At 61.7% G+C, this 56490-nt stretch carries 51 protein-coding genes (2 of these 51 cut by a window edge); 30 read left to right on the forward strand and 21 right to left on the reverse strand.

Features of this window, described 5'->3' with window-relative positions:
- The 5 genes in view from WNY80_RS07995 to WNY80_RS08015 are tightly spaced (each overlapping or abutting the next) and all read right to left on the reverse strand, a layout consistent with a single transcriptional unit that may run on beyond the window.
- On the reverse strand, window positions 1-1287 hold the 5' portion of the coding sequence (locus WNY80_RS07995; RefSeq protein ID WP_342886815.1) for an aldo/keto reductase. 180 nt of this gene lie to the left of the window's left edge; 1287 of the gene's 1467 nt are visible here — the first part of the coding sequence; its start codon is at window positions 1285-1287; the stop codon falls past the left edge of the window.
- Window positions 1284-2249: a branched-chain amino acid ABC transporter permease gene (locus tag WNY80_RS08000; protein ID WP_342886816.1), complete on the reverse strand. Its 966-nt coding sequence runs from the start codon at window positions 2247-2249 to the stop codon at window positions 1284-1286. The genes WNY80_RS07995 and WNY80_RS08000 overlap by 4 nt, the downstream gene beginning before the upstream one ends.
- Entirely contained in the window at window positions 2250-3164 is a 915-nt protein-coding gene (locus WNY80_RS08005; protein WP_342886817.1) for a branched-chain amino acid ABC transporter permease, read from the reverse strand.
- The gene (locus WNY80_RS08010) at window positions 3161-3892 is read right to left on the reverse strand and encodes an ABC transporter ATP-binding protein (RefSeq protein WP_342886818.1); all 732 of its coding nucleotides are present in this window, start codon (window positions 3890-3892) and stop codon (window positions 3161-3163) included. The genes WNY80_RS08005 and WNY80_RS08010 overlap by 4 nt, the downstream gene beginning before the upstream one ends.
- A complete protein-coding gene (locus tag WNY80_RS08015) occupies window positions 3889-4671 on the reverse strand; it encodes an ABC transporter ATP-binding protein (protein WP_342886819.1) in 783 nt (260 codons plus the stop codon). The genes WNY80_RS08010 and WNY80_RS08015 overlap by 4 nt, the downstream gene beginning before the upstream one ends.
- A 98-nt stretch (window positions 4672-4769) precedes the next feature.
- On the opposite strand from WNY80_RS08015, the gene WNY80_RS08020 reads away from it, so the two are divergent.
- The 5 genes from WNY80_RS08020 (at window position 4770) to WNY80_RS08040 (ending at window position 8589) form a co-directional block, all read left to right on the forward strand.
- Window positions 4770-5495, forward strand: a complete 726-nt coding sequence (locus WNY80_RS08020) for a GntR family transcriptional regulator (protein WP_342886820.1) — start codon at window positions 4770-4772, stop codon at window positions 5493-5495.
- On the forward strand, window positions 5492-5848 hold the full coding sequence (locus WNY80_RS08025) for a TIGR04076 family protein (protein WP_342886821.1): 357 nt from the start codon (window positions 5492-5494) through the stop codon (window positions 5846-5848). The genes WNY80_RS08020 and WNY80_RS08025 overlap by 4 nt, the downstream gene beginning before the upstream one ends.
- A complete protein-coding gene (locus tag WNY80_RS08030) occupies window positions 5835-6884 on the forward strand; it encodes an aldo/keto reductase (protein ID WP_342886822.1) in 1050 nt (349 codons plus the stop codon). Before WNY80_RS08025 ends, WNY80_RS08030 begins: the two co-directional genes overlap by 14 nt.
- A gap of 3 nt (window positions 6885-6887) precedes the next feature.
- Window positions 6888-7292 carry an SgcJ/EcaC family oxidoreductase gene (locus WNY80_RS08035; RefSeq protein ID WP_342886823.1) on the forward strand — a complete coding sequence of 135 codons (405 nt, stop codon included), beginning with the start codon at window positions 6888-6890 and terminating at the stop codon, window positions 7290-7292.
- 70 nt (window positions 7293-7362) lie between these two features.
- Complete coding sequence (locus WNY80_RS08040) at window positions 7363-8589, forward strand: ABC transporter substrate-binding protein (RefSeq protein WP_342886946.1); 1227 nt, start codon at window positions 7363-7365, stop codon at window positions 8587-8589.
- Between the two features lie 115 nt (window positions 8590-8704).
- Here the strand turns inward: WNY80_RS08040 and WNY80_RS08045 are convergent, their stop codons facing one another.
- The 3 genes from WNY80_RS08045 to WNY80_RS08055 form a co-directional block, all read right to left on the reverse strand.
- Window positions 8705-9316: a hypothetical protein gene (locus WNY80_RS08045; RefSeq protein ID WP_342886824.1), complete on the reverse strand. Its 612-nt coding sequence runs from the start codon at window positions 9314-9316 to the stop codon at window positions 8705-8707.
- A gap of 258 nt (window positions 9317-9574) precedes the next feature.
- On the reverse strand, window positions 9575-10279 hold the full coding sequence (locus tag WNY80_RS08050) for a type 1 glutamine amidotransferase (RefSeq protein ID WP_342886825.1): 705 nt from the start codon (window positions 10277-10279) through the stop codon (window positions 9575-9577).
- 62 nt (window positions 10280-10341) lie between these two features.
- The gene (locus WNY80_RS08055; RefSeq protein WP_342886826.1) at window positions 10342-11253 is read right to left on the reverse strand and encodes a phosphotransferase family protein; all 912 of its coding nucleotides are present in this window, start codon (window positions 11251-11253) and stop codon (window positions 10342-10344) included.
- A gap of 102 nt (window positions 11254-11355) precedes the next feature.
- Between WNY80_RS08055 and WNY80_RS08060 the strand changes: the two genes are divergently transcribed.
- Window positions 11356-11988 (forward strand): class I SAM-dependent methyltransferase, encoded by a 633-nt coding sequence (locus WNY80_RS08060; protein ID WP_342886827.1) that lies wholly within the window; start codon window positions 11356-11358, stop codon window positions 11986-11988.
- Window positions 11989-11995: 7 nt separating this feature from the next.
- On the opposite strand, the gene WNY80_RS08065 is transcribed toward WNY80_RS08060, so the two are convergent.
- The 5 genes from WNY80_RS08065 to WNY80_RS08085 all read right to left on the reverse strand — a co-directional run bounded on the left by WNY80_RS08065 (window position 11996) and on the right by WNY80_RS08085 (window position 19423).
- Window positions 11996-14437 carry an FAD-dependent oxidoreductase gene (locus tag WNY80_RS08065; RefSeq protein ID WP_342886828.1) on the reverse strand — a complete coding sequence of 814 codons (2442 nt, stop codon included), beginning with the start codon at window positions 14435-14437 and terminating at the stop codon, window positions 11996-11998.
- On the reverse strand, window positions 14434-15330 hold the full coding sequence (locus tag WNY80_RS08070; protein ID WP_342886829.1) for a phosphotransferase: 897 nt from the start codon (window positions 15328-15330) through the stop codon (window positions 14434-14436). Before WNY80_RS08070 ends, WNY80_RS08065 begins: the two co-directional genes overlap by 4 nt.
- A gap of 3 nt (window positions 15331-15333) precedes the next feature.
- The gene (locus tag WNY80_RS08075; protein WP_342886830.1) at window positions 15334-17337 is read right to left on the reverse strand and encodes an ABC transporter permease subunit; all 2004 of its coding nucleotides are present in this window, start codon (window positions 17335-17337) and stop codon (window positions 15334-15336) included.
- A gap of 23 nt (window positions 17338-17360) precedes the next feature.
- The gene (locus WNY80_RS08080; RefSeq protein WP_342886831.1) at window positions 17361-18383 is read right to left on the reverse strand and encodes a betaine/proline/choline family ABC transporter ATP-binding protein; all 1023 of its coding nucleotides are present in this window, start codon (window positions 18381-18383) and stop codon (window positions 17361-17363) included.
- A 152-nt stretch (window positions 18384-18535) separates the two neighbouring features.
- Window positions 18536-19423, reverse strand: coding sequence for an ABC transporter substrate-binding protein (locus WNY80_RS08085; RefSeq protein WP_342886947.1), 888 nt, complete (start codon window positions 19421-19423; stop codon window positions 18536-18538).
- Between the two features lie 340 nt (window positions 19424-19763).
- Here WNY80_RS08085 and WNY80_RS08090 point away from each other — a divergent pair, with 340 nt between their 5' ends.
- From WNY80_RS08090 to WNY80_RS08105, 4 genes are all read left to right on the forward strand, one after another.
- Complete coding sequence (locus tag WNY80_RS08090) at window positions 19764-20558, forward strand: DeoR/GlpR family DNA-binding transcription regulator (protein ID WP_342886832.1); 795 nt, start codon at window positions 19764-19766, stop codon at window positions 20556-20558.
- Between the two features lie 274 nt (window positions 20559-20832).
- On the forward strand, window positions 20833-21894 hold the full coding sequence (locus tag WNY80_RS08095; RefSeq protein WP_342886833.1) for an efflux RND transporter periplasmic adaptor subunit: 1062 nt from the start codon (window positions 20833-20835) through the stop codon (window positions 21892-21894).
- Window positions 21891-22946 carry an efflux RND transporter periplasmic adaptor subunit gene (locus WNY80_RS08100; RefSeq protein ID WP_342886834.1) on the forward strand — a complete coding sequence of 352 codons (1056 nt, stop codon included), beginning with the start codon at window positions 21891-21893 and terminating at the stop codon, window positions 22944-22946. The genes WNY80_RS08095 and WNY80_RS08100 overlap by 4 nt, the downstream gene beginning before the upstream one ends.
- Window positions 22943-25990 (forward strand): efflux RND transporter permease subunit, encoded by a 3048-nt coding sequence (locus WNY80_RS08105; RefSeq protein ID WP_342886835.1) that lies wholly within the window; start codon window positions 22943-22945, stop codon window positions 25988-25990. Before WNY80_RS08100 ends, WNY80_RS08105 begins: the two co-directional genes overlap by 4 nt.
- Before the next feature lie 69 nt (window positions 25991-26059).
- Here WNY80_RS08105 and WNY80_RS08110 read toward each other — a convergent pair whose 3' ends face one another.
- The 3 genes from WNY80_RS08110 to WNY80_RS08120 form a co-directional block, all read right to left on the reverse strand.
- Window positions 26060-27226, reverse strand: a complete 1167-nt coding sequence (locus tag WNY80_RS08110; RefSeq protein WP_342886836.1) for a carboxylate-amine ligase — start codon at window positions 27224-27226, stop codon at window positions 26060-26062.
- A 74-nt stretch (window positions 27227-27300) separates the two neighbouring features.
- Window positions 27301-28461 (reverse strand): cation:proton antiporter, encoded by a 1161-nt coding sequence (locus WNY80_RS08115; RefSeq protein ID WP_342886837.1) that lies wholly within the window; start codon window positions 28459-28461, stop codon window positions 27301-27303.
- Window positions 28462-28567: 106 nt separating this feature from the next.
- Window positions 28568-29617 carry a polyheme membrane-associated cytochrome C gene (locus WNY80_RS08120; protein WP_342886838.1) on the reverse strand — a complete coding sequence of 350 codons (1050 nt, stop codon included), beginning with the start codon at window positions 29615-29617 and terminating at the stop codon, window positions 28568-28570.
- Between the two features lie 249 nt (window positions 29618-29866).
- On the opposite strand from WNY80_RS08120, the gene WNY80_RS08125 reads away from it, so the two are divergent.
- The 9 genes from WNY80_RS08125 to WNY80_RS08165 are packed head-to-tail and all read left to right on the forward strand — an operon-like array spanning window position 29867 to window position 36752.
- Window positions 29867-31138, forward strand: a complete 1272-nt coding sequence (locus WNY80_RS08125; protein WP_342886839.1) for a hypothetical protein — start codon at window positions 29867-29869, stop codon at window positions 31136-31138.
- The gene (locus WNY80_RS08130; protein WP_342886840.1) at window positions 31135-31953 is read left to right on the forward strand and encodes an RnfABCDGE type electron transport complex subunit D; all 819 of its coding nucleotides are present in this window, start codon (window positions 31135-31137) and stop codon (window positions 31951-31953) included. Before WNY80_RS08125 ends, WNY80_RS08130 begins: the two co-directional genes overlap by 4 nt.
- Window positions 31946-32746 carry an NADH:ubiquinone reductase (Na(+)-transporting) subunit C gene (gene nqrC, locus WNY80_RS08135; protein ID WP_342886841.1) on the forward strand — a complete coding sequence of 267 codons (801 nt, stop codon included), beginning with the start codon at window positions 31946-31948 and terminating at the stop codon, window positions 32744-32746. Before WNY80_RS08130 ends, nqrC begins: the two co-directional genes overlap by 8 nt.
- A gap of 1 nt (window position 32747) precedes the next feature.
- A complete protein-coding gene (locus tag WNY80_RS08140; RefSeq protein ID WP_342886842.1) occupies window positions 32748-33401 on the forward strand; it encodes an NADH:ubiquinone reductase (Na(+)-transporting) subunit D in 654 nt (217 codons plus the stop codon).
- The gene (nqrE, locus tag WNY80_RS08145; protein WP_342886843.1) at window positions 33398-33997 is read left to right on the forward strand and encodes an NADH:ubiquinone reductase (Na(+)-transporting) subunit E; all 600 of its coding nucleotides are present in this window, start codon (window positions 33398-33400) and stop codon (window positions 33995-33997) included. Before WNY80_RS08140 ends, nqrE begins: the two co-directional genes overlap by 4 nt.
- The gene (gene nqrF / locus WNY80_RS08150; protein WP_342886844.1) at window positions 33994-35214 is read left to right on the forward strand and encodes an NADH:ubiquinone reductase (Na(+)-transporting) subunit F; all 1221 of its coding nucleotides are present in this window, start codon (window positions 33994-33996) and stop codon (window positions 35212-35214) included. The genes nqrE and nqrF overlap by 4 nt, the downstream gene beginning before the upstream one ends.
- A gap of 4 nt (window positions 35215-35218) precedes the next feature.
- Window positions 35219-36184, forward strand: coding sequence for an FAD:protein FMN transferase (locus tag WNY80_RS08155; RefSeq protein ID WP_342886845.1), 966 nt, complete (start codon window positions 35219-35221; stop codon window positions 36182-36184).
- Between the two features lie 12 nt (window positions 36185-36196).
- Window positions 36197-36361 carry a hypothetical protein gene (locus WNY80_RS08160; RefSeq protein WP_342886846.1) on the forward strand — a complete coding sequence of 55 codons (165 nt, stop codon included), beginning with the start codon at window positions 36197-36199 and terminating at the stop codon, window positions 36359-36361.
- Complete coding sequence (locus WNY80_RS08165; protein WP_342886847.1) at window positions 36354-36752, forward strand: CBS domain-containing protein; 399 nt, start codon at window positions 36354-36356, stop codon at window positions 36750-36752. Before WNY80_RS08160 ends, WNY80_RS08165 begins: the two co-directional genes overlap by 8 nt.
- A gap of 8 nt (window positions 36753-36760) precedes the next feature.
- On the opposite strand, the gene WNY80_RS08170 is transcribed toward WNY80_RS08165, so the two are convergent.
- Complete coding sequence (locus WNY80_RS08170; protein ID WP_342886848.1) at window positions 36761-37921, reverse strand: acetate/propionate family kinase; 1161 nt, start codon at window positions 37919-37921, stop codon at window positions 36761-36763.
- Window positions 37922-38191: 270 nt separating this feature from the next.
- Here WNY80_RS08170 and WNY80_RS08175 point away from each other — a divergent pair, with 270 nt between their 5' ends.
- The 6 genes from WNY80_RS08175 (at window position 38192) to WNY80_RS08200 (ending at window position 44789) form a co-directional block, all read left to right on the forward strand.
- Window positions 38192-39229 carry a BMP family protein gene (locus tag WNY80_RS08175; protein ID WP_342886849.1) on the forward strand — a complete coding sequence of 346 codons (1038 nt, stop codon included), beginning with the start codon at window positions 38192-38194 and terminating at the stop codon, window positions 39227-39229.
- Window positions 39229-40779, forward strand: a complete 1551-nt coding sequence (locus WNY80_RS08180) for an ABC transporter ATP-binding protein (protein WP_342886850.1) — start codon at window positions 39229-39231, stop codon at window positions 40777-40779. The genes WNY80_RS08175 and WNY80_RS08180 overlap by 1 nt, the downstream gene beginning before the upstream one ends.
- Window positions 40769-41818 (forward strand): ABC transporter permease, encoded by a 1050-nt coding sequence (locus WNY80_RS08185; RefSeq protein WP_342886948.1) that lies wholly within the window; start codon window positions 40769-40771, stop codon window positions 41816-41818. Before WNY80_RS08180 ends, WNY80_RS08185 begins: the two co-directional genes overlap by 11 nt.
- A 1-nt stretch (window position 41819) precedes the next feature.
- A complete protein-coding gene (locus WNY80_RS08190; protein ID WP_342886851.1) occupies window positions 41820-42764 on the forward strand; it encodes an ABC transporter permease in 945 nt (314 codons plus the stop codon).
- Window positions 42761-44050, forward strand: a complete 1290-nt coding sequence (locus WNY80_RS08195) for an amidohydrolase family protein (protein WP_342886852.1) — start codon at window positions 42761-42763, stop codon at window positions 44048-44050. The genes WNY80_RS08190 and WNY80_RS08195 overlap by 4 nt, the downstream gene beginning before the upstream one ends.
- A gap of 97 nt (window positions 44051-44147) precedes the next feature.
- Window positions 44148-44789: a hypothetical protein gene (locus WNY80_RS08200; RefSeq protein WP_342886853.1), complete on the forward strand. Its 642-nt coding sequence runs from the start codon at window positions 44148-44150 to the stop codon at window positions 44787-44789.
- Window positions 44790-44814: 25 nt separating this feature from the next.
- Here the strand turns inward: WNY80_RS08200 and lysS are convergent, their stop codons facing one another.
- On the reverse strand, window positions 44815-46311 hold the full coding sequence (lysS, locus tag WNY80_RS08205; protein ID WP_342886854.1) for a lysine--tRNA ligase: 1497 nt from the start codon (window positions 46309-46311) through the stop codon (window positions 44815-44817).
- Window positions 46312-46315: 4 nt separating this feature from the next.
- On the reverse strand, window positions 46316-47788 hold the full coding sequence (gltX, locus tag WNY80_RS08210) for a glutamate--tRNA ligase (protein WP_342886855.1): 1473 nt from the start codon (window positions 47786-47788) through the stop codon (window positions 46316-46318).
- A gap of 274 nt (window positions 47789-48062) precedes the next feature.
- On the opposite strand from gltX, the gene WNY80_RS08215 reads away from it, so the two are divergent.
- The 5 genes from WNY80_RS08215 (at window position 48063) to WNY80_RS08235 (ending at window position 54238) form a co-directional block, all read left to right on the forward strand.
- Window positions 48063-49085, forward strand: coding sequence for a LacI family DNA-binding transcriptional regulator (locus WNY80_RS08215; RefSeq protein ID WP_342886856.1), 1023 nt, complete (start codon window positions 48063-48065; stop codon window positions 49083-49085).
- A 48-nt stretch (window positions 49086-49133) separates the two neighbouring features.
- Complete coding sequence (xylB, locus tag WNY80_RS08220; protein WP_342886857.1) at window positions 49134-50588, forward strand: xylulokinase; 1455 nt, start codon at window positions 49134-49136, stop codon at window positions 50586-50588.
- The gene (gene xylA, locus WNY80_RS08225; RefSeq protein ID WP_342886858.1) at window positions 50585-51898 is read left to right on the forward strand and encodes a xylose isomerase; all 1314 of its coding nucleotides are present in this window, start codon (window positions 50585-50587) and stop codon (window positions 51896-51898) included. Before xylB ends, xylA begins: the two co-directional genes overlap by 4 nt.
- 135 nt (window positions 51899-52033) lie before the next feature.
- A complete protein-coding gene (gene pcaD / locus WNY80_RS08230) occupies window positions 52034-52831 on the forward strand; it encodes a 3-oxoadipate enol-lactonase (protein WP_342886859.1) in 798 nt (265 codons plus the stop codon).
- Window positions 52832-52870: 39 nt separating this feature from the next.
- On the forward strand, window positions 52871-54238 hold the full coding sequence (locus tag WNY80_RS08235) for a GH1 family beta-glucosidase (RefSeq protein ID WP_342886860.1): 1368 nt from the start codon (window positions 52871-52873) through the stop codon (window positions 54236-54238).
- Here the strand turns inward: WNY80_RS08235 and WNY80_RS08240 are convergent, their stop codons facing one another.
- Both WNY80_RS08240 and WNY80_RS08245 read right to left on the reverse strand, forming a co-directional pair.
- Entirely contained in the window at window positions 54239-55243 is a 1005-nt protein-coding gene (locus WNY80_RS08240; RefSeq protein WP_342886861.1) for a 4-hydroxyproline epimerase, read from the reverse strand.
- 23 nt (window positions 55244-55266) lie between these two features.
- On the reverse strand, window positions 55267-56490 hold the 3' portion of the coding sequence (locus WNY80_RS08245) for an FAD-dependent oxidoreductase (RefSeq protein ID WP_342886862.1). Its footprint extends 21 nt past the window's final position; the window shows 1224 of its 1245 coding nt (coding positions 22-1245); its start codon lies off the right edge, out of view; its stop codon occupies window positions 55267-55269.

The raw sequence follows: 56490 nt of genomic DNA on the forward strand, positions 1-56490 counted from the left end.
GTCTTCCGGATCTCCGCCAAGTGCCCGCACCGAGGCTGCAATCTTGTCGAGAATATAAGTTGTCTGGGCGCCCGAATCGTTGATCGCAACCGTCCGGTCAACGCCGTGGGTGGCGGTCGTGCCCGAGACCATGATCCGGTCACCATCGCGCAGAGCACGGCAATAGCCGGCGATCGGTTCCCAGAGCGAGCCGGAAAAGACCCGCGCCCGGTCCGGATTGTCCGGATCGGTGACAGCCTGCATGGCGCTTGGCATCTCGGCCAGGTGATGGCTCAGATCGCCCGATGCGGTGAGGAACGGCGGCTGGCGGTATTCGTCGCCGCAATCGCCGGGAATCATGCGGGTCGCAATGAAGGCCTGATCCAGGAGCGCGTGGTCATCGGCGTCGAGTTCGAATTGGAACAGCCGCAGATTGTCGGCGCGATGCTGGTTTTCGCCCAGCCGTGCTCCGACGATGACGCCTGCGACATGGGCATGTTCGAGAACCCACCGGGTGGCGACATTCGAGATCGAGACGCCGTGCTTGCGGGCAATCGCATCGGCCGCCTCGAGAATGCCCTGGTAGCCTGCCCAGCCTCCGGCGGCGTGGATGAACCTGAGATATTTCGAGCCGCTCCAGTCTTTCACTGCTTCCGGTTCGGGCTTGCCGAGCCAGCGTTCAGACAGGAAACCGCCACACAGGGTGCCGTAGGCCAGCAGTTGCACGCCGTGTTTCTTGCAAACGTCGGCGAGATGCCCCGCGGCACGGCGATCGATCAGTGAAAACGAGACCTGGTTTGAAACCAGCGGAATGCCTTCAGCGAGCGCCAGATCGAGATGGGCGGCGTCGAAATTGGTCACGCCGATTTCACCGATCAGGCCTTCCTGCTTCAGCCGCTTCATCTCGTGCAGGGCGTCGAGCCAGGCCGGGTGTTCGAATGTCCACCAGTGAAACTGCAAGAGGTCAACGCGCTCGACGCCAAGACGGTCGAGACGGTCCTGCACTCCGGCACGGACGATTTCGGCGGTCATCGGGCCGGGCTCGGGGCACCACTTGGTAAAGGCTCTGGGACGCTCGCCGCCTTGCCAGCTGCGCAGCAATTCGCCGGTGATCAGTTCCGAAGTGCCGTAGTGATCGGCCATGTCGAAGGTGTCGAAGCCTTCCCTGGCATAGTCTGCAAGCGCCTTTGCACCGGCTACCGGGTCAAGAGTGACGCCATCCTTCTCCTGGTCGGCAACCTGCCACAGGCCGGTCAGAATACGGCTGATCGAAAGGCCGGGGGCGAGTTCCTTGCGGTCGGGTTTCATGTTTCAATGTCCTTGTTGCTGCGACCGAGATGGCGCGATACGGAGCGCACTTCGGGCAAGATGCCTTGCGGCCTCCACAGTAGAATGACGCACAGCATGACGCCGATGACGACGATCTGCAGCGATGCGGCGCGGGCCTGCTGATCGGCCGGGAAAATCTCCGAGATCAGCGCCCCCGAGAGTGCCCAGATGGCCCAAACCAGCACCGCACCGAGGATGGCGCCGCGGTTGTTGCCGGAGCCGCCGACGATCAGCATGGCCCAGACCTGGAAAGTCATCATCGGCAGGTAATTGCCAGGCGCGATGAAGCCGATGAAATGTGCCTGCACAGCCCCGGCCAGCGCCATGATCGCGCCGCCGATGGCGAAGGCCTGAATGCGCAGCAGGACCGGATTCTTGCCGAGCGCCTGGGCAGCAACCTCGTCTTCGCGCACGGCACGCAGCGCGCGGCCCCAGGGGCTGCGCAGAAGGTGTTCGAGCAGCAGGTAGCAGGCGAGGACGACTGCAGCCGTCAGCGCCAGATTGAGAGCGTTGAAAGCGAAGGCTTCTCCCTGCAGGCTGGAAAACGGGCGGGGAATGAAGGCCATGCCGAAAGCACCACCGGTGAGGCTTTCGGTGTTCTGGAAGACAAGCTGAAGCGCCACCGCAATTCCGAAGGTGGTGATTGCCAGATAGTCGGAGCGCATTCTCAGGGTGAGCAGGCCGACCGCCAGGGCCAGGATGCCGCCTGCCGCCATGGCTGCCAGCCAGCCAAGAGCAATGGGAAGGTCGAAACCGCCGATGCGTTCGACTGCGTCAGGTGTGGTGAGAGCGGCCGAGACATAGGCGCCGAGGCCGACGAAGCCGGCGATGCCGACATTGAACAGTCCCGTCTGTCCCCATTGCACATTCAATCCCAGGCAGATGATTGCATAGGTGAGCGCTATGGTGAGGAAGAACGCGGCGTAGGCGAGGATTTCCATTCACGCCCCCTTCTGGCCAAAGAGGCCCTGCGGGCGCAACATCAGCACCAGTACAAGAATGACAAAGGAGATGGCTGCGCGCCATTCCGCACCGACAATCTGGACCGCAAAGGCCTCGGCGAGCCCGATCATCAACCCGCCCAGCATGGCGCCGGGTATCGAGCCGATGCCGCCGAGAATGGCTGCGGAGAACAAGGGCAACAGCAGATCGAAACCCATGTAGGGACGGATCTGCACCAGCAGGCCTGCCATGACGCCGGCGATGCAGGCCAATCCTGCGCCGATGATCCAGGTGACCCGGATCACATTTTCGACATCGACACCGTAAACTCCGGCAAGGCTCGGGTTTTCCGATACCGCGCGCATGGCCCTGCCGGTGGCGCTGCGGGTGACGAGCAGATGCAGGATGACGACCAAAACTGCGGTCAGGCCAATCACCAGCAACTGGTCAGGCGTGGCGCGCATGCCGAGGCCCAGCGGCTTGGCAATCTGCAGCGCCTTGGTGAAGTAGGCCGGCTTGGCGGTGAAGATGAACTCCAGCAGCGACCGGAGCGCCATCGAGGCGCCGAAGCTTGCCATGACGATGATGATTGCATCCGCTCCGCGAGCCCTCAGCCTGCCGAACAGAATGCGGTCCAGTCCCAGCGTCAGCGCCACCGTCAGCAGCACGCCGCCAAACATGGCGAGAGGAAGTCCCCATCCGAAGCTGAACGGATAGACCGGGGCGCCAAGCCCGGCAGCCAGTCCGCCAAGAATCCCCGCCACGGTCAGCGTCAGATAAGCGCCCCAGGCGAGAAAATCGCCATGGGTGAAGTTGGCAAAACGCAGGATCGAATAGGTCAGTGTCAGGCCGATGGCGCCGAGGCCAATGGTCGATCCGGAGATCAGTCCGTCAATGATGGCTTGCGGGTTCATGTGGACGCCTCCGGGGCGCGATGGCCGAGGAACAGTTCGCCCAGCAGCTTGCCGTCATGCAGGGTGTCCGTGGGGCCGTCATGGGCGAGCTTGCCGTCAACGAGAACCAGTGCGCGTCCGGTGAGCGCCAGGGCTGCACGGACATTCTGCTCGACCAGCACAAGTGTCACGCCGGCTTCCGAGATACGGCGCAAGGTGTCGAAAACCTGGCCGACCAGCTTGGGGGAGAGGCCGGCGGAGGGTTCGTCGAGCATGAGCACTTCCGGCTCGGTCAAAAGTGCGCGGGCGGCGGCGAGCATCTGGCGCTGTCCGCCGGAAAGTGCCCCGGCCAGTTCTCCCGGACGGGCGGCAAGATCAGGAAACATGTCGAGCATTGCCCCGATCCGGTCTGCGCGCTCGGATTTCGGCAGCAATTGCGCTGCAATCTGCAGGTTTTCGAGAATGGTCAGCCGGGTGAAGATGTTCTCGGTCTGGGGGACAAACCCCATGCCGTTGCGAACCAGCACATGCGAGGCGAGCCCGGTGACATCGGTCTGTCCCAGCCGTACACTGCCTCCAAAACACGGAACAAGGCCGGCAATGGCCTTGATCATGGTGGATTTTCCGGCCCCGTTTGGGCCAAGTATGCTGACAGCCTCGCCCTTGGCGATGTCGAAGCTGACACCCTTGACGATAGGGAGATCCGGGTCATAGCCGGCGTGCAGACCGGCAACGGCCAAGGCGGTCATACAGGCATCCCTTCCAGGTAGACATCAATCACATCGGCGCGCTTGGTCACATCGGCAGGCGCGCCCTCGGCCAATGCCTTGCCTGCGGCCATGACGATGACACGCGGGCAGAGCCGGGCGATCATTTCCATGTTGTGCTCGATCAGCAGCACGGCGATGCCCAGTTCGTTGATGGCGTGGATGCGGTCGATGATCAGGTCGAGAAGAGCGGGATTGACCCCGGCTGCGGGTTCGTCGAGCAGAATGACCTTTGGTTCGGCCATCAGCACGCGGGCGAGTTCCAGCAGTTTGCGCTGTCCGCCCGAGAGCACGGCAGCGGGCTGATCCTCAAGATGCGAGAGCGATACGAAATCGAGCAGGTCACGGGCGCGGATGGCATTCTTTCGCTCCTGTGCTGCAACCTGGCGCGGCGCGGTCAATGCGGCGAGCAGGCCTTCGCCACGCTGGTTCTGGGCCGCCGTCATGACATTTTCGAGAACCGTCATGCGCGGGAACGGCCGGGGGATCTGAAAGGTGCGGCCGAGGCCTGAACGAATTCTGGCTTCCGGGCGGGCATTCGAGAGGTCGTTGCCGGCAAGATGGATGCTGCCCGCATCGATCGGCAGGGCGCCCGCCAAAAGGTTGAAGAGCGTGGACTTGCCCGCGCCGTTGGGTCCGATCACGCCGAGGATTTCCGACGCGGCCAGGTCCAGCGAGATGTCGTTGACCACGCAGAAGCCACCAAAGGATTTGGTGATGCCGCGGGCCTCGAGAATGGGGGGCTGACTGGATCCGGTCATGGCCTCAATCAAAGTTGATCAACTATCATTTATCATTTACAGGATCATGTTTGATGCCTAAAGTAAAGAACCAAACGAGCAAGGCGGGCATTGTCGGAATGAACATTCAGACCACCTCCAAATTTGACGGACCCGGGCTCGACGGGCTGGCGCCTGTCCGTCGTGAGACGGTTCAGGACCGGATTTACCGGCAGCTCCGTGATGCTCTCATCCAGGCGCGTTTCGATGCCGGCGAGATCTTTCTTGCGGGTGACGTGGCTCAACGCATGTCGGTCAGTTCGATGCCGGTGCGCGAGGCGCTGGCCCGGCTTGTGTCGGAGCGGGCGCTGGAAGCAATGCCGAACCGGCGGGTGCGGGTGCCGTTGCTGACACTGGAACGGGCCCGCGACATTGCCCAGGCACGTACCCTGATCGAAAGCGAACTTGCCGCGCGGGCGATTGCCAATCTGACACCTTCCGATATCGAGCGGCTGGAAATGCTGACGACCGAGTACGAGGAGACCCGCGACCCGCAGGATGTCGCCACACTCAATCATGCCTTCCATTTCCAGCTTTACAAGGCTGCCGGTTCTTCGGTGTTCATGCCGATCGTTGAAAGCCTGTGGATGCAGGCGGGACCCTATGTCCGTGCTGCCGCGAAGCTGCACAGCCCGCTTACGGATTCGGCAGCCACACTTCATCACCGGGGTATTCTCGAGGGGATCGCCGCGGGGGACAAAGTCCGCGTTGCCAGTGAACTGACGGCTGACATCAGCCAGTCCTTCGCCATTCTCGAAAGAGCCGAGCCGGATTTCTGGAACCAGGGCCATGGAGGTGTGTCATGAGCAGCGATGGTGGCTTCGAGCTCTGGGATCTGAAGGTGGAGGTGGTTGCACCAGAAGGCGCCAAGATCTGGTGCGGGGCAAATGTGGGCGATTATTTCGAACTGCGCGGCGAGATGCTGCATCTGCCGCCGGGACAGGGGATCTCGATCTACTCTCTGGCATCCGTGCTGCCGCTGCTTGCGGCCAAGCAGCGCAAAACTGATCCGAATGACTGGATGTCGACCGACGCGGAAATTGCCTGCCCGGACCCGCACTGTCCGTCGCGGTTGAAGATCACCCGTACGAAGCTCAGGCGTTTCAACCATGCCGAGACCACTGCCGTGCCACTGGGAGACGACAATGCAGATCTATGACCTGGCGCCGGGACACCGGATTTCACGTGTTATCAAGGGCGGCTGGCAGCTGGCCGGCGGGCATGGCGATATCGACCGGCAGACCAGCATCGAGGATATGATCGCGTTTGCGGATGCGGGGATCACGACATTCGACTGCGCCGACATCTATACCGGGGTGGAAGCCCTGATCGGCGGATTCCGGAAGGAATACGAGCGTGTCCGGGGCGCCGAGGCACTGAGCCGAGTCAAGGTTCACACGAAGTTCGTTCCGGATCTGGGCAAACTCGGAACCATGACGAAGGCAGATGTGGTCGAGGGCATCGATACCTCGCTGACGCGCCTCGGGATGGAGGAGCTCAACCTGGTCCAGTTCCACTGGTGGGACTACGAGATAGACCGGCAGGTGGAAGTGGCGACCTGGCTTGCCGAACTCCGGCAGGAGGGCAAGATCGCCAATATTGGCGGCACCAATTTCGACACGGAACAAATGCTGCGGATCATCAATGCAGGTGTGCCGCTGGTGTCGATGCAGGTGCAGTATTCGCTGATCGATGACCGGCCGTCGCGTTCGATGGTCGCCGCAGCAATGGAACACGGTGTGCGCCTGCTTTGTTACGGTTCAGTGGGTGGCGGGCTGTTCTCCGAGCGCATGCTCGGGGTGCCCGAGTTGACGCCGCCCTTCGAAAACCGATCGCTGGTCAAGTACAAGCTCATTGTCGACGAGTTCGGTGGCTGGGCGCTGTTCCAGGAACTGCTGCAGGCCTTGTCTGAAGTGGCTGAGCGGCATGGAAGCGACATTGCCTCGATCGCCAGTAGGGCGGTTCTCGAACGTCCCGGCGTGGCCGCTGTCATTGTCGGTGCGCGCAACCGCAATCATCTCGACCGCAACCTGGCGATCCCGGGCATCGAACTCACCGGGCAGGATTTTGCCCAGATCAATGCCGTGCTGGCGCGGGCCAATCCGGTTCCGGGCGACGTCTACACGCTGGAGCGGGACCGCAACGGCAAGCACGGCTCGGTGATGAAATACAATCTGAACAAAGAGGGGCATTGAGCCGTGAACCTGATCACGCGCGCGCAGGCTGAAGTCGTCAACCGGCACCATTTTTTCGTGGAATGGTTCACCGGCCGCGGCAGTGAGGCAGACCTTGCATTTTCACTTCGCGCCTTTGCGCCCGACATGGTGATGATCGAGCCCGACGCCAACACCATCGGCACGGATGAAATCGCGGCGATGATCACCAATGCCCGCGGCAAGCGCCCGGCGGATTTCGAGATCAGGGTGGAAATGATCGCGGCGCGGCAGATCGGAGACGATGTTGCGCTGGTGATCTACGACGAACACCAGGTGATCGAGGGGCAGAAATCTGCCCGCCGCTCGTCCGCGGTGTTCACCGCCGATCCGGATGCACCCGAGGGGGTGGTCTGGCGGCAACTGCAGGAAACCTGGATTTCGACATAACAAAGCGGGCGAGAGAGGCCCCATAACAAGGAGAACGCGAATGAACATGATCAGGAAATCGGGCCTCGCCATGGCCATGCTCTGCGCCTCGGCACTGAGCTCTCAAGCTTGCGACATCACAATCGGCATGGTGATGGAGCTGACCGGCCCGGCGGGAGCCTACGGGCAGGCCGGCGCGAAATCGGTGGAAATGGCGTTCCGCGACATCAACGAAGCCGGCGGTGTGCTGGGCTGCGATCTGGTGACTGACACACGTGACAGCCAGAGCCAGGGCAATGTTGCCGTCGACCAGGCGACGCAGCTGGTCAACGTCAAGCAGGTGCCAGTGGTGATCGGCGGCATCATCTCGTCGGTGTCGATCCCGATTCTGACCTCGGTGACCGCAGCTGCGGGCGTGGTGCAGGTATCGCCTGCCTCATCCAGCCCGACGCTGACCCAGCTGAGCCGGGAAGGCAAGACCGGGGGCTACTTCTTCCGCACCATCACGTCCGATGCGCTGCAGGGGATTGCCGCGGCCAAGTATGCCATTGATTCCGGCCTGAAGAAGCTGGCCATCATTCACGTGAACAATGATTTCGGCCTCAACCTGATGCGCGAGTTCACCGCCTCCTACGAAGCGCTTGGCGGCGAGATCACATCGGCGACGCCCTACAACGAGAACCAGCCCAACTACAGCGCCGAAGTCACCGCCGCGATGGATGGCGAGCCGGAAGCGCTTTACCTGGTCAGCTATCCGGTGGATGGCGCGACCGTGGCGCGAGCCTGGATCAGCCAGGGCGGACCGCAGAAGTTCCTGCTCAATGACGGCATGAACTCGACCGATTTCATCGAGGCTGTCGGGGCGCAGTATCTCGAGGGCGCCTACGGCACCTCGTCGGGCACCACCGAGACGGAATCGACCAAGTATTTCTATGCCAATTACGAAGCCTTCTCCGGCGGTATTGCACCGTCGGCGCCGGCAGCCGACCGGTCCTATGATGCCGGTGCGATTGTCGGGCTGGCTGTGGCCAAGGCCGGCAAGGCCGAATCCGACGCCATTCGCGATGCCATCCGTTCGGTGGTCGATCCTGAAGGTGAGGTGATCTACGCCGGACCGGAAGAATTCAAGAAGGCGCTGGCGCTGATCAACGAAGGCAAGGCGATCAACTATCAGGGCGTGATCGGAAATGTGTCGTTCGACAAGTACGGCGATATTTCCGGCCCGTTCCGCCTGTGGCAGATCAAGGACGGTGAAGTCGTCACGGTTGGCCAGATGACAGCCGCGGATGTGGCCGAGGTGAAAGCCTCGATGAAATAGGTTTTGCAGCCGGTTCGCCGGCTGCATCAGCCATGGAAAAGGGGCGCCCTGATGAGGCGCCCCTTTTTGGTTTTGTAGGTCTTGCGGCGGATCGCTGTTACCGGAACCCCGGGTATCAGCGGCGCAGGAAGCGCGGCGTCAGCAGATTGACGTCGGTGCCTTCGTCGCGGTGATGTCCGCCGAGGCTTGCAAACCACCATGCGGCGCCTGCGCCGAGGGCTGCGGCCGCGCCTGCGGCAAAGCCGTACACGACGGTCAGCGTCCGGGTGTATTCGACGACGTTGGCGGGGATGTCCTCGCCAGTGCCGGTATCAACACCGATGCCTGCAAGCGTTGCGCCAAAGGCAGCGGCGGCGGCGACCGCGATTGTCGACACGGCCCAGACCGAAAGGCCATGGACGCCATCGCGAAACTCGACTTCGGTCTTGGCTGCGTCACCCCAGCGGCTGCGCATGCGGCCGGCGATATATCCGCCACCGGCGGAGCTTGCCAGAGCTGTGAGAAACAGCCACAGGCTTGCAACGACAACCTGCCAGGATGGTTCTCCATTGGCCAGCATCGGATCTCCGAGCGCCAGGCCGGCTGTTCCGCCGAATTGTCCGAGGACGGTGGATGTGGCGATAGCGACGACGCTACCTCCCCATACTGCACCCCATTCGAGATAGGACTGCCCTTGCGGCAGATTATCCGGATGAACCAGTGCAGTTTTTACGCCTGTCGGTTCCACGTTCTTACCGCAGGCCGAGCAGGGACAGGATGAACATGACAACGACCACAAGGCCGACCAGATAAATGATACCGTGCATTTCAAATCTCCTTTGATCTTTTTCAGGCCAGCAGCAAATGTCTGCCCCTCGGGCCAACAACGTGGAGCGCGTGGTAAAGTTCCCGAGAGCGGATTTGACAGGTCGGATGTCGCAGAGTTCCGCGATGCCTCGCGGTGCCGGAAAGAGCTGTGCTCTTTGATCGGTTCGTGATGGTGGGCCTACCGCGTGAAGCTGTTGAACCAGTGCTGGTAGAGGCTTTCACGCACGCGGGCGAGGGCCGTTTCCGCTGCGGCAAGATCGTCAAGGATCCCGTCTGCGTTGCCGCCGATATGTTCGCGCAGCATTTCTTCGCAATTGTCGATTTCATACCAGCCGGCAAGCGTGGCGCTATCGAGTTCGGCATGGAACTGAACGGAGTGCGCAGTTCCGCCCCAGATCATGGCCTGAACGGCACAGCGGGCAGAAGAGGCCAGGATCTCGGCTCCAGCCGGCACTCTGCTGACTTCCGCAGTGTGCCATTGAAAGCATCCCGGCTTTTCGGGGAGACCGTCGAACATCGGCGGGTTGCCGCGTTTTTCGACATGCATGAATCCGACCTCGGGTTTTGCTGCCGGAGCGACTTCGCCGCCGAGCGCATGCGCCAGCAACTGGTGGCCGAGGCAGATCCCGAAATAGGGCAGTTTGCGCCCCAGAACGGCCTCGCGGATCAGGTCGATTTCACGGGCCAGCCATGGCAATTCACCGGCTTCCCAAACCTGCATCGGCCCGCCCAGCACCCAGAGCCCGTCGATGCCGTTCAGGTCAGCGTTAGCAATCTCGTCGGGCGCGATGCAGGCCATCAGTTGATGGCCGTCGCGGGCAAAGAGAGGCCTGAAACCGCCGGCATGCTCTTTGTCGGAATGCTGAATGACGAGGATGCGCATCGGCGTGACCAGATGGGAGGTGGATGTCTGCCCCGGCTGGGCGGACGTTTGTCTGCGGATTCTCAGTTTGTCTGCAAGGTCTTCAGGCTGTCGGCGAACGTGCCGCTCGCCATCAGCTTCCTGCAGCGGGCGAAGCGGCCATCGGCATAGGCCCGGAAATCTTCCACCGGATTGCCGTTGGCAAGCTGGATCAGCCCCCAGAGCGTCCACAGCAGATCGCACATCGCCTTGTAGATGATCATGCGGGCCCGGTCGGCGGCTTTGGGTTCTCCACCGGAATAGGCCTCGAGCAGCGCCTGATCCTGGGCGGCATCAAACTCGCCTTCGACGGAGAGATCGCCGAGATCCCACATCGGGTCATTCATTCCGGAATATTCCCAGTCGACGATGTAGATGCGCTCGCCGGTGTCGAGGAAATTCTCGCAGAGAGGGTCACAGTGGCAGGCAACCAGCGGGACCGGGTTTCGCGCCAGCGCCGCCCGCACGGTCTGCGCCTCGCCGACCACGTCATGGTAGCCATCGGGCAGCGCCACATCCTTGGTCGACAGGATTGCGAGGTACTCGTCGATCATGGCGAAGAGTTCAAAGGTGAAGGGAAACCTGGCGCCGGATGTGTGCAGGCGCCGGAAAGCCTCGCCGGCGCGGCGGACAGCGCCGATGTCGTTGCGGAAACCAGTCGGCGTCATGGTGATGGCGCCGTCGATGAAGCGGGTGGCCATGACACCGGTTTCAGGGTCGGCGTGGATGACGTCAGGACTGACACCGGCATCGGCGGCGGCCCGGGCGGAGACGGCCTCGTGCGCCCGGTTGATGTATTCCTCCGTCCCGGCACCCGGTAGCCGCACACAGGCATCGCCCACGCGGAACACCAGGTTGGTCAAGCCTCCCAGCCGTTCGACCGGGCCAGTGTAGCCTGAGAGCGAGGGAATCGCGGAAAGGCTGGCGCGCAACAGTTTCTCGGTTTCATCTGACATGGCGGTGCGCCTCCTTTTTCCCATTGATTAATGCCGGTACAGTTCCACAAAGTCGTTGAAATGGCTATGGTAACCGGCAACAGAATGACAGTGGAGCGCAATATGACGACCGACGACAAGACAGCCCGGCTGGGTGCCGTGTACCAGGCCGAGAGCGCAGAGGATGTCGCACGCGTCTACGATGAATGGGCAGAGAACTATGACAGCGACATGTCGCTTGCCGGCTATCGGCATCCTGCCATCTCGCTGGCCATTCTCGCCCGCCACGTTCCGAAAGACGCCTCTCCATTGCTTGATGCCGGTGCCGGTACCGGGCTGATCGGGGAATGGCTGGCGATTACCGGGTACACCCACGTTGAAGGGCTCGACCTGTCCCAAGGCATGCTCGCGGTGGCCGGGCGCAAGGGCGTCTACAAGGCGCTGCACCAGGCAGCGCTCGGCACGACGTTGCCGTTTGCCGACAATCATTTTGCCGCGATCATATCCGCCGGCGTTTTCACGTCCGGTCACGTTGGTGTCGAAGGCCTTGATGACCTCCTGCGCATATGCAGGCCCGGCGGCGTGATCGTGCTGACGATCAAGGATGTGCTGTGGCAGGAGAGCTTCAACCGGCGTTTCGCCGAACTTGAGGCGGCGGGAACGATCAGGCTGATTGACGATACTGGGCCCTATGTCTCGATGCCCGGCGAGGAAGGAACCACGCCGAGCCGTTGTGTTGCGCTGAAGGTGAGCTGAAACCGGCTCAGGCTCTGACCTTGGCGTTGGCCGGATCGAAGAAGGGTTTCAGGCCGATCGTGGCCGGAACCCGGTCGAGCGCGATGACCAGTTCGTAATTGCCGTCTTCGAGGAATTCCTTCGATACGCCGGCCTCGTTGCGGACATAGCCGTAGCCGACGCTCTTGCCGATGGTGTAGCCGTAGCCGCCCGATGTCAGGTAGCCGACCGGTTCGCCATTGCGCAAGATGGTTTCGCGCCCGACCAGAACAGCATCTGGATCATCGATGATGAAGCCGGCAAAGCGCTTGGTCAGCGGCTGGCCGGCGACCGCCTTGAGCGCTGCTTCGCCGATGAAACCGGTGTTGGAATTTTTCCGTACCGCCCAGCCAAGACCAGCCTCCTGCGGCGTGTCGTTGGGAGTGATGTCGGAGCCCCAGGCACGGTAGCCCTTTTCCAGGCGCAAGGATTCCAGCGCGCGGTAACCGATGGGGCGAATGTCCCAGGCTTGGCCGGCCTGCATCAAGGCATCGAAGACCTCGCCGATGGCCCCGATCGGGATATGCAATTCCCAGCCAAGCTCACCGACATAGGTGACGCGCAGCGCCCGAACCCTGCTGCCGGCAATGTCGATCTCGCGGACGTGACCGAACGGGAATGCCTCGTTGGAGACATCGGCCGATGTGACCTTCTCGAGAACGTCACGGGCGTGCGGTCCCATCAGCGAAAGCGTGCCGTATTCCTCGGTGATATCATCGATGCGGACATCGGTGCCGTCGGGCACGTGTTCCTGGATCCAGGCCAGATCATGGGTGCGGAAACCGGTGCCGGTGACGACATAGAACCTGTCATCCGCCAGCCGTGCGACGGTCAGGTCCGCCTCGATGCCGCCCCTGGTGTTGAGCAGCTGGGTGTAGGTCAGGCGACCGACCGGTTTTGCCACGTCATTGGCGCAGATATGGCTGAGGGCCGCAAGCGCGTCAGGGCCGCTGACCTCGTATTTGGCAAACGAGGACTGGTCGAAGACCCCGACCTTTTCGCGGACATGGCGGTGCTCGTCGCCGACCGCGTCAAACCAGTTCTGGCGGCCCATGGTGGGAATGTCGCGCGGTTCCATGCCTTCTGGCGCGAACCAGTTGGGGCGTTCCCAGCCCAGCTTGGAGCCGAAGACAGCGCGGTGGGTCTTGAGCCGGTCATAGAGTGGCGAGACGATGCGCGGCCGCCCGCTCTCGTACTCGACATGCGGAAAGCCGATCTCGTAATGCTTGCCATAGGCTTCCAGCGTCCGGTCGTTGACCCATTGGCGGTCCTTGTGCATCTCGGCAAAGCGGCGGATATCGACAACCCAGAGATCGAGCGGGGCCTCGCCGTCGATCACCCATTGCGCCAGAACCCAGCCGGCGCCGCCGCCTGAAGCAATGCCGAAGGCGTTGAATCCTGCGCCGACGAACATGTTAGAGCATTCGGGCGCCGGGCCAAGAATGAAGTTGCCGTCGGGTGTGAAGCTCTCCGGTCCGTTGATCATCTGCTTGACGCCGACATTTTCGAGCGCCGGAACCCGCTCGATTGCCTGCATCATGTGCTGTTCGAAATGGTCGTAGTCGTCATCGAACAGCTGGAACTCGAAATCATTGGGGACGTCGCCGGTGGTCCAGCCTTGCGGGTTGGGCTCGTAACCCCCGAAGGACAGGCCGCCGACCTCTTCCTTGAAATAGGTGCGGCGGTCGGGATCGCGGATGGTTGGCGCGTCGCTCGACAGGCCGTCGATCTTCTCGGTGATGACATACTGGTGCTTGACCGGCTGCAACGGCACATTGATGCCGGCCATGGCGCCGATCTGGCGGGCCCATTGCCCGGCGCAATTGACCACCTTGTCGCAGGCGATGTCGCCCTTGTCGGTCTTTACCGCGAGGATGCGGCCGTCCTTCATGTCGAAACCTGTAACGCGCACATGTTCGAAGATTTTCGCGCCGTGCATGCGCGCGCCCTTGGCCAGTGACTGGGTGATGTCGGAGGGGCTGGCCTGGCCGTCGGTGGGCAGCCAGCTGGCGCCAACAAGGTCGTCGACCTGCATCAACGGGAACATCGCCTTGGCTTCCTGCGGCGAGAGCAGGTGCATGTCCATGCCGAAGCTCTGCGCGGTGGTGGCAAGCCGGCGGTATTCGGTCCAGCGGTCCTGATTGGTGGCAAGCCGCAGGCAGCCCGACATTTTCCAGCCGGTTTCAAGACCTGTCTCCTGGTCGAGTCGCTTGTACAGATCGACAGAGTATTTGAGCACCTTGGTGATCGAGGCCGAGGAGCGCAATTGGCCGACGAGACCTGCGGCGTGCCAGGTCGAGCCGGAAGTCAGCTGTCCCTGCTCGAGCAGGATGACATCGGCCTTGTGGTCACGGGCAAGATGGTAGGCCGTGGAACAACCGATGATGCCGCCGCCGATAACGACGATTTGGGCCCGGTCCGGGAGTGTCATGATGATGTCTTTCCATAGGTCGAATGGTACTGGTCGAGAGCCGCGTCCAGACGAGCGAGGTTCTCTGCGGTATAGGTTTCGTAGTTGGCGCCGGGCGCATCGAGGTAGAGTTCGGAAACAAGGCTCCACATGGTCTCGCGCAAGAGCGAGGCGCATTGCATGGCGTGCAATGAGCGGGTGACGGCCCGGTCGGGCGGGAAGCCCAAAGCTATTTCCAGCAAGGCGTGAGCCTCGTCCTGGTTCATTTCGGCATTCGAAGCGGCTCCGGCAATGTCGAACATGGCCGTCGAAAACCCGGCATATTCAAAATCGATCAGCCAGAGCCGGTCCCCGTCATCGAGGAAATTGGCGGGCAGCAGATCATTGTGCCCGAAAATGATTGGCAGCGGGCTTTGAACGGCTTCAAGCCGGTCGGAGAGCTCGAGCCAGCCGGGCAACCGGTCGGCCATCCGGGAGCCGCCCTTGCCCAATGTCCGGGCATAATCGCGAATGACGTGGAACACCCAGAACATGAAGCCCGGGCCCTCGACATGGCGCGGCATGGAGGCGTGAAAATCACGGATCAGGCGGCCGATGCGTTCGGCGTTGGCGCGCACATCAGCTGCGTCGAAGGTGCGGGCTTCGATGAAGGCCGAAACCATGATGCCTGGTTCGGAATATTCGACGCGGGGTGCAAAGCCGGCCTCGTGCGCCGCACGTGCGGTCATGACCTCCCGGTGACGATCCACATGATGGAACAGGTAATCCTGTCCCAGCCGGACGACATGACGGCCGGCCGTGTCCCTGACCAGCCAGCTTTCGTTGCTCAGGCCGCCGGTCAGCGGTTCGATGTCGATGGCCCCGGAAAAGCAGGGCAGGGCGCGGATACGGTCGAGAGAGGCGTTGTCGGTCATGGGTTACTCCAGGCCCAGGCGGCGGCGGGCATGGCTGGCGCCGGCGGAGATCAAGCGGTCGGCAATGATGGCGATGGCGGCAATGGAAAGGCCGGCGACGAGCCCGCGGCCGGTGTCGGCCTTGGTCAGGGCGATATAGACTTCCTGGCCAAGGTCGCGGGTGCCGACAAGCGCCGTGATGACCAGCATCGACAGGGCGAACATGATGGTCTGGTTCAGGCCGAGCATGATTTCAGGGAGCGCCAGCTTGAGCCGGATGCGGGTGAGAATCTGCCACTCGGTGCAGCCCATGGCCCGGCCGGCCTCGATCAGCTTGGGATCCACCTTGCGGATGCCGAGTGCGGTGTAGCGAATGGCAGGTGCTATGGCGAAGGCCACGACGGCGATCATGGCTGTGAAATCGCCGACGCGGAACAACATCACCGCCGGCATCAGGTAAACAAAGCTTGGCAAGGTCTGCAGCGTGTCGATGGCGAGCTGAACCCAGGACCAGACCCGGTCGCGGGTGGCGGAATAGATCCCGATCGGAATGCCGATCAGCGATGCCATAACCGCAGAGATGCCGCACAGGTAAAGCGTGATCATCGCCTTTTCCCATTGGCCGGTGACCGCGACGAAGACCGGCAGGCAGATGGTGAGCAGCGCCAGGCGCCAGCCGCCGAGCCGGTAGCCGGCAAAGCCGAGCAATGCGGTGACGCCAAACCAGGGCAGGTCGCCGAGGAAGCGCTTGAACGGGATCAGCACATTGAGCAGCATCGCGTTCTTGATGGCTTCGAGAGTGTCAAAGAAGTTGATGTTGATCCAGGCGACGACCTCCGACCAGAATGTGCCGGTCGAAAGCTGCAAGGCTTCCGGGTAGGTGCGGATGGCCGGGACAACATAGCCGAGAGCTGATGTGACCAGCACCAGCACCACGCCGGCAACAAGATAGGGATGCCGCGCCACAAAGCCCGAAGCCCGGGCTTCCGGCGAGGGGGCGGAGAGCTTTTCGGCTGCGGCCTGGCTGAGGCGATCCATGGCGATGGCAAGGGCAACGATGGCGAAACCGGCTTCCAGGCCTGCGCCGAAATCGAGCCGGCGCAGGGCGGCCAGTACATCGAAGCCCAAACCGCCTGCGCCGATCATCGAGGCGATGATGACCATGTTGAGCGACAGCATGATTACCTGGTTCATGCCCACCATCAGGCTTTCGCGGGCTGCCGGAACCATCACCCGCCAGGTCATCTGGCGCTCGGTGCAGCCGACCATGTGACCCAGATCGATGATCTCGCCGGGGACCGCGCGCAAGGAAAGGATGGCGATGCGGATCATTGGCGGGGTGGCAAAGATCAGGGTGGCGATGACCGCCGCCGTGGGGCCAAACCCGAACAGGAAAAGCACCGGCACCAGGTAGGCGAAGACCGGAATGGTCTGCATCAGGTCCAGCAGCGGCATGATCATCCGCTCGACCCAGCGCCAACGCCAGGCGGCGATGCCGAACAGCAGGCCAAAAATGACGCCGAGCGGGGCCGCAACCAGGATCGATGCGAGGGTGATCATGGCGCTGGTCCACTGGCCGAAAACAGCCAGGAAAAGGAAGCAGGCACCTGACAGCAAGGCGAGCGGCCTGCCGCCAAGCCAATGGCCGAGCAGCATGACCACGCCGATGACCGCGATCCACGGCAGGGGCGGCACGATCTGGATCGCCGATGAACCGCTGCCTTCCAGAAAACCGGTGGAGAGCAGGCTAGAAGCTATGGTGTAGGGCACATCGAGAACCGCAGAGACGAAGCGGGTCAGATCGGTGAAGCTGAACAGGCCGAAACTCGCTTCGTCGATCAGCCATTTCATCGCCGCACTGATCCACTTTGCCAGCTTGATCACATGGGCCTTGGGATAGTCGAAGGCGGCGGGCACGTAGGGCTTGGCGAACAACCAGAAGACAACGAAGGCGGTGAGGGCAAGGAACCATGCCAGCGGCAGCCGGCCTGAAGCCGGATGATCCTGTGCTGCTGTGGCTTCAGCCATGGGTGCACCCGAAGTCGTCATGCTCAGCCCTGCAACATCAGTGAGACAACCGCTTCGCGGTCGAGCCTGCCAATGAGCTTTCCAGCGTCGTCGGTCACGCCGAGATGGCTGACGCCATCAAGGAACAAGGGGGCCGCATCGGCAATGTTGGAGCGGTCAGACACGGTCGGACCTTTGGCGTCGTCAGGCCTGACGGCTTCCATGAGGCTGCGGGTGCGGATGACCTTGGCGCGAGCCACGCTGCGGGTGAATTCGGCTACATAAGGGGTGGCGGGTGTCAAAACGATTTCCTCAGGCGTGCCTGCCTGGACGATTTCACCGTCCTTCATGATGGCAATCCTGTCGGCCAGGCGGATGGCTTCGTCGAAATCATGGGTGATGAAGACGATCGTCTTGTGCAGCACGGTCTGCAGCCGCATGAATTCGTCCTGCATTTCGCGGCGGATCAGCGGGTCGAGCGCCGAGAAGGGCTCATCGAGAAACCAGATTTCCGGTTCGACGGCGAGCGAACGGGCGATGCCGACACGCTGCTGCTGGCCGCCGGATAGCTGCCGCGGAAAAGCGCTTTCCTTTCCGGCCAGCCCGACCAGGTCGATCATCTCGCGCGCCCTGGCTTCGCGGGCTGCGCGGTCCATCCCCTGGATATCGAGTGGAAAGGCAACATTGTCCAGAACGGTGAGGTGCGGCAACAGGGCGAAGTGCTGGAACACCATGCCCATCTGGTGCCGGCGGATTTCGATCATCCGCGCCTGCGAGACCATGAGAAGGTTTTCACCCTTGAACAGAACGTCGCCGCCGGATGGCTCGATCAGCCGTGACATCAGCCTGACGAGCGTCGATTTGCCGGATCCCGAAAGCCCCATGATGACGAAGATCTCGCCTTCACGGACATCGAGATCCACCTGCCTGACCGCGCCGACAAGGCCGGCTTCGGTGATCGCTGCGGGGTCGGGACGGCCATCATGCGCTGCGAGAAATCCTGCGGCGTCAGTGCCGAACAGTTTCCAGACATTGCGGCAGACGAGCTTGGCTTCGGGATTGGTCATGGATAACCCGGTCGGGAATACAGTTGATATTATGCCGGAGTCTGGCCGGGCAGAACCGGCGGAACCCGTTTCGATGTCACCGGCAACCGGGCCTTAAGGCCCGGCTGCCTTTGTTGATGCGGGTGTGAAAAAATTCCCGCTTCAAACAAGGATCACTTCTTGATCCACTCCGACCAGCGGCCTTCATTGGCGGTCATCCATTCGCCAACGACAGCGGAAACGGTCTTGCCGTCCAGGTCGACTTCGGTGATCATCTTGCCCATCTCGTCATTGTCGATGGTGAAGGCCTTGATCGCGCTGTAAGCGCCGGGCCATTTGTCCTTCAGGCCAGCCCAGCCGACTTTCCAGATTTCACCGAACGGCTTGCCGCAGTCGTAAGCGGCGTCCGGGTTGAGACCGACTGACGGGTCATTGTAGCACTCGGCCGAATATTCCGGGAATTCGACCCAGTTGCCTTCATACTTGGCGGGTGCCCAATGCGGGGCGTAGATCCACAGCATGATCGGCGCCTTGCGCTGGTAGGCGCTTTCGAGTTCCGCAAACAGCGCCGCATCGGTGCCGGCGTGGATGACTTCGAACGGCAGGTCGAGCGCTTCGACACGTTCGTCGTCAAAGCCGCCCCAGGTGACCGGTCCGCCGAGATAGCGGCCCTTTGGTGCGGTTTCCGCGGTGGAGAATGCTTCCGCACAGGCTTCGTCCTTGAGGGCTGTCCAGTCGGGCAGGCCAGGGCATTTCTCGACCATGTAGGAGGGGTACCACCACTCTTCCTTGGCCTTCATGCCGGTAGGGCCGAAATTCTCGACCTTGCCGGTGGCGGTGGCAGCATCCATGGCTTCGCGGCCGGTGGTTTCCCACATTTCCATCGCGACATGGAGGTCGCCGGTTTCAAGTCCGGCGAACTGCGCCAGGTAATCGGCCTGGACATATTCGATGGAATATCCGGCCTTCTTGAGCACTTCGCCCATGATTTCGGTGGTGATCAACTGTCCGGTCCAGTCGTGGAGCGTCAGCTTGATCGGGTCTGTGGATTCCTGAGCCATTGCCGGAGCGGACAAGCCAAAGCACGAAGCGCCCGAAATGACGAGCGCCGCGGTCAATTGCCTGAATGTACGGCCGGAAAAGAGATTGGCTGAATGCATGTCGAGCCTCCTGTTCACCCTGTTGTGTCCCGCATTCCGGCGCATTTTCCGCAACCCTGCAAAAGGCCAAACGGCAGCGCACCCGTGCGCGACTTGTTAACCCCTTGATCCCACACCACGGCCTGTTCCTTGTCAATCAATTCTGTGGTTATTTTTTGCTTTGATGCCCGGTTGAGTTTGTTTTGATTGATTCAAAGGCAGGGTTCGCCTAGAAAACGGGCAGAATAACAGGTCCCAGACGATGCTTTCGAAACGTCATACCGAGATCATGCGCATACTGGCCGACGAGGGCACCGTGACCATCTCGGGGCTTGCGTCGCGGCTTGGCGTGTCGCTGGAGACTGTCCGGCGGGACGTGCGTCCGCTGACCGAGAACGGATCGGTTCTCAGGATTCATGGCGCTGTCGGGCTGGCAGGACAGGTTGGCGAAGCGCCGTTCCAGCGCCGGATGCGGGAGAATGCGGATGCCAAGCGCCGCATTGCGCGGGCAATGGCGCAAATGATCCAGGATGGCGATTCGGTGATGCTTGATACAGGCACCACGACAAGCTTCGTGGCACGGGAACTGCTCGGCCACAGGCGGCTGACCGTGGTGACCAATTCTTCCGACATCGCCCGGACCCTGGCAACGGTAAACGGCAACAAGGTCTATATGGCCGGGGGGGAACTTCGAAGCGATTCCGGTGCGGCCTTCGGGGTTTCCGCGATCGAATTCATCTCCAAGTTTTCCGTCGCTCACGCGATCATTTCCGCCGGAGCCGTCGATGCACGGTCGGGCGTGATGGATTTCGATCTGGAGGAGGCCGAGTTTGCGCGAATGATGCTGTCGCGCGGGGCGCAAAGCCATGTGGTCACGGATCACACCAAATTCGGCCGCTCCGGTCTGGTGTCGGTGGCTGGTTTCGATGCGATCGGCAACCTGGTCACGGATGAACCGGTGGCCGAGGATATCGCCGCCGCATTGGCTGCGGCGGGCACGCATCTGACCATTGCGGAAAGCGGATCGGGCAAGAACAGCGACAGGGACGAGGCGTAACACCGACTGCGATCGCAATTTTGCGATTTTCCCGGACGCCTGACCGGCGACGGATGATTCCCGCCGTTTGTGCCAGGCGGCGATGTCCGCGCTGAAGCCGCAGATGACTTCACCGAGCATGCCCCGCGCCTGCCAGTTCCCTCCTTGCCAATGTGGCAATATGGACACTACGTGTTCACGAGCATTTTACTCTGCGGCTGTGTTTCGACTGGCCCTGCGATTCTTTGAGTACTATGAGGGACCCTGCTTGCTCAACAAAGGTCGGGATTGCGCCGTGAAACGATTAGTCTTTGCCTGCAGCTCTTTTCTATTGGCTCTCGGTCTTGCGCCTGCCTATGGCGAGACACCGCTCGCCGTGGAGATCGTGGTTGCCGAGAAGAGCCCGGACCAGCAGAGTTTTTCCCTGACAGGTGAAATCCGGGCCAAGGAATCGCTGATGGCCTCGTTTCCTATCGGAGGGAGGGTGACCGAAGTTCTGGTCGACCTCGGAGCCAAGGTGGAAAAGGACGAGCCGTTGGCGCGGCTTGATTCAATCCAGCAGGAACTGGCGGTTCGAACCGCGGAAGCCGGCCTGACCACGGCGACGGCGGATTACCGGCAGGCTGTCGAGGACCTCGAACGCGCCGAAGCGCTTCTGGCGAACGGGGCGACGACGCGTGCGGCACGAGATGCGACCCATGATGCGCTCAGAGCGGCCGAGGGCGTGCTTGAACAGGCGAAGGCTGACCTGGATCGGGCCAACAAGGCGCTGGCCGATACCGTGCTGCGGGCGCCGTCGGCGTCCACGGTAATCAGCCGGAATGTTGAGCCTGGCCAGATCATAGGGGCGGCTCAAACGGCGATGGAGCTTGCGCTGGACAAGGGGTTCGAAGCGGTTTTCGAAGTTCCGGAAGTGTTGCTGATCGACTCCATGCCGGCCACCGGCATCACGTTGTCGCGGCTGTCCCGGCCGGACGAGCAGTTTGAAGGCCGCGCCAGCGAAGTGTCACCGCTGGTTGACGAAGCAACCGGTTCTGTCCTGGCAAAGGTCGAGGTTCTCAATCCGCCCGCCGGCCTGGGATATGGCGATCCGGTGCGTGGGACTGCGGCGAGGATAACCCTGCCACAGGTCAGCCTGCCGTATTCCGCGATGAGCGCGACGGTGGACGGGCCCGCGGTATGGCGCGTGGATCAGGAGACAATGCGCGTTGCGTTGCAGCCGGTCACGATAGATCGCTTTGAAACAGCCGGAATAATTCTCAAAAGCGGCGTCGACGAGGGAGACTGGATTGTGACCAAAGGCGCGCAACTGCTTTATCCCGGACGTGCCGTCCGCCGTGTGGGAGCTGATCAATGAGATTGTCCATCGTTCTTGTCAGCCTTGCTCTGGCCTTTCCGGCAAACGCTGAAAATTCCGTCGAGCCCGCCGGGCCGGCGCGTCCGGTTGTATCCGTGCTGGTCGACCCGCAAGTCGGCATTTCACAGAGCTATACGGGAACCGTTGTTGCCCGGACCCAGACTGCGCTTGGCTTCCCGATGATCGGTACGGTTTCCGCCCGGCCGGTGAATACCGGGGACCTGGTCAGGAAAGGCGACGTGCTGGCCCGTCTTGATACCGAAGACCTCAATGCCGATCTGCGAACAGCAGATGCCGGCGTGACGGTTGCCGAAGCCCAGCTGCGGTCGGCAACCGATGCCCGTGACCGGGCCAAGACACTGGCGGAGCGCGGCGTGGGCAGTGCTACCCGGCTCGAGGACGCCGAAAGGGCACTTGTCTCGGCTCAGGCTCGGCTTGAGCAGGCGCGAGCCTCCCAGGCCCGTGCGCTGGATATCATGGAGCTGGCGACGTTGACCGCACCGTATGACGGGGTCGTGACCGGCACCTTTGCAGAACCCGGCGCAACTCTGACGGCCGGACAAACGATCCTGCAGCTTTCTGCAATCGGGGAGCGGGAAATTGTCATTGACGTGTCGGAGACGGAAGCATCGCTCAGCGCACAAGGTGACCGGTTTACCGCCAGCCTGCTGGCAGCCGAATCCATCAAGGTCGACGCGGTTCTGACACGGATCGACCCGGTCGCCGAACGGGCGACGCGGACCTACCGGCTTCATCTGGCGATCGAAGATGCTCCGGCGGAATTCCGCCTCGGGTCCCTGGTGAAGGTTTTGCCTGCTGGTGGCGAGGATGCGGACATCCTTCTGCCGCAGTCGGCCCTGCTCGATCCACCAGCCGTGTGGGTTGTGGACCGGAGCACCAATACAGTTTCGCTGAGGCCGGTCACGGTTTCCGAAACTGCCGGCGAATTCGTGGTGATTACCACCGGCCTTTCGGCCGGTGACGAGGTGGTTACCAGAGGCATCCATTCACTTGAAGAAGGGCAGGCCGTCGGCCCGCGTGTGTCGGAATGAAAACTTTCAACCTCTCCGACTGGGCACTGCAGCACCGCTCGCTCGTCTGGTTCCTGATGATCGTTTCACTGGTCGCAGGCATCATCTCCTACGTGTCGATCGGGCGCGAGGAAGATCCGAATTTCGCCATCAAGACGATGATCATCTCTGCGGCGCTGCCGGGGGCAGACACGCGCGAGACGCTGACACAGGTAACCGACCGGATCGAAAAGAAACTCGAGGATCTGAACGAACTGGATTTCACCCGTTCGGTCACCCGGCCCGGCGAAAGCATCGTCTATCTCGAACTGCTGCCGACAACGCCTGCCAAGAACCTGCCGGAAATCTGGCAGCGCGTGCGCAACATGATGTCCGATATCCGCGGCGATTTCCCGGCCGAGTTCGCCGGGTTCCGTTTCAACGACAGTTTCGGCGATGTTTTCGGAAATCTGTACGCGTTCACGTCCGATGGGTTTTCACCGCGGGAAGTGCGCGACTATGCCGAATTGGTTCGCCGCGAGGTGCAGCGATTGCCGGATGCTGGAAAGGTGGAACTCTTCGGCACGCGCGACGAGGTCATCTATCTCGAATTCTCGACCGAACGCCTGGCGGCCATGGGGCTGAACCAGCAGGCAGTGCAGGCGACCTTGTCCGCACAGAACGCCATCCTTCCCTCAGGCGTGATCGACGCCGGGCCCGAACGCGTGCTGGTGCGGATCGGCGGCCAGTTTTCCGGGACCGAAAGTCTTGAAAATATCAATCTGCGCGTTGGAGACCGTTTCTTCCGTCTGACCGATGTTGCCGATATCCGCCGGTCCTACGAGGATCCTCCATCCGCCTTGTTCCGCTACAAGGGCGAAGACGCTGTCGGCCTCGCGGTCGGGATGCGGCAGGGCGCCAATATCGTCGATTTCGGCGAAGAGCTGAGCGCGGTTATTAGCAAGGCCCAAGCCGAATTGCCGATCGGCGTCGATATCCATCAGGTCGCTGATCAGCCCAAGGTGGTGGAGGAAGCGGTGGGGCATTTCCTGCAGGCGCTTCTCGAAGCGGTGCTGATCGTCCTGGCGGTGAGCTTCATTTCGCTTGGCATGCGGGCAGGGCTCGTGGTCGCGATGACGATACCGCTGGTGCTGGCGATCACGTTCGTGTTCATGAATTATGCCGGGTTCACCCTGCAGCGGATTTCGCTCGGTGCCCTGATCATCGCACTGGGTCTGCTGGTCGATGATGCCATGATTGCAATCGAGACCATGATCTCCCGGCTCGAGCGGGGAGAATCGCTGACCAAATCGGCTTCCTACGCCTGGACTTCGATAGCCTTTCCGATGCTTTCGGGAACACTCGTGACTGTCGCAGGGTTCATTCCCATCGGGCTCAACACGTCGGCTGCAGGTGAATTCACCTTCTCGCTTTTCGTCGTTATCGCCGTTTCGCTGACCGTATCCTGGGTCGTGGCGGTTCTTTTTGCGCCGCTTCTGGGAGTGACTTTCCTGCCGGCCAAGCTCAAGCATCACAGCGGCCAGCCGGGGCGGATAGCGCGGGCTTTCCACGTGACGCTCAAGGCCTGCATGAACCACCGCTGGATCACCATCGGGCTGACGCTCGCTGTGTTTGCGTTTTCGGTTTTCAGCATGCGTTTCGTCGAGCAGCAGTTCTTCCCCAACTCCGACCGCCCGGAACTCATCCTCGACTTCACCCTGCCGCAGAACGCCTCGATTGCCCAGACTTCGGCGGAAATGGCGCGGATGGAAAGCCGGCTCGAGGGCAATGAAAACGTGCTGTTCTGGTCAACCTATGTCGGCCAGGGCGCGCCACGCTTCCTGCTTGCCTATGACGTCACCACGCCTGGACCGAACATCGGCCAGATCGTCATCCAGACACCTTCCATCGAAGCGCGTGACGCGTTGAGGGCGGAACTCAACGAGATTGCGGCAAACGATTTCCCCGGCGTTGACGTGTTCGTCAAGCTGCTTGAAATCGGGCCTCCGGTCGGGCGGCCGGTGCAGTACCGCATTTCCGGGCCCGATATCGAGATCCTGCGGGATCAGGCCCGCGCGCTGACAGCGGTTGTCGCTTCCGACCGGCGGCTCGAAGGCGTGATCATGGATTGGAACGAGCCCGCCCGGGTGGTGCGGGTGGACATTCTGCAGGACAAGGCCCGACAGCTCGGGATCACCCAGCGTGATATCGCCTCTGCGCTCAATGCGATCTATGACGGCGCTTCGGTAACCCAGCTGCGCGATGCCGCCTATCTGGTTGATATCGTCGCGCGTGGCGATGCGGCTTCGCGCCAATCGGTCGAGGCTCTTGCCGCGCTCCAGTTGTCGGGCACCGGCACGGTCACGATACCGCTGCGAGCTGTTGCGACCTTCAGCTACGAGACCGAGCAACCGGTGATCAACCAGCGGGGACGGATACCGACCATTACGGTCAAGGCGGCGATTTCTACCAAGGACCAGCCGGCGACGATCGTGGCGGCGCTTGAAGACAAGATTGCGCAATTCAACAAGGATCTGCCATCGGGATATCAAGTGGAGGTCGGTGGAGCGGTTGCGGAAAGTGCAAAAAGCCAGGCGCCGATCATGGCGGTGATGCCGTTGATGATCCTGATCATGCTGACCCTGATCATGATCCAGGTGCAGAGTTTCAGGCTGGCCTTCGTTGTCATTTGTGTCGCACCGCTGGGACTGATCGGCGTTGTCGCCGCACTGGTTCCCTCGGGAGCGCCGCTCGGTTTCGTCGCAATTCTCGGGGTCCTGGCGCTGATCGGCATTCTTATCCGCAATTCGATCATCCTGATCGATGAGATCGAGGTGCTTCGCGCGAAAGGGCAGTCGGCCTGGGATGCGGTGTTCAATGCGTCGGATGCGCGGTCGCGTCCGATCCTGCTGACCGCAGCAGCCGCAAGCCTGGCGCTGATCCCGATTTCGCGGCAGATCTTCTGGGGGCCGATGGCCTATGCGATGATGGGCGGAATTATTGCCGGTACGGTGATTACCCTGTTCTTCGCGCCTGCGCTGTATCTGGCGGTGTTCCGGGTCAAGCAGGAAGATGCCGCGAATTAAGGGACACAAGCAGATGCATATCAGCCTGCTGCGGCCAGATTGAGGCGTTTGCTCCCTCATCCTGACCGGTTAGCCGGTTACCGGCTCTGCGTTCAGGCGTGTCTCAAGGCCTTCGGTGAATTCGGCGATCAATGAGCGCACGACTTCTTTCTGGGCTTCCATGACGCTGGCGCCCTCGGCGATTGCGTTGGCCTCGATGGCGCGTTGCCGGTCGGCGCTGGTGCCATATTCGACAATACGGCGGGCTGACTGGACTTCGGGCCAGCAGCCCAGTGCGATCGCGTCTTCGCGGACAAGATCGATGAGTTCCTCGATAAGATCGGCGAACTCCACGACAGCTCCCTTGCCGAAATCGATCAACCCGTTGGAGACGCCGTAGCGCTGGGCCCGCCAGCGGTTCTCCCCGACCAGAAACCGGTCATGGATTCGCCATCTCTGGTTTTTGCTGCGCAGCCGCCAGAGCATGTGCATGATCGACTGGGTCAGCGCGACAATGGCCAGGGCGTCGTCAAGCCGCGGCGAGACATCGCAGATGCGGGATTCGAGCGTCGGGAACCGGGACGACGGCCGAAGGTCCCACCAGATCTTGCTGCCATCCTCGATCAGCCCGCTGTCGATGATGATCTGCACCGACTGTTGATATTCCGACCAGGATGAAAACCGCGGTGGCAACCCGGTGCGGGGCATGTTGTCAAAAACCGTGAGCCTGTAGGAATTGAGGCCGGTGTCATCTCCCTTCCAATAGGGCGACGAGGTCGACAGGGCCAGGAGATGCGGCAGGAAATAGGGAAGCTGGGCCATCAGGTCGATGCGGGTTTCATTGTCGTCAATGCCGACATGAACGTGCATGCCGCAGATCAGCATCCGCCTGGCGACGCCGCCGAGATCGCGCTCCAGCTCCCGGTAGCGCTGCTTGTCGGTGAAGTGCTGCTTGTGCCAGTCGGCGAAGGGATGGCAGGACACCGCGAGTGGCGCCATGCCGTAATTGCCGGCGATATTGGCGATTGCAGTCCGCAAGCGTGCCAGGTCGCGGCCAGCTTCCGCAACGGTTCGGCAAACCTCGGTTCCGACCTCGATCTGGCATTGCAGGAATTCGGGGCTGACCTGTCCTTCAAGCTCCGCGGTACAATCCGCCATCAGGGCTTCGGGAGCAGCGACGAGATCGAGCGTGTCGCGGTCGACAAGCAGATACTCCTCTTCCACGCCGAGGGTGAAGCTTGGTTGATGGGTGCTCATGCTGGATTTGAACCTGAAAACGACGGGCGCGCAAGCCAGCCGGTCGGCGCCGGTATGTCGAAGGGCCGAGACGGCTAATCCGCGCTGGTGCGGCGGAGGGCGATCTGGGTCAGAAATGGTCCGATGATCTCAAAGGCAATGGTGCTGGCAACCGCGACGCCGAGCAGGTCTTCGCCGATTTCGGGAAACCGTTCGCTGGCCACCAGCGCCATGCCGATGGCAACGCCTGCCTGCGGCATCAACCCCAGCCCGGTCATCCGGGATTCAAGTTGAGGCAAGCCTGCAAGACGGCCGCCGGCCCATCCGCCCACAAGGCGGGCGAGGGCGCGCAGGACACAATAGGCCGCGCAAATGTAGCCGATTTCGGCGAGGTTTCCGGTTTTCAGGGACGCGCCGGCCATGACGAAGAACAACAGCATGAACGGCCATTCGATCCTCTCGATCTCGTAGAAGGGCCGCTCGTGATGGCGGGCGAGATTGACGATCGTTGTGCCGCAAACCATGCCCGTCAGCAGGAACGAAAACCCGAAATGCAGCGCGAGGCCCGAACACAGGAAGACAAGGCCTATGGCCTCGATGAGGATCGGTTCGCCGGGTTTGATCCGCCCGGTCAGGTAGGCCGCAGGCAAGCCGATTGCCAGCCCGAGCAGCACCGCGCCACCAACTTCGCGCGCGCCGTGAGCCAGTGCCATGGCTGCGTCCTGGTCCATCAGGATGCCGGCAAATGTCAGCGCCATGGAGAAGGCCAGCAGGCCCCAGGCGTCGTCGATGGCCACGATGCCGAGGAGATTGGTGGCAAAACGGCCCTTGGCGCCGGTCTGGGTGACAACGTCGTGGGTAGCGGCAGGATCGGTGGCAGCGGACAAGCCACCCAGAAGGATGGCAATGCCGACCGGCAGGCCGATCAGCCACAATCCTGTCGCCACAATCACGACCGAGACCGCGACAAGCGTCAGAGATATGATCATGATTTCGCGGCCGTGGGTTTTCAACGTGTCCGGGTTCAGGGTTCCTCCAAGCAGGAAGGCAACCATGGTCAGGGCCGTCGGGGCGTAGAATTCATTGGATTCATTGAAGCTGTGCGGCAGCAGATCCATCACCGGAGGACCAATGATTGCGCCAAGCAGGATCAGCAGCGTCACCCGGGGCACATGGACGATCCGGCCGATCTTGTCGAGCAGAAGCCCGGCCAGAAACAGGATGCCGATTGCAACGAGAACTTCTGAATTATCCACCGGCGAGTGCCCCATTCAATACAGGTTCTTGAAATCGTCGATCAAGGAAAAGGCCCGGGAGCCGTTGCAGGTTCCCGGGCCGTTGATTGCCAGTCGGCCAGTTTGATCACGGACGTGTCATGCCGGCCATGTCGATCTCTGCCTTGGAGGACAGATCCTCGAGGCTGTCATAGGCGAGCTGAATGGCGTAGCGCGGATTGTGCGCATAGGCGCCGGGTTCCTTGGCGAGGAACTGGTAGTTGTAGGCTGCACGCAGCAGGCGTGGCGTCCAGCTCTTGTAGCTGTTGGGGAACTTGGCTTCGTCAGGGTCTGCCGTGCCGTTTCCATTCAGGTCATTGAAGAAATACGGATAGGCGTGCGCATCATAAGCCACCGGCTTTCCGATCACGTCCTTTGCGTAGAGCTGAATGGCCTCGCCAAGCTTCTCGTGCAGCGTGCTGATTTCAGCGCTGATGCCTTCCTTGGCGTCGCCGTCTCCATCGATATCAGCCGGGGTGATGCGTATGTCGCGCATCGTTTCCGCACCCTTATGGCAGGCCACGCATTGATCAATGGCAACAACCTTGGTCGTGTGGGGATCGTGGCATGTGGTGCAGGTATTGAAATCGGGCACATGTGCAAACCGTTCGGCGTAGGTCTTTCCTTCATACTGGTAACCGCCGCGAACGGCGCCGCCAAACAGTGTGGCGCCCGAAGCGGCGTAATGCACGTTGATGAAGCCGAGATCGCCATTGATGGTGTCATCCTCGGCGCCGGCAATCGCCGCATTGACGCTGTCGCTCGATTCGCGGCCCTGGTGACAGACCATGCAGATTGCCGATGGGCTTGCTTCGGTCATGACTTCGCCCGAGGGGAAAGTGATCTGCTGGAGATCATGTGCCGCCTGGTTATGGCAGGTGACGCAATCAACCGGAGAGCCGGTCTGGGCGGGAGCATCGACCTTTCCTGCCGCTGATCCGTCCGCGCCGAGGAAATCCAGCATTCCGGGCCCGGAATGACATGTGGCGCAATCTTCCGGCACCGCGCCATCCTTGTTCCAGTGCACGAACGCTTCGGATTTGCGGTCGCCGTGCGGAGAGGTCATCCAGCTTTCGACAATTGTGGTGACCGGGGATGTTTCCTGCGCCTGGGCGACCGGGGCGGCAACAAACATCATTGATATCAGGGATATGAACGTACGGGCGTAAAGCACGGTGGACCTCCAGTGGTTCAGTCAGATTGAGTGTATCCGGCAATTCTGGATGCTTGGTTTTTCGTAACACTATGACAGCCGATTGAAGTTTGGCATTGATCTGGCTCAATGGAAGGGCGGTTTCGTCCTGCTAGATTGCATGGAAATTGAACCCTTGCGTGCTGGTTTTGTACGGTCGATTCGCATGACCGTCGGGCTTGAAGAAAACAGGTGGTGTCGAGAGTGTTGCCCGGTTTCAGGATTGAACACGGACGGTTGCCCGATCAGGCGGTCCACGATGGAGCGCCGGTTGAGCGCGTAGCTTTGGTGGGAGCGGATCTGCCCGGCTTGCGGCCGCGGTTGCTTTGCGAACAGGGCGACCGGGTCAGGCAAGGTCAGGTACTGTTTCATGACCGCGCCCATCCGGAAATTGTTTTTGTTTCACCGGTATCCGGCGTTGTCAAATCGATCACGCTGGGGCCGCGGCGCAGCCTGTCGGCCCTGGTGATCCGGTTGGAAGCAGACCAGCAGGAGCCGGATCCTGTCAGCATGGCCGTGTCGACCGCGGTGGAAATGCGGGCGGCATTGCTTGCCAATGGATTCTGGCCAGCTTTCCTGACCCGCCCCTTTGGCCGGATCCCTGCGCCCGATGCGGTTCCGGATGCGATCTTTGTCACCGTGACAGCTGACAATCCGCATGCGCCCGATCCACGCGTGGTGCTCAAGGAACAGGAAGATGTTTTTGCGGCCGGTCTGAGAGCATTGGCGCTGTTGACCAACGGGGTTGTGCATGTCTGCCAAACGCAGGGGGCGGATATCGCGGCAGGGTGCGGCGACCGTATTCGCGGCGCGTTCTTTGCGCCAGGCGGGGCTTCGGGGCTTGCGGGGACCCATATTCATAACCTGCACCCGGTTGGTCCGGGCCGGTCGGTTTGGAGCATCGGTTACCAGGACGTGCTGTCCATCGGAAAGCTGATTGAAACCGGAGTGCATGATTTCAGCCGCGTTGTTGCGCTTGCCGGCCCGCGTGCACGGCAGCCCAGGTTGATCAGAACGATTGCCGGCGCCAGCCTGCAGGATCTGATCCGCGGGGAGGCCGTGCCGGGCAATCACGGGGCTCCGCTTTGCGTGCTCTCGGGTCCGGCAATGAACGGTCGGCCGGCCTCCTGGCTCGGGCGCTATCACCAGCAGATTACCCTGGTTGATGATGCACCCAAGCATGGCAAGGCTTCCGAGCAGGGGTTGATGGCGCGTTTCCGCCGGGCTTCCGTGCAGCCGGCTCCGTTAATTCCCACTGCCGCGCTCGAGCGGGCGCTGGCGTTTGATATTCCGGTGGTGCCGTTCCTGCGCGCCTTGAGCGTGGGCGATGCGGAGACCGCCAGCCGGCTTGGATGCCTCGAACTGGTTGAAGAGGATCTGGCCGCCGTCTCGCTCGCCTGCACCAGCGGCGCCGATTACGGGCGGATGCTTCGCCACGTGCTTGATGAACTTGCGGAGGATTCATGACCAACTGGCTCCTCGATTCCCATCTCAAACGACAGCGTACCGGGTGGACGCCTGCGCGGGTCACGCTGGCCCAGCTGGTTGCGCTGGCTGCACCGGCCGGGGTCAGTCTGGCCGAGCGCGGGACGGCGCAAATAGCGGTGCTGATGACCGCCCTGGCCACCTGTCTCGTCTGGGAACTGGCGTTTGATCTTGTCCGTGGACGATCGCTGAGCTTGCACACCGCTACCGTGGCACTGATTTTCGCGGTTCTGGTTCCGCCGGCGGTTCCACTCTGGCAGATCGCCATGGCTGCGAGTTTCGGCGTGGTGTTCGGCGAGCTGGTGTTTGGCGGCAGGGGCTATGGCATTGTTTCGGGGGCCGCGGCCGCTGCCGGGTTCCTGGTGTTTTCCTTCTCCGGCACCGGCTTGTCGGCAAGCAGTGAGGCGATGGCGCTGGCGACGCTTCCCGGGGCTGTGCTGTTGCTCTTGGGAGGACTCGTCTCCTGGCGGGTTCTGGTGTCCGTGGTGGTCGTGCTTGTTGCCTCCGGTCTTGCGCAGGAGGGGATGAGCGGGGTGCTGACGGTTCTGACAACCTCCGCCTTTGGCCTGGTATTCCTCGTCGCGGATTCCGTTGCCGGGGCTTCAACGCAATTGGGCCGCTGGGTGTTCGGCATTCTCGCCGGGCTGCTGATTGTGCTGTTTGATACGCTGGCCGGCTTGGCGATCGCGCCTGCGGCCATCGTGTTCGCTTCGCTTCTTGCCAGCATTTTCGCGCCGTTGATCGATTATGCGGTGGTGGAACTGGCCGTGCGCCGCCGGAGAGCAAGACATGGCTGACTTGTTTGCTCCCGTTCGCAAATTCTTCGCACGCTCCAATGATGATCTGGTCAAGGTCATCGGCATGGCGGTTCTTGTCGCGCTGGTGTCGTCTGCCGCCGTGTCGGTTACGGCCGTGATGCTCAAACCCTACCAGGAAGCCAATCAGGCTGCCGAGCAGCAGGCCCGGATGGACAAGATGCTCGACACGCTGCCGGGCATGCGCGATCTGATGATGGAAACCGGGGTCGACACGCTGGAAACCCGGCTGGTCAATCTTGACGATGGCAGTTTTGCCAGCGACGCCGATCCAGCGGACTTTGATCTTGAAGCGGCGCTTCAGGATCCGGAAGCCAGTATTGCCCTTGAAGCCGATGTGGATATCGCCGGTATCAAGCGGCGGGCCAACCAGTCACCTGTCTATCTGCTGCAGAAAGATGGCGACCTGAAGTTGATCGTGCTGCCCGTTTATGGGGCGGGATACCAGTCAACCATTCGTGCGGCTCTCGCCATCGAGGCGGATCTGGTGACGATCGCTGCGCTGGCGATCATCGAACAGGGCGATACGCCGGGCTTTGGTGCACGGATCGAGGAGCCGGAATGGCTGGCGCTCTGGCCCGGCAAGAAGATTGCCGATGAGACCGGCACCGTCCGCATCGAACTGGTGCGCGGACAGGCCTCGACGCCTTATGAAGTCGACGGCATCTCCGGCGCCACCCGGACAAGCACCGGGATGACCAATCTCTTGCGATTCTGGTTGGGGGAGAAGGGGTTCGGCCCCTTCCTCGCAAGGCTGAAACAGGAAGGGCTCTAGGATGTCGCTCAAACATCATCTGACTGCTCCGCTGATCGGCAACAATCCCATTACCCTGCAGATCCTGGGTATCTGTTCGGCGCTGGCGGTAACGACAACGCTGTCGACCGCGGTGACGATGTCGGTGGCGCTGACCGTGGTGCTGGCGCTGTCGAGCGGGTTGATCAGCCTGATACGGCATCATATCCCGCCGTCGATCCGGCTGATCATCCAGATCACCATTGTCGCCTCGATCGTCATTCTGATCGACCTGTTCATGCAGGCATTCATGTTCGAGATGAGCAAGAAGCTGTCGATCTTTGTCGGGCTGATCGTGACCAACTGCCTGGTGCTGGGGCGCGCCGAGGCGTTCGCCATGCGCAATCCGGTGCTGCCAAGTGTGCTGGACGGGATCGGCAACGGGCTTGGTTACGCCCTGGTGCTGCTGATCGTCGGTGCGGTGCGCGAATTCTTCGGTGCCGGGTCGCTGATGGGCATTCCGCTTGTTACCACCGTGGCGGATGGCGGCTGGTTCCAGCCGCTCGGGTTGATGCAACTGGCGCCGAGCGCGTTCTTCATCCTCGGACTGCTTGTCTGGGTGGTGCGGGTACTGCGTCCGGAACAGGCGGAACGGCCGGAATTCCGGCTGGAGACAGTTGAGGACCGCCGGCCATGAGCGAGCTTCTGATCAAATCCATCTTTCAGGAAAACCTTGCACTGTCGTTCTTTCTCGGCATGTGCACGTTTCTGGCCGTATCCAAGCGGGTTGATACTGCAGTCGGGCTGGGGCTGGCGGTGATCGTGGTGCAGGCGATCACGGTTCCGGTGAACTACCTGATCTTCAATCTGCTGCTTCTGGAAGGTGCCTGGGCCTGGGCCGGTTTGCCGGAGGTTGACCTGACATTCCTCAAGCTGGTCAGCTTCATCGGCGTCATCGCCGCGATGGTGCAGATCCTTGAGATGACGCTGGACCGGTTCGTGCCGCGGCTTTATCGCGCGCTCGGCATCTTCCTGCCGCTGATCACCGTCAACTGTGCCATTCTCGGCGGCAGCCTGTTCATGGTCGAGCGGCACTATGATTTCCAGCAGTCGGTCGTCTACGGGATCGGCAGTGGCGCGGGATGGGCGCTGGCGATCATCACCTTTGCAGCCATTCGCGAGCGGCTCAAATACAGCGACATGCCAAGGGGCGTGGAAGGACTTGCCAGCGCCTTTATCGTCACCGGGCTGATGTCGCTTGGCTTCTCTGCATTTTCACTGGTGACGCCATGACGGAAATTGTTCTTGGTACCGTGCTGCTGACCGCGATCGTGCTTGCGCTCGCGATCACGGTGATGTTCGCCCGCTCCATCCTGTCGCCCTCGCGTCCGGCGGTGCTGACCGTGAACGGATCGAGCAAGTTCGATGCAAAGACCGGGGTCAAACTTCTGACTGCATTGAACGACAACGGCATTCTCGTGCCGTCGGCCTGTGCCGGTGCGGGCACTTGCGGATTGTGCCGGGTCAAGATCCTGAAGGGCGGCTCCGCGCCACTTCCGACGGAGGCCGCGCGGCTGACCAAGGCGGAATTGCGGGATCAGGTTCATCTGGCCTGCCAGGTGGTGATGCGCGGCGACATGGAGGTTGAAGTCGACAACGACCTGATGTCGGCGGAAAACTTCGTCTGCACGGTCGAAAGCGTGCGGGCGCTGACGCCGCTGATCAGGGAGATCGTGCTGCGTCAGCCCGAAGGCATGAAGCTCGATATCGAGGCGGGATCCTTTGTCCAGGTTACCGCTCCGCCGTTCGAGAGAAGCTATGCGGATTTCGATGTGCCGGACGCCCACGCCGCGGTCTGGCAGACCCTCCGGTCGCTCAAGGTTTCCAGCCCCGCGCCGGTGACAAGGGCCTACTCGGTCTCCAACCGGCCGGAGGATACCGAAGCGGGCCGGATCGTGCTCAACATCCGGCTGGCATTGCCGCCGCCGTCGCTTCCCGAGTTGATGCCGGGGGTGGTCTCATCCTGGCTGTTTTCTCTCAAGCCGGGAGACAAGGTTGATGCGTCCGGGCCGTTCGGCAGTTTCCGCGCCCAACCCGGTGATGCCGAGATGGTGTTCATCGGCGGCGGCGTCGGCATGGCGCCCCTGCGCGCGATCATTTTCGATCAGCTGGAGCGGCTCGGAAGCAAGCGCCGGATCAGCTACTGGTATGGCGCGCGCAACAAGGCGGATCTGCCCTACCAGGACGAGTTTGATGCGCTGGCCGAGAAACACCCGAACTTTGACTGGACGGTGGCCCTCTCCGATCCGCGTCCTGAAGACAACTGGCAGGGAAGCACAGGGTTCGTGCACATGGTGGCCTGGGAGAACTATCTCAAGGATCATCCGGCGCCGGAGGACTGCCAATACTATCTGTGCGGTCCGCCGATGATGATCCGCGCGGTGCTGGCGATGCTCGATGACGCCGGCGTCGACCCATCCCATATCTTCTCAGATGATTTCGGAGTCTGATGCGATGCAGATGACGCGACGCAATTTTCTTGTCACCACGGCGGGCGCAATGGCCTGGGCCGCCGGGCCTGCTGCAGCCGGGACGGTTGGCTTTGGCGGTCCGGCATTTGGCAGTACCTGGCGTGCCGCCTTGCCGGACGGAACGAAAGCCGAAGCCGTGCGCAGACTTGTCGGGTCGGTGGTCGCTGAAATCAATCAGGCCATGTCCCCCTATCTGGCCCAGTCTGAACTCTCGGTTTTCAATCGCGCCGATACGGCTGACTGGCAGCGCTGTTCTGCGCCGCTTGCCAAGGTCGCGGACCATGCGCGCGAGATGTCGAGAACAACCGACGGCGCGTTTGATCCGACCATCGGTCCGCTGGTCAATCGTTTCGGTTTCGGGCCGATCCATGGTGAACGGGTGCGGCCTGAAGACCTGTCGGTTTCGGCAAATGGATTGCGCAAGCGGGTGGCCGGCCTGACGCTTGATCTGTGCGGGATCGCCAAGGGATATGCGCTTGACCGGATCATCGAGGGCTTGCCATCAGCCGGGGTGGAGGCCGCGCTGTTTGAACTCGGCGGCGAGGTTCGCACGCTGGGGCGTCATCCCGACGGGCGGGCCTGGCAGGTGGGCATCGAACGGCCGGATGCAAGGCCTGGCACCGTCGGGCACATTGTTGCTCCGGGTCCGCTGGCGCTGGCGACATCGGGAACCGGCAGGCAGAACATCAGTCTTGGCGAGGGCGGGGTCAGTCACCTGATCGACCCGCGGTCCGGCCGGCCGGTTGACGCGGTGCCGGCATCGGTGTCGGTACTGGCCGATACCGCCATGCGTGCCGATGCCCTGGCGACGGCGCTGATGGTGATGGGGATGGAGCGGGGAGCGGCATTCGCCGAGACCCATTCCATAGCGGCGCTGTTTGTCCGCTACGACAAGGGCGGCAGCCACGAAATCATGACCGGTGGGTTCGAAGCCCGCGTTACCGCATAGGAGGAACAGACGATGGAGACATTTCTGCTCGCATTTGGACTGGTTCTGCTGTCCGTCCTCGGTCTGGCGCTGGGGGTTATCTTCGGGCGCTCGCCGTTGAAGGGATCCTGCGGAGGTCTGGCCTGCGCCACCGGGCTGTCATGCAGCGGTTGCCGCAAGGGTGGGGATCATGAGTGAGCGGCCGCGGATCAAGACCTATATGAGCCGTGAGCTGATCACGCTGACGCCCAACATGGAAATCAACCGGGCGATGAATCTTCTGATCGACAACAGGATTTCCGGCGCGCCGGTGCTCGATGCGACCGGAAACCTGGTCGGCATGCTGTCGCAGAAGGACTGTCTCAAGGCGGCGCTGCACGCGAGCTATTACCGGGAGTGGGGCGATACGGTTGCCGACTACATGTCGGACAAGCCGATGTCGCTGGATGCCGATCTTGACCTCGTGGAGGCCGCGGAAGCGTTCCTGGCGAGTTCTTTCCGGCGCTTTCCGGTGATGTCGGAAGGGCGGCTGGTGGGGCAGATCAGCCGATCGGACCTGCTGCGGGCGCTGGCCGGCAATTGGCAGTAAGGCCGGGTTCAGTCCAGCAGGCCCGCAACCTCCTGCGCTATGATGCGTTCTTCATCGGCTTCAACGATGAAGGCGTGGCGTTCGCTTTCGCCTGTGGTCAGACGTTTTTCTCCGGCTGAATTGGCTGCCCCGTCGAGGTTGAAGCCAAGCCATTCGAGCTTTTCAAGAACCATGGCGCGGACAGGGGCGGCGTTTTCACCGATGCCGCCGGAGAAGATCAGCGCGTCGACCCCGCCGAGGCCTGCCGCCGCGCCGCCGATCTCCTGAACCAGCCGGTCAACAAACATCTCGACAGCAAAGGCTGCGTCGGGCTGGTCGCTTGCCAGAAGCGTGCGCATGTCGCCGGATAGTCCGGATACACCCGACAGGCCGCTCTGGTGATAAAACAGCTTGCTGACAGCCGCAGTGTCGCCGCCATGCTGTTCGATCAGCCACAACACGGCGCCCGGATCAAGCCGTCCCGGGCGCTGGCCCATCATCAGCCCGTCCAGCGGCGTGAAGCCCATTGATGTCCATCGGCTTACACCATCGATCATGCCGCATATCGAGCAGCCATTGCCCAGATGGCAGGCGATCACCCGACCGGACGCAAAGCCAAGGCCGGGCAGGTTCGCGGCCACATGCTCATAGGAAAGGCCGTGAAAGCCATAGCGAATGAGACCATTCCGGGCGTAGCTGCGGGGCAGGGGCATTTCGCGCCGGACGGTGGCGATGCCCGAGTGGAATGCGGTGTCGAAACAGGCAACCTGGGGAACGCCCGGCAATGCCCGGGTGGCGGCGTCGATTCCCGCCAGGTTGTGCGGCTGGTGGCCCGGTGCCAGCGGTGTGAGTTCGGCAATGCCCTGGCGGATGGCCGGGGTGATCCGGACCGGAGCATTGAAGCGCTCGCCGCCATGGACAATGCGATGACCGACCCCGGAAATCGTTCCCGCGCGCGGCAGGATGATCTCATCGATCAAGCGCGGCAGCACGCTGGCATGGTCCTGATCTGGGCCACCGAACTCCATGTTGTCGCCAGCCGATGTTTTCAGCTTCGGCGTCTGGCCGTGCCCGATTGCCTCGACCAGTCCCGAGAAGCTGCGCTGGAAGTCCGGCGTGAAAAGCGCGAACTTGATGGAGGACGAGCCGCAATTGAGGGCCAGCAGAGTGTTGTGCGGGCTGTCGATCATCTGGATCAGGTCCTTTCTGGCGGCCGGCGGGAGCCGGGTGGTGGACAGATGCTACCGTTGTGCCGGATTGGGCATGATGCGCAACCGAAAATCCGGTCTGGTCTGGCATGTGGGCCGGTTTTGGCCTGATTTCCAGACCGGGAACCCAGGGTTCCACGGATTGTGCACAGCAAGTATTACGCTGTTGCCAAGGCGGGGCGCGCGTTTTATCTTTTGGTAAAAAACAATGACGGGTGCAGCCAAAATCTTTGTCAAACAGGAGCGTCAGCCATGACAAAATCGACTACGTCTAGCCGTCCACACTTTCTCAAGCGCCGTCAGGTTCTTGCCGGCACCGCTGCCGGTGCCGCCGCCCTTGCCATGCCGGGTTTCATGGGCAGGGCGCGTGCCGAGGGCCCGCTCAAGGTCGCCGCGATCTATACCGTTCCGGTCGAGCAGCAGTGGGTGAGCCGCATTCACAAGGCTGCCAATGCCGCTGTTGCGCGCGGCGACATCGAGTACGTGTTTTCGGAAAACACATCGAACAACGATTATGAGCGCGTCATGCGCGAGTATTCGGAAGCTGGCCATGATCTGATCATCGGTGAGGTGTTTGCCGTCGAAGATGCGGCCCGCCAGGTGGCTGCCGACTACCCGGAAACCGCCTATCTGATGGGGTCGAGTTTCCTGCCCAAGGATGATGCGCCGAATTTTGCGGTGTTCGACAACTACATTCAGGATGCCTCCTATCTTTCCGGCATCATTGCCGGTGCGATGACCAAGTCGAAGAACATCGGCATGGTTGGCGGTTTCCCGATTCCGGAAGTCAACCGGCTGATGCATGCCTTCATGGCAGGTGTGAAGGAGACCGCGCCGGAAACCAAGTTCCAGGTCGCCTTCATCGGTTCGTGGTTCGACCCGCCGAAAGCCAAGGAAACCGCGTTCGCACAGATCGATGGCGGTGCGGACATTCTCTACGCCGAACGCTTCGGCGTTTCGGATGCGGCCAAGGAAAAGGGCGTGTTGGCTATCGGCAACGTGATCGACACCCAGTCGGATTATCCCGACACGGTGGTGGCTTCGGCGTTGTGGCATTTCGAGCCGACGCTCGATCACGCCATCGAGATGGTCAAGGCCGGTTCGTTCAAGGCCGAGAATTACGGGGTCTATTCCTTCATGAAGGAAGGCGGATGTTCGCTGGCCCCGCTCGGCACATTCGAAGGCAAGGTTCCCGAAGAGGCGATGAAGCTGGTGATGCAGCGCGAAGCTGAAATAAAGGCCGGCACGTTCGAAGTTGCGATCAATGATGAAGAGCCAAAGTCCAACTGATGGACGCTGCTCATAGCCCGGAGGCGGAGACCGTTCTCCGCCTCACGGGCATCACCAAGAGATTTGGTCCGCTGGTTGCCAATGACGCTATCTCGCTGTCGCTCAAACGCGGCGAGGTGGTGGCGCTGCTGGGCGAGAATGGTGCCGGCAAGACAACGCTGATGAACATCCTTTTCGGCCATTACACCGCCGATGAGGGGGAGATCGAAGCTTTTGGCACATTGCTGCCACCCGGAGATCCGCATGCCGCGCTGGCTGCCGGGATCGGCATGGTGCACCAGCATTTTACGCTCGCCGACCAGATGACTGTGCTTGAAAATATCGTGCTTGGCACGCGCCCGCTCTGGTCGTTCAACCTGGGCAAGTCCGCCGCGCGGGAGAAGATCCGGCGGCTGGCGGCGGATTACGGGCTCGAAGTTGATCCCGACCGGATGATCACGGAGCTGTCGGTCGGTGAGCGGCAGCGTGTCGAGATCCTCAAGGCGCTTTATCGCGAGGCGCGCATTCTCATTCTCGACGAACCGACGGCAGTGCTGACGCCGATGGAAACCGAGGCGCTGTTCGCGACGCTGAAGAAGCTGGTGGCCGCGGGGCTGTCGGTGATCTTCATCTCGCACAAGCTCGGTGAAGTGCAATCGGTTTCGGACCGCGTGGTGGTGCTGCGCGGCGGCAAGCTCGCCGGCGAGCGCAGGACGTCCGATGCGACGCGGCGGGAGCTGGCCGAGCTGATGGTCGGCGGGCAGTTGCCGGTCAACGAAATTGGTCCGGCTTCGCCCGGGGCGTGCCTGTTCGAGCTCAGGGATGTTTTCACACGATCGCTTGGCGGGGCGGCGCTCAAGCAGATCTCGATGCAATTGCGCGGCGGCGAGATCACCGGCCTTGCGGGCATATCAGGCAATGGCCAGGCCGCACTCGCCGCACTGATTGCCGGGACACTGGATGCTGGTGAGGGCGAAATTCTGGTGCATGGTGAGACAGTCGACCGGTGGTCGCCAGGTGCCGCGCTGGACCGCGGGCTGGGACGCATACCCGAGGACCGGCATGCCACCGGCATGATCGGCGACATGAGCGTTGCCGAGAACGTCATCTCGGAGGCCTATCGCAGTTCGCGGTTTTCGCGGTTCGGTTTTCTCGACTGGAAGGCCGCCGCTGCCTTCGCAAACGACATCATCAAGGCCTACGACGTCAAATGCCCGTCGCCGGATGCGCGGGTGCGGCTGTTGTCGGGCGGGAACATGCAGAAACTGATCCTGGGCCGGGCGCTGGACGGCGATCCCGACATCATTCTGGCGAGCCAGCCGACGCGCGGGCTTGATGTCGGCGCGGTGGCCTATGTGCATGCGCGCCTGATCGAGGCGCGCGACCGGGGGGCTGCGGTGCTGCTGATTTCCGAGGATCTTGATGAAATCCAGACGCTGTCCGACAGAATACTGGTGATCCATCGTGGGCAACTGTCCAAACCATCCTTGCGCGGTGAACTTAGAGTCATGGAACTGGGTGAATTGATGGCCGGACACGGGCATGAAGAGGGGACGAGCCATGCGGCTTGAGCCAAGACCCGCCTCATCTGTTGCGGCCACCATCCTCTGGCCCGCTGGCGCAATTCTGGCGACGATCGTGTTTTCTTCCGTGCTGGTGATGATCGCCGGTGCGTCGCCGCTCACGGTTTTCTGGCTTGTACTCAAAGGGGCGGCGGGATCGCAGTTCGCATTGCTGGAAACTCTGACCCGTGCGACACCGCTGATCTTCACCGGGCTCGCCGTGGCAGTGGCCTTCCGGGCGAAACTCTGGAACATCGGCGCCGAAGCACAACTCTATCTGGGTGCCGTGATGACCGTGGTGATCGGCACCGGCGCGGTGACCTTGCCGTCGGCGGGCCTGATCCCGCTGATCATGATCGCGGCGATGCTGACGGGTGCGCTTGCGCTGCTCGGCCCCGCGGTCTTGAAGACAAAGTTCGGCGTGGACGAGGTGGTGACGACACTGCTTTTGAATTTCATCGTGCTTTTGTTCGTCTCGATGCTGCTCGAAGGGCCGCTGAAGGATCCGACAGGTATGGGCTGGCCGCAATCGAAGCGGGTCATTGCCGAGGCGCAATTGCCACGCCTGATCAAGGGCAAGAGGCTGCATTTCGGCTTCATCCTGGCGGTCGTTTCGGCAATCGTGGTCTGGGTGATCATGAAGAAAACCACGCTTGGCTACGAGATGCGCGCCGTTGGACACAATGCCGAGGCGGCGCGGTTTGCCGGCATCCCGGTCAACCGGGTGATCGTCAAGACGGCGCTCTTGTCGGGCGGGCTCGCGGCGCTTGCCGGTTTTTCCGAAGTCGCCGGTTTGAAAGGCAATCTGACGCTCGATCTGTCGCCGGGCTATGGCTATACCGGCATCGTTGTTGCCATGCTGGCCATGCTCAATCCGCTGGGGGTGATCGCCGCGGCGATTTTCGTCGCCGGGATCTTTGTTGGTGCCGATGCGATGAGCCGCAGCGCCAATGTGCCGAGCTACATTGCCCAGGTCATGGTCGCCACGTCGCTTTTGACCATGGTCGCCGCCATCATGCTGATGCGCTATCGCGTGCGCTGGAGATGACATGAACGAGGCTTTTGAAATCCTGTTCACCGCCAGCTTCTGGGTTGCCGCCATCCGGATTGCCTCGCCGCTGATCTTTGCCACCATGGGCGAGCTGATCTGCGAGCGGGCGGGCGTGCTCAATCTGGGGATCGAGGGCATCATGGTGGCCGGCGCGTTCTCCGGCTGGTTCACGGTCTATATGGGCGGGGATCTGTGGACCGGTGTATTCGTCGCGGCACTGACCGGCGCGATGTTCGGTCTGTTGCACGGATTTCTCACCGTGCCGCTGGGGCTGTCGCAGCATGTAACCGGTATCGGGGTAACACTGCTTGCCTCGAGCCTGACCTATTTCACCTACCGGATCCTGTTGCCGGAAGTGTCCTCGCCGCCGAAGATCGAGCCGTTCCAGCCCTTCGCGGTTCCTGTCCTGTCGGACATTCCGGTGCTTGGGCCGGCGCTGTTCAACCAGACACCACTGACCTATCTTGCCTATTTCACGGTTGCCGCCGTTGCGTTCGTTTTCCACCGTACCCCGGTTGGCGTTGCCGTCCGGGCGGTGGGTGAAAACCCTGCCGCGGTCGAGGCGCAAGGCATATCGGTTACCGCGGTGCGGATGGGCGCGGTGATGGCCGGGTCGGCGCTGATGGCAATCGGCGGGGCGTTCCTGACCATGTCTGCGTTTAACTCCTTCTTCTTCGAAATGATCAACGGGCGCGGCTGGATTGCCATTGCGCTGGTGGTGTTTGGATCCTGGCGGCCCGGCAAGGCCTTGATCGGGGCGATCCTGTTTGCGGCCTTTGACGCCTATCAGGTGCGGCTGCAGCAGATTACCGGCGGCGTGATCCCCTACCAGATCTTCCTGATGATGCCGTTCGTGCTGTCGATTGTGGCACTGGTTGTCGTCGCCCGTCGTGCGACCTATCCCAAGGCGCTGATGATCCCCTATCAGAAAGGCGAGAGATGAGTTTTGACACCTTGCTCAAGGGCGGCGTGCTGCCCGACGGAACCGCTGCAGACATTGCCATTGCCGACGGGCGGATTGCGGCCATTGCTCCGGGTATCGAAGCGGAGGCCGGGGAGACGATTGATGTGTCCGGTCACCTGGTCTCGCCGCCGTTCGTCGATCCGCATTTTCACATGGACGCAACGTTGTCTTACGGGCAGCCGCGCATCAACGCATCCGGGACGCTTCTTGAAGGAATTGGCCTGTGGGGCGAACTCAAGCCGCTTCTGACCCATGAGGCGGTCAAGGAACGGGCGCTTGCCTATTGCGACTGGGCGGCGTCGATGGGGCTGCTCGCCATCCGCACCCATGTCGATGTCTGCGATGACCGGCTGTTGGCCGTCGAGGCGCTGCTCGAGGTGAAAAGCGAGATCTCGCACTATATCGATCTGCAACTTGTGGCGTTTCCGCAGGACGGGCTTTACCGCTCGCCGACAGCCCGGGCGAATACGCTTCGGGCGCTCGATCTCGGTGTCGATGTGGTCGGCGGAATTCCGCATTTCGAGCGAACCATGGCGGATGGCCGTGCTTCGGTCACGGAGCTTTGCGAGGTTGCGGCCGAGCGCGGACTGATGGTCGACATGCATTGCGACGAAACCGATGATCCGCTGTCGCGGCATATCGAGCAACTGGCTTACGAGACCCAGCGGCTCGGGCTGCAGGGCCGGGTGGCAGGATCGCATCTGACATCGATGCACTCGATGGACAATTATTATGTCTCCAAGCTGTTGCCGCTCATTGCCGAAGCGGAAGTGGCGGCCATTCCCAACCCGCTGATCAACATTACGCTTCAGGGCCGGCATGACACCTATCCGAAGCGGCGGGGGATGACACGGGTGCCGGAAATGCTCAAGCATGGCATCCGGGTTGGTTTCGGGCAGGACTGCGTGCTTGACCCCTGGTACTCGCTGGGCACGGCCGACATGCTCGATGTCGCCTTCATGGGTTTGCACGTTGCACAGATGACCAGCCCGGATGACATGCGCCGGTGTTACGAGATGGTGACCACCGAAAGTGCGGCGATCATGGGGCTTGATGACTATGGCCTTGACGTCGGCAAGCGCGCCGACCTGGTCGTGCTTGATGCGGGAAACCCGATCGAGGCGATTAGGTTGCGGGCAACGCGGTTGATGGTGATGGCGCGAGGAAAGGTTATCGCCCGGCGTGAGCGCTCGCCGATGCGGCTCGAAATTCCAGGCAGGCAAGCCGATATCGATCGCCGGTTCAGGGTGCCGGAACCGCGCTGAACCGAACTGACGCACCTCTTAATAAACACGGTTAATACTTACGTAAGGGCGTTTGGATACATTGCGTGGAGTTGTTCTGCGTCAAGGGTATTCAGTTATGGCCGCTGCCAAGCGTCAATTGTTCAAACTGTTCCGTGTCTCCCGCAAGCTGGCATTGCTGTCAGGCGGATTTCTGTTCGTACTGGGAGCTTCGGGAACCGCCGCACTGGTTTTTGCGCCGGCGAACATGATCCCGGGGTTTCAGGAAGAGACCCGGGGTCACTGCAAAACGGTCTACCAGTCCGAATTCAGGCGCGGCAAGGAAAAGCGCCTGATCGCGGTGATTTCAGGCAATGATCTCGACCCCAAGGACCGGGTGAAAACGGGTTTGCGGGTTGCCCGCCACCTGTCCGAAACCATCAATCCTGATCTTGTTATCGTCCAGGTCGCCGACCATCGCGGCCCGGCAACGCGGGCGGAGCTGCGCGGTTCGGCGATCGGCGCCGAAATTGTCTACGCCCCGGTGCCGACCCGATCTCTTGCGGTGTCGCAGCCGTGGGAAGTGCGTTACGTGAACACCGTTCCGACCAGCGCCGGATACTATTTCGGCAAGCGTGTGGACATGCCGCAGGCTGATATTGAAGCCCTCGCTCACGAAATCGAGCTGATTGAAGGCTGCGATGGTGATCTGGTCGACGAAGACGCCAAGACCGTTGCCGCAGGCGGGCATGGCGAGCCGGCTAAACCTGCCGGCCATTGATCCCCGCCTGACGGACTTCTTCGTGCTATTCGGCGCGGTTCTTGCGCGCCGGGAACAGGATCACGTCACGGATTGACGGTGCGTTGGTCAGGAGCATGATCAGGCGGTCGACGCCGATGCCGAGGCCACCTGCGGGCGGCATGCCCTGATCGATGGCATCAAGAAACTCGTCATCAAGCTGCTTCTCGATTTCGCCGCGTGCATGGGCCTGCTCCAGCTGCTCGACCATGCGCTTGCGCTGTTCTTCCGGATCGTTGAGCTCGGAGAAGGCATTGCCCAGTTCCCAGGCGTTGCAATAGGTCTCGAAACGCTCGACCAGACGCGGCTCACCTGGAACTTCCTTGGCGAAGGGCGAAATGTCCTTGGGAAAATGGGTGACATGGGTCGGCTGGATGAGCGTGGATTCAACCTTTTCCTCGAAGATGAAGGCGAGGCATTCACCCCAGGTCCAGTCATCTTCGATTTCAAAACCGGCCGCCTTGGAGGCCGCGCGGGCGGCTTCGTCGGTATCGATGGCACGGAAATCAATGCCGGTCGCCTGCTTGACCGCGTCGGGCATCGGCAGCCGGCGGAAGGGGCCCTTGAAGGAAAGCTCCTTGTCACCGTAGGCAATCTCGGTGGTGCCGTGGATGGAAATGGCCAGCTTTTCAAACAGCCGTTCGACGAGGCCCATGATGTCCTCGTAATCGGCATAGGCCCAATAGCATTCGAGCATGGTGAATTCGGGATTGTGCCGGGTGGACACACCTTCATTGCGGAAGTTGCGGTTGACCTCGAACACCTTGTCGGTCAGTCCCGAGACCAGCGCCCGCTTGAGATAGAGCTCAGGCGCGATCCGGAGATACATGTCGAGCTTGAGTGTGTTGTGGTGGGTCTTGAATGGCTCTGCCGTTGCGCCGCCATAGACCGAATGCAGCATCGGCGTCTCGATCTCCATGAAGCCCTCGTCCTCCATGAAGCGGCGGATGCCGGAGACGATCTTCGAGCGTTGCTGGAAGCGGAGCTTGGAATCCTCATTGCTGAGAATGTCGAGATGGCGCTTGCGGTACCGCAATTCGACGTCGGAAACGCCGTGCCATTTTTCCGGCATCGGCAGAAGCGCCTTGGTCAGCATGGTGATCTCGTGGGCGTTGACCGTCAGCTCGCCGCGCTTGGTGCGCCGCACTTCACCGGTCACGCCGATGATGTCGCCCATATCGATGAGCGGCAGAAGCGCGCGCGCCTCTTCCGGCGTGGTGTCCTTGTGGCTGAAGATCTGAACCTTACCGGAGGCATCATGCAGGTCCATGAACATGCCCGAATTGCGTGACGAATAGACCCGTCCGGCAACGGTGATGATGTCTCCGGTCAGCGTGTCGGGTTCGATGTCCGCGTATTTTTCCGCAAGCTCCTGGTTGGTCATGGTGCGGTGAAAATGTGCGGGATAAACCTCGCCAACCGTCTCGCGAAGCTTGGCGAGCTTTTGCGCGCGCACTTCTGTGACGTCGGACGAAAGGCCGGGCTCAGGTGTCTTGTCGTTCATTGTTCTACCCGTTGCTTGCTTTGGCTGCTTCGACACCGGCCTTGACCGCTGTTTCGGCCTGCTTGAGGCGCTGGCGCACGACCGAGCGGCCGAGAATGGACATGGAATCGAAAAGCGGCAAGGACCGCGAGGATCCGGAAACCGCAATAAAGAGCGGCGCCAGCAGGTTTCTGAGCTTGATGTCGCTGCGCTCGGAAATGGCCCTGAGTTCCGCTTCGATGGTTTCCGCATTCCACTCGATGATCTTTTCGAGATCGGGCTGAACCGTCTGCAGGATGGTCAGCACGTCTTCAAGCGGGACCTTCTTGATCTTGGAAAAGTCGGATGCGGTCAGGCCGAGATCACCCTTGAGCAGGAAGCCGGCCAGATCCGGCAGGTCCGACAGTTTGGTGATCCGCGACTGCGCCAGTTTCATGCCTTCGCGGAAACGGCCGTTCTCCTGGGCCCAAGCGACAACGCGGGAAACGAATTCCTCTTCGGAAACATTTTCGCGCAACCAGCGGCCATTGAGCCAGTCGAGTTTCTGCAGGTCGAAGATCGCACCGGCCTTGGAGAGGTTTTCCGGATCGAAATTGGCGATCAGCTGATCCATCGTCAGCAGTTCCTCGCCCTCGGAGATCTGGATGAAGAACAGGCCGAGGAAGTTCATCAGCGCTTCAGGCAGGAAGCCCAGTGCTTCGTAGTAGGAAATCGAGGTCGGGTTCTTGCGCTTGGACAGTTTCGACTTGTCGGCATTGCGCATCAGCGACAGGTGCATGAACACCGGTGGCTCGAGGCCGAGATACTGGTAGATCAGGATGTGCTTGGGGACCGAGGACAGCCATTCCTCGCCGCGGGCGACATGGGTGATCTTCATCAGATGGTCATCGACCACATTGGCCATGTGATAGGTCGGCATGCCGTCGGCCTTGAGCAGGACCTGCATGTCGACAGCTTCCCAGGGAATTTCGACCTCGCCATAGACGCCGTCGACAAACTTGCAGGAACCCTCGGCCGGGATCTTCATCCGGACCACCGACGGTTCACCAGCGTTCATCCGTTCGGTGACTTCCTCGGCTGTGAGGTTGAGGCAGCGGCCGTCATATTTTGGCGGCTTGCCGGCCGCGCGCTGGGCGGCGCGCATCTCGTCGAGCCGCTCGGGCGTGCAGAAGCAGCGGAAGCCGTGACCGTTTTCAACGATCTTGTCGACGTAGGGACGGTAGATGTCCTTGCGCTCGCTCTGCCGATAGGGGCCGTAAGGGCCGCCGATATCGGGGCCTTCAGACCATGAGAGGCCGCACCATTTCAGTGCGTCGAGAACCTTCTGTTCAAACTCCGGTGTCGAGCGGGCGGCATCGGTGTCTTCGATGCGCAGGATGAACTCGCCACCGTTTTTCTTTGCAAACAGATAATTGAACAGCGCGATATAGGCGGTTCCGACATGCGGTTCGCCGGTCGGAGACGGTGCGATGCGCACCCGCGTTGCAGTGTTGGCCATTTTGTGTTCGCCCGCTTTCAGGTCCGGTTGATTAGTGCGCGCGGCGGCTTTTGCCGGCTGCGATCGCTGTCCGGTAACGCTACAGCCAGGCAAGGCGCGGCGGAGACCGGCAGGCGCTGCCTTAGGCCATATTGTGCCGGTTGCGTCAAGTATGAGGGCTGCGGGTTGGCCCGCAACGGCACGATTGACGCGCAACGGGAGGGTTTCGGAGCTTCATGCAATTTTGATTTACGTACCTCAAGAATTGCTCTAGAAGACCGGACAGGAGGCGAGGATGCGACCAACCGTGCATGACATTGCGGCTGAAGCCGGGGTCAGTCTGGCGACCGTCGACCGGGTGCTCAATGCCCGGCCAGGGGTGCGGCAGAAGACTGTCGACAAGGTCGAGGCCGCGGTCCATCGGCTCGGCTACGTGCGCGACGTGTCGGCTGCCAACCTGGCGAAACGACGGGTCTATCCGCTGGTGTTCATTGTGCCAGGAGGACCAAACAGCTTCATGCGCGGGCTTGAAGCGGAGATCCGCGCCGCCATGCAGCGTTCGCCTGTCGAACGTACATCCATCCGGATCGAAACTGTCCCCCCATTCGATGCGAAAGCCATCGTCCGGGTTCTCGATTCCCTCGATCCGGCGGAAGTGACAGGCGTTGCCCTTGTTGCGACCGATACGCCGGAAGTGGCGGCCGCGGTGGACCGGCTTGTGGGCAAGGGCGTCCACGTCGCGACGCTGGTCTCCGATCTGCCGGGTTCGCAACGGCTTCATTTTTGCGGCATCGACAATCTGGCAGCGGGGCGGACAGCCGCCGGCCTGATCGGGCGGTTCTGCGGAGGCCGCGCCGGAAAGGTGCTGGTCGTGGCCGGATCGATGAAATTGTCGGACCACATGGACCGGGCGTCAGGCTTTGCCGAAGTGCTGAACGCGGAATTTCCGGGTCTTGAAATTGTCGGGCCGGTGGAAACCAATGATGAGGCGGACAGGGTCAGCGAGGCTGTCACCACGGCGTTGAAGGCCGACAATGGCATCATTGCCATCTACAGTCTCGGGGCGGGAACGCGCGGGCTGATCGAGGCGCTGTCTGGTCAAGAGCAGCGAAAGCTCGCAGTCGTCGCCCATGAAGTGACGGAGCATTCCCGGCAGGCTTTGACCGATGGTCTTTTCGATGCCGTCATCAACCAGGATTGCGGCCATGAGGTGCGCAGCGCGATCCGGGTGCTGAAAGCGCGGGCCGACGGGCTTGTGCCGTTGAGCGCCCAGGAACGCATTCGCATCGACATCTTTCTCAAGGACAATCTTCCGTGAGCTCCTGTCCTGACCCACTCCTGCAAATTCCTGAAAGGATCTGCCGCCATGTATCTCGGACTTGATCTCGGAACGTCATCGCTGAAGGCGCTGCTGATAGATGACAATCAGCGCATTCTTGGCTCTGCCAGTGCGCCCCTGACCGTGGAACGGCCGCATCACGGATGGTCGGAACAAAATCCCGACAGCTGGATCACGGCAACGCGGACGGCGCTGGCGGAACTTGGCAAAACCCATGCATCGGAACTGGCCGGTGTCAGGGGCATCGGTCTGTCCGGTCACATGCATGGCGCAACGACGATCGACAGGGATGGCAAGGTGATCCGGCCCTGCATCCTGTGGAACGACACGCGCAGCCACCTCGAGGCCGCAGAGCTCGATGCGGATCCGAAGTTCCGGCAATTGACCGGGAACATCGTGTTCCCCGGCTTCACCGCGCCGAAACTGAAATGGATGGCAGCCAATGAGCCGGAAGCCTTTGCCCGTGTGGCCAAGGTGCTGTTGCCGAAGGACTACCTGAGGCTCTGGCTGACCGGCGAGGCGATCTCGGAAATGTCGGATTCGGCGGGAACGTCCTGGCTCGATGTCGGCAAGCGCGCCTGGGACGACACTCTGCTGGCAGCTACCGGTCTTGACCGCAGCCATATGCCTGCGCTGGTCGAGGGCACCGAGCGTGCCGGTGCGCTGCGCACTGAAGTGGCCAAGGACCTGGGCTTGCCCGCAGGCATTCCGGTTGCGGGTGGCGCGGGTGACAATGCCGCATCGGCCTGCGGCATGGGAACCGTGGGGGACAACCATGCCTTCGCCTCGCTCGGGACCTCGGGCGTGCTGTTTGCCGCCAACAACCGCTATCTGCCCAATCCCGACAGCGCGGTGCATGCGTTCTGTCATGCACTGCCGGGAACCTGGCACCAGATGGGCGTGATCCTGTCGGCAACGGATTCTCTCAACTGGCTGGCTGGCATCACATCGACGAAACCCTCAACGCTGACATCAGAGCTTGGCGAGGTGTTGCTGGCACCGGGTTCGGTGATGTTCCTGCCCTATCTTTCCGGCGAGCGGACGCCGCACAATGATGCCGCCATCCGCGGCAGCTTCACCGGTCTCGAACATGAATCCGGTCGCGCCGCCCTGACCCGCGCGGTTCTCGAAGGCGTCTGCTTTGCCTTCCGTGACAGCCTGGGCGCGCTGGCGCAGGCCGGCACATCGCTGTCGCGGGTCACGGCGATCGGCGGCGGCTCGAAGTCGGATTACTGGCTGCAAGCGCTCGCCACCGTGCTGAACCTGCCCGTCGACATACCCGAAGGCGGCGATTTCGGCGCAGCCTTCGGAGCCGCCCGGCTTGGTCTGATCGCAGCGGAAAACGCCGATCCCTTCTCGGTGTGCACTCAGCCGGCCACGGAAAGAACCATTCACCCCAATCGCGATCTCACAGCTGCCTTCGACGAGGCATACCTGAAGTATCGCGCTCTCTATCCCGCAATCAAAGGAGCCACGTCATGAGCACAGGATTTTTCGGAGACGTCACCAAGATCAGGTACGAGGGGCCGGAGAGCACCAATCCGCTGGCCTTTCGCCATTACAATGCCGACGAGATGCTCATGGGCAAGCGGATGGAAGACCATCTGCGGTTTGCTGTCGCCTACTGGCACTCCTTTGCCTGGGAGGGTGGCGATCCGTTTGGTGGCCGCACCTTCGAGCGTCCCTGGTTTCCGGCAGACTCGATGGAGCTGGCCAAGCTGAAGGCTGATGTTGCCTTCGAGATGTTTTCCGCGCTCGGCAGCCCGTTCTACTGTTTCCATGATGCCGACGTGCGTCCGGAAGGCGCGAATTTCGCCGAGAATACCAAGAACCTTGAAGAGATCGTCGACTATTTTGCCGGCAAGCAGGAAGCGACCGGCGTCAAGCTGTTGTGGGGCACGGCCAACCTGTTCTCCAACCGCCGTTACATGTCGGGGGCAGCGACCAATCCTGATCCTGACGTGTTCGCCTTTGCCGCAGCGACGGTGAAGACCTGCATGGACGCCACGCACAAGCTTGGCGGCGCAAACTACGTGCTGTGGGGCGGGCGTGAAGGCTACGAGACCCTGCTCAACACCGACCTGAAGCGCGAGGACGACCAGCTCGGCCGGTTCCTCAACCTGGTGGTCGAGTACAAGCACAAGATCGGCTTCAAGGGCACGATCCTGATCGAGCCGAAGCCGCAGGAGCCGACCAAACATCAGTATGATTACGACGTTGCCACCGTCTACGGCTTCCTGAAGCGGCATGGGCTCGAAAACGAGGTCAAGGTCAATATCGAGCAGGGGCACGCGATTCTAGCCGGCCATTCCTTCGAGCACGAGCTGGAACTGGCGCAGGCGCTGGGTATCTTCGGATCGATCGACATGAACCGCAATGACTATCAGTCGGGCTGGGACACCGACCAGTTCCCCAACAATGTGCCGGAGATGGCGCTGGCCTATTACGCCATCCTGAAGGGCGGCGGGTTCTCCACCGGCGGCACCAATTTCGACGCCAAGCTGCGCCGCCAGTCGCTCGATCCGGAAGACCTGCTCTACGCCCATATCGGTGGCATGGATACCTGTGCCCGGGCCTTGAAGGCGGCGGCGAAAATGGTCGAGGACGGCGTGCTGACCAGTTTTGTCGATGAGCGTTACAAGGGCTGGTCGAAACCGGAAGCCAAAAAAATGCTCGACGGCGGCTTCTCGCTGGCAGAGATTGAGGAATGGGTGCGCAAGGCCGACATCAACCCCGAGCCCAAGTCCGGGCGGCAGGAATATCTGGAAAATGTCGTCAACCGCTATGTGTGAGAGATAATTGATCCAGGCGGCGGCTCATTGCGATGGGCCGCCGTTTTGTTGTGCCCTGTTTTGTTTGCGTACCGGCGTTGTGTCGCGTAAATCAGGCATCCAGTCTGATTGATCATCCCGGAAGGAAGCCTCGCCATGCAATTTGCCCGCCTGAACGGTGTTGTCATCCATCACCAGGTGATCGGTGCGGCCCCGGACAAGCCCACGATCGTCTTTGCCAATTCGCTGGGGACGGATTACCGCATCTGGCGTGACGTGATCGTGCGTATGGTCGGAGACTACAGCATCATCGCCTACGACAAGCGTGGCCATGGCCTGTCGGAATCGGGTGATGCCGAGATCACCATGGATGATCATATCGATGACCTGATTGCACTGATCGAGCATTTCGAGGCCAAGAACGTCATCCTGTGCGGGCTTTCGGTTGGCGGCATGATCGCGCAGGGGCTGGCGGCAAAGAGGCCGGACCTGGTGCGGGCGCTTGTCCTGTGTGACACCGGCCACAAGATCGGGACGCCGGATATGTGGAATGCGCGCATTTCCGCGATCAGGGAACAGGGCATCGCCGCGATTTCGGATGCGATCCTGGAGCGGTGGTTTACCAAGGACTATCGCAGTGCCGACAATGCCGAATTTACCGGCTACCGGATGATGCTCGAACGTACACCGGTTGAAGGCTATGTGGGCACCTGCGCGGCAATCCGCGACAGCGATTTCACCAAATCGAGTTCCGAACTGGTGCTGCCGGTCATCTGCGTGGTCGGATCCGAGGACGGCTCGACCCCGCCTTCGCTGGTCGGCGAAATGGCGCGGCTGATACCGGGTGCGATGTACCAGGAAATCCCCGGCAGTGCGCATCTGCCCTGCATCGAGAAGCCGGTGGAACTCAGCGAAATCATCAAGGCATTCACCGAGCGGCTTTCGACAAACTGAAGCCTGCCTGCTGAAGGCCAACATCGAGACGGGACCGATATGACATCCGACACCTCGCCCCAGAAACTGGCCCGCCGCTTTCCCGACAGCTTCCTTTTCGGGGTGGCGACCGCGTCCTACCAGATAGAGGGAGCTGCGACCGCAGATGGCCGCAAGCCGTCGATCTGGGACGCGTTCTCGCACATGCCCGGAAGGGTCAAGGGCGGGGACACCGGTGACGAGGCCTGTGACCATTACAATAGGCTGGAGGCGGATCTCGATCTGATGGCCGGACTGGGCGCGGAAGCCTACCGGTTTTCAATCGCCTGGCCGCGGATCCTTCCCGATGGCACCGGCGCGATCAATGAAAAGGGATTCGATTTTTACGACCGCCTGCTGGACGGTCTGAAAGCGCGCGGCATCAAGGCGTTCGCGACGCTCTATCACTGGGACCTGCCGCTGGCACTGATGGGGCGTGGCGGCTGGACGGACCGTGCAACCGCGGATGCCTTTGCCAATTACGCCGGAATCGTCACCAGGCGGCTCGGGGACCGGCTCGATACGGTGGTCAGCTTCAACGAGCCCTGGTGCTCGGTCTACCTCGGCCACCTGATGGGCGTTCACGCGCCGGGCGAGCGGTCGATGCCAGCGGCGATGGCGGCGCTGCATGTCACCAATCTGGCGCACGGCCTCGGTGTACAGGCGATCCGGGCCGAACGTCCAGAACTCCCGGTCGGCATTGTGCTCAATGCGATGAGCGTGATGGCCGCGACTGACAGCGATGCGGACAGCAAGGCAGCAGAACGGGCGAACGACTTCCACAACGGGGTGTTCTTCGGACCGCTGTTCAAGGGGGCCTATCCGCACTCCGTACTCGAAGGATGTCCGGATCTGGTGGGGCACATCAAGGCCGGCGATCTCGAGACGATCAAGCAACCGCTCGATTTCTGGGGTCTGAACTACTACACGCCGATGCGGGTGCGCGACGACGCCTCATCGGAGTTTCCCAAGGTCGCCACGGCACCGGCGGTCAAGCCGGAGAAGACCGACATCGGCTGGGAGATCGAGCCTCTAGGGCTGTCCCATGTCGTCAAGGATCTGTATGGCCGCTACACGCTGCCGGAGTTATACATCACCGAGAACGGTGCTGCGGACAACACGGAAGCGGAAAACGGCGCTGTCAGCGACACGATGCGGCTGGATTACATTGCAGCCCACCTCTCGGTCGCGGCCGACCTTGTTGCCGAAAACTATCCGCTGAAGGGCTATTTCGCCTGGAGCCTGATGGACAATTTCGAATGGGCCGAAGGCTATTCGCAGCGGTTCGGCATCGTGCATGTCGATTATCAAACCCAGACACGCACGATCAAGCAATCGGGCTACTGGTACCAGTCGCTGATTGCCGCGCACAAAGCGGGCAAAACCTGATCAGCGCACCACGAAGCCGTGGGCGAAAGGGTCTTCCTCGTCATCGATGGTGATCGTGTTGAGACCCGTTTCGACGGCCCAGCCGGCGATTGACGGTATAATCGCCGGTTTGCCCGCGACTTCGGCTGCCGCCTCGACGCGGCCGTGAAACAGCGAGCCGATGATGCTTTCATGGACGAAATCATCTCCGGGCTTGAGTTTGCCTTTCGCCGCCCACTGCGCCATGCGCGCCGACGTGCCGGTGCCGCAGGGCGAACGGTCGATGGCCTTGTCGCCATAAAAAACCGCGTTCCGGGCATGGGCTTCGGGTCTGGTGGGGGCTCCGGTCCAGAGGATGTGGCTCAAGCCACGGATGTCGGGTTTTTCCGGGTGGACGAATTCATGTTGGCTGTTGAGGCGTTCCCGCAAGGCCGGGCTCATGCGGACGAGATCGGCAGCTGAGAAGTTCGCCATGTCTGCAAAGTTCTCCTGGGTATCGACAATGGCGTAGAAATTGCCGCCATAGGCGACATCGACGGTGATTTCGCCCAATCCCTCGCACTGGGTCCTGATGCCGGCTGAATGCAGGAAGGCCGGCACATTTGTCAGCCTGACTTCGGTGACCTTGCGGCCGGCCTGCTGATAGCGGGCGACGATGCGGCCAGCGGGGGTGTCGATGGCCAGAACACCCGGCTCACGCGGGCTGACCAGCCCGTTTTCGATTGCCATGGTAACCGTGCCGATGGTGCCGTGTCCGCACATCGGCAGGCAGCCCGAGGTTTCGATGAACAGGAAAGCAATGTCGCAATCATCGCGCGTTGGCGGATAGAGAATGGTGCCCGACATCATGTCATGGCCGCGTGGCTCGAACATCAGCCCGGTGCGGATCCAGTCATACTCGGCAAGGAAATGGGCGCGGCGTTCGAGCATGGTCGCGCCATCAAGCTGCGGACCGCCGCCGGTGACGACACGCACCGGATTGCCGCAGGTGTGGCCGTCGATACAGAAGAAACGATTGCGCGCCATGGCTAACTCATCGGTAGAGGGGGTCAGAAACGGTCGGGCCGGCAGGCCGAAATGTCAATACTCGGAGTCCGGTGGGACAGAAGATCCGCGACGAGACGTCCCATCGCTGCCGACTGGGTCAATCCAAGGTGGCCGTTGCCGAAGGCCAGCAAAATGGAGGGATCTTCGGGGAGGGTGCCGATCACCGGCAGACTGTCCGGAATCGACGGCCTGAACCCCATCCATTCAGTACCGCCGCCGGTTTTCAGTCCGGGGAGAAAGGTTGCAGCCTTTTCGAGCATGGATTTCGAGCGGGCGTAATTGGGCGGCAAATCGAGCCCGCCGAGTTCGACCGCGCCGCCAACCCGCAGACCGGTTTCCAATGGCGTGATGACAAAACCATGATTGCCGAAGATCAGTTGCCGCTTGAGATCGAATGCATCCCGGGGAAGCGTGGTGTTGTAACCGCGCTCGGTATCAAGCGGGATGCGGAGCCGGGTGACCGGGTTGATCAGGCGTGTCGACCAGGCCCCGGCGCAGATAACGATGCGGTCGGCCTCGTGCGTGGTACTGTCGGCAAGCCTGATCAAGGGGCCTTTTTCGGAGTGCTCCAGCCCGGCAACCTCTGCCTTTTCGAAGACGGCACCGTTGCGTTCGGCATGGGCCCACAGCGCCTGGGCAAAGGCCTGTGGTTCGGAGACGGTTTTCCAGCCGGGGACGAAAGTGCCGGCGACAAAACGCGATGACAGGCCGGGCTGAAGCTCGGCCAGGCGGCTGCCGCGGACATGCTCGAAGGCGATGCCTGCCTGTTCGCGCTGCCGCCATCCGCTGGCCGCGGCGTCGAACTCGGCTTCGCTTTCGTAAAGCTCCAGTGATCCGTCATGGCGGACCATCCCGGCAATGCCGGCCCGGTCGACCAGCGCCATCATCTCGGATTCAGCCAGCCGCATCAACGCTGTCTGGGTTGCGATGGAAGCCTGGTAGCGAGCCGGCAGGCTGGCTTTCCAGAACTGCCACAACCAGGGTGCCAGCCGTGGCAGGTAGGATGGACGGATCGTCAGCGGGCCGAGCGGATCTAGCAGCCATTTCGGCGCCTTGCGCAGGATCTTGGGCGAGGCCAGCGGCATGATGTCGGAGAATGCAAGTGCCGCAGCATTGCCCTTGCTGGTTTCCTGCGCCAGGCCGGACCGGTCGATTACCGTGACCTTGTGCCCGGCTTCTGCCAGCTGTGCTGCGGTGGCTATGCCGACCACGCCAGCGCCAACGAT

This window comes from Hoeflea sp. AS16, assembly GCF_038900095.1.
Lineage (GTDB): Bacteria > Pseudomonadota > Alphaproteobacteria > Rhizobiales > Rhizobiaceae > Hoeflea.

What these genes read in the sequence shown, in the direction of transcription:
- WNY80_RS08000 (WP_342886816.1), bottom strand. Translation starts at nt 2,249, where the DNA reads ATGGAAATCCTCGCCTACGCCGCGTTCTTCCTCACCATAGCGCTCACC.
- WNY80_RS08005 (WP_342886817.1), bottom strand. Translation starts at nt 3,164, where the DNA reads ATGAACCCGCAAGCCATCATTGACGGACTGATCTCCGGATCGACCATT.
- WNY80_RS08010 (WP_342886818.1), bottom strand. Translation starts at nt 3,892, where the DNA reads ATGACCGCCTTGGCCGTTGCCGGTCTGCACGCCGGCTATGACCCGGAT.
- WNY80_RS08015 (WP_342886819.1), bottom strand. Translation starts at nt 4,671, where the DNA reads ATGACCGGATCCAGTCAGCCCCCCATTCTCGAGGCCCGCGGCATCACC.
- WNY80_RS08020 (WP_342886820.1), top strand. Translation starts at nt 4,770, where the DNA reads ATGAACATTCAGACCACCTCCAAATTTGACGGACCCGGGCTCGACGGG.
- WNY80_RS08025 (WP_342886821.1), top strand. Translation starts at nt 5,492, where the DNA reads ATGAGCAGCGATGGTGGCTTCGAGCTCTGGGATCTGAAGGTGGAGGTG.
- WNY80_RS08030 (WP_342886822.1), top strand. Translation starts at nt 5,835, where the DNA reads ATGCAGATCTATGACCTGGCGCCGGGACACCGGATTTCACGTGTTATC.
- WNY80_RS08040 (WP_342886946.1), top strand. Translation starts at nt 7,363, where the DNA reads ATGGCCATGCTCTGCGCCTCGGCACTGAGCTCTCAAGCTTGCGACATC.
- WNY80_RS08050 (WP_342886825.1), bottom strand. Translation starts at nt 10,279, where the DNA reads ATGCGCATCCTCGTCATTCAGCATTCCGACAAAGAGCATGCCGGCGGT.
- WNY80_RS08055 (WP_342886826.1), bottom strand. Translation starts at nt 11,253, where the DNA reads ATGTCAGATGAAACCGAGAAACTGTTGCGCGCCAGCCTTTCCGCGATT.
- WNY80_RS08060 (WP_342886827.1), top strand. Translation starts at nt 11,356, where the DNA reads ATGACGACCGACGACAAGACAGCCCGGCTGGGTGCCGTGTACCAGGCC.
- WNY80_RS08065 (WP_342886828.1), bottom strand. Translation starts at nt 14,437, where the DNA reads ATGACACTCCCGGACCGGGCCCAAATCGTCGTTATCGGCGGCGGCATC.
- WNY80_RS08070 (WP_342886829.1), bottom strand. Translation starts at nt 15,330, where the DNA reads ATGACCGACAACGCCTCTCTCGACCGTATCCGCGCCCTGCCCTGCTTT.
- WNY80_RS08075 (WP_342886830.1), bottom strand. Translation starts at nt 17,337, where the DNA reads ATGGCTGAAGCCACAGCAGCACAGGATCATCCGGCTTCAGGCCGGCTG.
- WNY80_RS08080 (WP_342886831.1), bottom strand. Translation starts at nt 18,383, where the DNA reads ATGACCAATCCCGAAGCCAAGCTCGTCTGCCGCAATGTCTGGAAACTG.
- WNY80_RS08085 (WP_342886947.1), bottom strand. Translation starts at nt 19,423, where the DNA reads ATGGCTCAGGAATCCACAGACCCGATCAAGCTGACGCTCCACGACTGG.
- WNY80_RS08090 (WP_342886832.1), top strand. Translation starts at nt 19,764, where the DNA reads ATGCTTTCGAAACGTCATACCGAGATCATGCGCATACTGGCCGACGAG.
- WNY80_RS08100 (WP_342886834.1), top strand. Translation starts at nt 21,891, where the DNA reads ATGAGATTGTCCATCGTTCTTGTCAGCCTTGCTCTGGCCTTTCCGGCA.
- WNY80_RS08105 (WP_342886835.1), top strand. Translation starts at nt 22,943, where the DNA reads ATGAAAACTTTCAACCTCTCCGACTGGGCACTGCAGCACCGCTCGCTC.
- WNY80_RS08110 (WP_342886836.1), bottom strand. Translation starts at nt 27,226, where the DNA reads ATGAGCACCCATCAACCAAGCTTCACCCTCGGCGTGGAAGAGGAGTAT.
- WNY80_RS08120 (WP_342886838.1), bottom strand. Translation starts at nt 29,617, where the DNA reads ATGATGTTTGTTGCCGCCCCGGTCGCCCAGGCGCAGGAAACATCCCCG.
- WNY80_RS08130 (WP_342886840.1), top strand. Translation starts at nt 31,135, where the DNA reads ATGACCAACTGGCTCCTCGATTCCCATCTCAAACGACAGCGTACCGGG.
- nqrC (WP_342886841.1), top strand. Translation starts at nt 31,946, where the DNA reads ATGGCTGACTTGTTTGCTCCCGTTCGCAAATTCTTCGCACGCTCCAAT.
- WNY80_RS08140 (WP_342886842.1), top strand. Translation starts at nt 32,748, where the DNA reads ATGTCGCTCAAACATCATCTGACTGCTCCGCTGATCGGCAACAATCCC.
- nqrE (WP_342886843.1), top strand. Translation starts at nt 33,398, where the DNA reads ATGAGCGAGCTTCTGATCAAATCCATCTTTCAGGAAAACCTTGCACTG.
- nqrF (WP_342886844.1), top strand. Translation starts at nt 33,994, where the DNA reads ATGACGGAAATTGTTCTTGGTACCGTGCTGCTGACCGCGATCGTGCTT.
- WNY80_RS08155 (WP_342886845.1), top strand. Translation starts at nt 35,219, where the DNA reads ATGCAGATGACGCGACGCAATTTTCTTGTCACCACGGCGGGCGCAATG.
- WNY80_RS08160 (WP_342886846.1), top strand. Translation starts at nt 36,197, where the DNA reads ATGGAGACATTTCTGCTCGCATTTGGACTGGTTCTGCTGTCCGTCCTC.
- WNY80_RS08165 (WP_342886847.1), top strand. Translation starts at nt 36,354, where the DNA reads ATGAGTGAGCGGCCGCGGATCAAGACCTATATGAGCCGTGAGCTGATC.
- WNY80_RS08170 (WP_342886848.1), bottom strand. Translation starts at nt 37,921, where the DNA reads ATGATCGACAGCCCGCACAACACTCTGCTGGCCCTCAATTGCGGCTCG.
- WNY80_RS08175 (WP_342886849.1), top strand. Translation starts at nt 38,192, where the DNA reads ATGACAAAATCGACTACGTCTAGCCGTCCACACTTTCTCAAGCGCCGT.
- WNY80_RS08180 (WP_342886850.1), top strand. Translation starts at nt 39,229, where the DNA reads ATGGACGCTGCTCATAGCCCGGAGGCGGAGACCGTTCTCCGCCTCACG.
- WNY80_RS08185 (WP_342886948.1), top strand. Translation starts at nt 40,769, where the DNA reads ATGCGGCTTGAGCCAAGACCCGCCTCATCTGTTGCGGCCACCATCCTC.
- WNY80_RS08190 (WP_342886851.1), top strand. Translation starts at nt 41,820, where the DNA reads ATGAACGAGGCTTTTGAAATCCTGTTCACCGCCAGCTTCTGGGTTGCC.
- WNY80_RS08195 (WP_342886852.1), top strand. Translation starts at nt 42,761, where the DNA reads ATGAGTTTTGACACCTTGCTCAAGGGCGGCGTGCTGCCCGACGGAACC.
- WNY80_RS08200 (WP_342886853.1), top strand. Translation starts at nt 44,148, where the DNA reads ATGGCCGCTGCCAAGCGTCAATTGTTCAAACTGTTCCGTGTCTCCCGC.
- lysS (WP_342886854.1), bottom strand. Translation starts at nt 46,311, where the DNA reads ATGAACGACAAGACACCTGAGCCCGGCCTTTCGTCCGACGTCACAGAA.
- gltX (WP_342886855.1), bottom strand. Translation starts at nt 47,788, where the DNA reads ATGGCCAACACTGCAACGCGGGTGCGCATCGCACCGTCTCCGACCGGC.
- WNY80_RS08215 (WP_342886856.1), top strand. Translation starts at nt 48,063, where the DNA reads ATGCGACCAACCGTGCATGACATTGCGGCTGAAGCCGGGGTCAGTCTG.
- xylB (WP_342886857.1), top strand. Translation starts at nt 49,134, where the DNA reads ATGTATCTCGGACTTGATCTCGGAACGTCATCGCTGAAGGCGCTGCTG.
- xylA (WP_342886858.1), top strand. Translation starts at nt 50,585, where the DNA reads ATGAGCACAGGATTTTTCGGAGACGTCACCAAGATCAGGTACGAGGGG.
- pcaD (WP_342886859.1), top strand. Translation starts at nt 52,034, where the DNA reads ATGCAATTTGCCCGCCTGAACGGTGTTGTCATCCATCACCAGGTGATC.
- WNY80_RS08235 (WP_342886860.1), top strand. Translation starts at nt 52,871, where the DNA reads ATGACATCCGACACCTCGCCCCAGAAACTGGCCCGCCGCTTTCCCGAC.
- WNY80_RS08240 (WP_342886861.1), bottom strand. Translation starts at nt 55,243, where the DNA reads ATGGCGCGCAATCGTTTCTTCTGTATCGACGGCCACACCTGCGGCAAT.